The organism is Bacillus sp. MM2020_4 (assembly GCF_011250555.1).
Lineage (GTDB): Bacteria > Bacillota > Bacilli > Bacillales > Cytobacillaceae > Neobacillus.
Genome location: NZ_JAANMZ010000003.1, coordinates 173,015 through 217,176, shown reverse-complemented (window position 1 = coordinate 217,176; position 44,162 = coordinate 173,015). Strand labels below are relative to the sequence as shown.

Annotated in this window: 40 protein-coding genes, 1 tRNA gene and 1 riboswitch; of the genes, 3 read left to right on the top strand and 38 right to left on the bottom strand. The window is 40.6% G+C overall.

Translation table 11 applies throughout. The features are described from left to right. Window positions 1-149 precede the first annotated feature (149 nt). From hemL to hemA, 6 genes are read right to left on the bottom strand one after another with little or no spacing between them, the layout of a single operon-like run. Window positions 150-1,436 carry a glutamate-1-semialdehyde 2,1-aminomutase gene (gene hemL, locus G6554_RS04805; protein ID WP_166239291.1) on the bottom strand — a complete coding sequence of 429 codons (1,287 nt, stop codon included), beginning with the start codon at window positions 1,434-1,436 and terminating at the stop codon, window positions 150-152. A 25-nt stretch (window positions 1,437-1,461) separates the two neighbouring features. Continuing rightward, window positions 1,462-2,442 carry a porphobilinogen synthase gene (hemB, locus tag G6554_RS04800; RefSeq protein WP_166239289.1) on the bottom strand — a complete coding sequence of 327 codons (981 nt, stop codon included), beginning with the start codon at window positions 2,440-2,442 and terminating at the stop codon, window positions 1,462-1,464. A 56-nt stretch (window positions 2,443-2,498) separates the two neighbouring features. Further along, entirely contained in the window at window positions 2,499-3,281 is a 783-nt protein-coding gene (locus G6554_RS04795; protein ID WP_166239287.1) for a uroporphyrinogen-III synthase, read from the bottom strand. Continuing rightward, the gene (hemC, locus tag G6554_RS04790; protein ID WP_166239284.1) at window positions 3,275-4,216 is read right to left on the bottom strand and encodes a hydroxymethylbilane synthase; all 942 of its coding nucleotides are present in this window, start codon (window positions 4,214-4,216) and stop codon (window positions 3,275-3,277) included. Before hemC ends, G6554_RS04795 begins: the two co-directional genes overlap by 7 nt. Window positions 4,217-4,231: 15 nt before the next feature. Then, window positions 4,232-5,065, bottom strand: a complete 834-nt coding sequence (locus G6554_RS04785; RefSeq protein WP_166239282.1) for a cytochrome C assembly family protein — start codon at window positions 5,063-5,065, stop codon at window positions 4,232-4,234. 15 nt (window positions 5,066-5,080) lie between these two features. Next, on the bottom strand, window positions 5,081-6,424 hold the full coding sequence (hemA, locus tag G6554_RS04780) for a glutamyl-tRNA reductase (protein WP_166239280.1): 1,344 nt from the start codon (window positions 6,422-6,424) through the stop codon (window positions 5,081-5,083). Between the two features lie 254 nt (window positions 6,425-6,678). Here hemA and G6554_RS04775 point away from each other — a divergent pair, with 254 nt between their 5' ends. Further along, window positions 6,679-7,167 (top strand): LiaI-LiaF-like domain-containing protein, encoded by a 489-nt coding sequence (locus tag G6554_RS04775; RefSeq protein ID WP_166239278.1) that lies wholly within the window; start codon window positions 6,679-6,681, stop codon window positions 7,165-7,167. A 37-nt stretch (window positions 7,168-7,204) separates the two neighbouring features. Here the strand turns inward: G6554_RS04775 and yihA are convergent, their stop codons facing one another. The 13 genes from yihA to G6554_RS04710 all read right to left on the bottom strand — a co-directional run bounded on the left by yihA (window position 7,205) and on the right by G6554_RS04710 (window position 21,234). After that, entirely contained in the window at window positions 7,205-7,786 is a 582-nt protein-coding gene (gene yihA, locus G6554_RS04770; protein ID WP_166239276.1) for a ribosome biogenesis GTP-binding protein YihA/YsxC, read from the bottom strand. After that, complete coding sequence (gene lon, locus G6554_RS04765; protein WP_481747902.1) at window positions 7,783-10,092, bottom strand: endopeptidase La; 2,310 nt, start codon at window positions 10,090-10,092, stop codon at window positions 7,783-7,785. Before lon ends, yihA begins: the two co-directional genes overlap by 4 nt. Before the next feature lie 309 nt (window positions 10,093-10,401). Next, window positions 10,402-12,069: an ATP-dependent protease LonB gene (lonB, locus tag G6554_RS04760; RefSeq protein ID WP_166239272.1), complete on the bottom strand. Its 1,668-nt coding sequence runs from the start codon at window positions 12,067-12,069 to the stop codon at window positions 10,402-10,404. Between the two features lie 255 nt (window positions 12,070-12,324). Further along, on the bottom strand, window positions 12,325-13,584 hold the full coding sequence (gene clpX, locus G6554_RS04755) for an ATP-dependent protease ATP-binding subunit ClpX (protein ID WP_166239270.1): 1,260 nt from the start codon (window positions 13,582-13,584) through the stop codon (window positions 12,325-12,327). 392 nt (window positions 13,585-13,976) lie between these two features. Then, the gene (gene tig, locus G6554_RS04750; protein WP_166239268.1) at window positions 13,977-15,254 is read right to left on the bottom strand and encodes a trigger factor; all 1,278 of its coding nucleotides are present in this window, start codon (window positions 15,252-15,254) and stop codon (window positions 13,977-13,979) included. A gap of 167 nt (window positions 15,255-15,421) precedes the next feature. Beyond that, the gene (locus tag G6554_RS04745) at window positions 15,422-16,441 is read right to left on the bottom strand and encodes a tetratricopeptide repeat protein (RefSeq protein WP_166239266.1); all 1,020 of its coding nucleotides are present in this window, start codon (window positions 16,439-16,441) and stop codon (window positions 15,422-15,424) included. A gap of 103 nt (window positions 16,442-16,544) precedes the next feature. After that, window positions 16,545-16,621: transfer RNA gene (locus G6554_RS04740), tRNA-Arg, on the bottom strand. Between the two features lie 110 nt (window positions 16,622-16,731). Further along, window positions 16,732-17,244, bottom strand: a complete 513-nt coding sequence (locus G6554_RS04735; protein WP_166239264.1) for a metallophosphoesterase family protein — start codon at window positions 17,242-17,244, stop codon at window positions 16,732-16,734. Beyond that, complete coding sequence (locus G6554_RS04730; RefSeq protein ID WP_166239262.1) at window positions 17,241-17,852, bottom strand: XTP/dITP diphosphatase; 612 nt, start codon at window positions 17,850-17,852, stop codon at window positions 17,241-17,243. The genes G6554_RS04735 and G6554_RS04730 overlap by 4 nt, the downstream gene beginning before the upstream one ends. Window positions 17,853-17,930: 78 nt before the next feature. Further along, a complete protein-coding gene (gene rph / locus G6554_RS04725) occupies window positions 17,931-18,686 on the bottom strand; it encodes a ribonuclease PH (protein WP_166239260.1) in 756 nt (251 codons plus the stop codon). Window positions 18,687-18,784: 98 nt separating this feature from the next. Further along, on the bottom strand, window positions 18,785-19,840 hold the full coding sequence (locus tag G6554_RS04720) for a GerMN domain-containing protein (RefSeq protein ID WP_481747899.1): 1,056 nt from the start codon (window positions 19,838-19,840) through the stop codon (window positions 18,785-18,787). A gap of 135 nt (window positions 19,841-19,975) precedes the next feature. Next, complete coding sequence (gene racE, locus G6554_RS04715) at window positions 19,976-20,770, bottom strand: glutamate racemase (RefSeq protein WP_166239258.1); 795 nt, start codon at window positions 20,768-20,770, stop codon at window positions 19,976-19,978. Window positions 20,771-20,784: 14 nt separating this feature from the next. After that, a complete protein-coding gene (locus tag G6554_RS04710) occupies window positions 20,785-21,234 on the bottom strand; it encodes a MarR family winged helix-turn-helix transcriptional regulator (RefSeq protein ID WP_166239256.1) in 450 nt (149 codons plus the stop codon). A 267-nt stretch (window positions 21,235-21,501) separates the two neighbouring features. Between G6554_RS04710 and G6554_RS04705 the strand changes: the two genes are divergently transcribed. Then, entirely contained in the window at window positions 21,502-21,801 is a 300-nt protein-coding gene (locus G6554_RS04705; protein WP_166239254.1) for a HesB/YadR/YfhF family protein, read from the top strand. Between the two features lie 63 nt (window positions 21,802-21,864). Here the strand turns inward: G6554_RS04705 and G6554_RS04700 are convergent, their stop codons facing one another. The 6 genes from G6554_RS04700 to G6554_RS04675 all read right to left on the bottom strand — a co-directional run bounded on the left by G6554_RS04700 (window position 21,865) and on the right by G6554_RS04675 (window position 28,336). Continuing rightward, window positions 21,865-23,721, bottom strand: a complete 1,857-nt coding sequence (locus tag G6554_RS04700; RefSeq protein WP_166239252.1) for a PAS domain-containing sensor histidine kinase — start codon at window positions 23,719-23,721, stop codon at window positions 21,865-21,867. 301 nt (window positions 23,722-24,022) lie between these two features. Beyond that, on the bottom strand, window positions 24,023-24,247 hold the full coding sequence (gene gerE / locus G6554_RS04695; RefSeq protein ID WP_007087335.1) for a spore germination transcription factor GerE: 225 nt from the start codon (window positions 24,245-24,247) through the stop codon (window positions 24,023-24,025). A gap of 175 nt (window positions 24,248-24,422) precedes the next feature. After that, window positions 24,423-25,004 carry a class D sortase gene (locus tag G6554_RS04690; RefSeq protein WP_166239250.1) on the bottom strand — a complete coding sequence of 194 codons (582 nt, stop codon included), beginning with the start codon at window positions 25,002-25,004 and terminating at the stop codon, window positions 24,423-24,425. Between the two features lie 133 nt (window positions 25,005-25,137). Next, window positions 25,138-25,899, bottom strand: a complete 762-nt coding sequence (gene sdhB / locus G6554_RS04685) for a succinate dehydrogenase iron-sulfur subunit (RefSeq protein ID WP_166239248.1) — start codon at window positions 25,897-25,899, stop codon at window positions 25,138-25,140. Window positions 25,900-25,920: 21 nt separating this feature from the next. After that, the gene (gene sdhA / locus G6554_RS04680; RefSeq protein ID WP_166239246.1) at window positions 25,921-27,672 is read right to left on the bottom strand and encodes a succinate dehydrogenase flavoprotein subunit; all 1,752 of its coding nucleotides are present in this window, start codon (window positions 27,670-27,672) and stop codon (window positions 25,921-25,923) included. Between the two features lie 55 nt (window positions 27,673-27,727). Beyond that, window positions 27,728-28,336: a succinate dehydrogenase cytochrome b558 subunit gene (locus tag G6554_RS04675; RefSeq protein WP_166239244.1), complete on the bottom strand. Its 609-nt coding sequence runs from the start codon at window positions 28,334-28,336 to the stop codon at window positions 27,728-27,730. Window positions 28,337-28,763: 427 nt separating this feature from the next. Between G6554_RS04675 and G6554_RS04670 the strand changes: the two genes are divergently transcribed. Beyond that, a complete protein-coding gene (locus tag G6554_RS04670) occupies window positions 28,764-29,219 on the top strand; it encodes a DUF2507 domain-containing protein (RefSeq protein WP_207342992.1) in 456 nt (151 codons plus the stop codon). An 89-nt stretch (window positions 29,220-29,308) separates the two neighbouring features. Here the strand turns inward: G6554_RS04670 and G6554_RS04665 are convergent, their stop codons facing one another. The 13 genes from G6554_RS04665 to zapA form a co-directional block, all read right to left on the bottom strand. After that, on the bottom strand, window positions 29,309-30,523 hold the full coding sequence (locus G6554_RS04665) for an aspartate kinase (RefSeq protein WP_166239242.1): 1,215 nt from the start codon (window positions 30,521-30,523) through the stop codon (window positions 29,309-29,311). A gap of 117 nt (window positions 30,524-30,640) precedes the next feature. Next, window positions 30,641-30,818, bottom strand: a riboswitch (Lysine riboswitch). 70 nt (window positions 30,819-30,888) lie between these two features. Continuing rightward, a complete protein-coding gene (gene uvrC, locus G6554_RS04660) occupies window positions 30,889-32,667 on the bottom strand; it encodes an excinuclease ABC subunit UvrC (protein WP_166239239.1) in 1,779 nt (592 codons plus the stop codon). A 146-nt stretch (window positions 32,668-32,813) separates the two neighbouring features. After that, entirely contained in the window at window positions 32,814-33,128 is a 315-nt protein-coding gene (gene trxA / locus G6554_RS04655) for a thioredoxin (RefSeq protein ID WP_166239237.1), read from the bottom strand. 162 nt (window positions 33,129-33,290) lie between these two features. Beyond that, on the bottom strand, window positions 33,291-34,268 hold the full coding sequence (locus tag G6554_RS04650) for an electron transfer flavoprotein subunit alpha/FixB family protein (protein WP_166239235.1): 978 nt from the start codon (window positions 34,266-34,268) through the stop codon (window positions 33,291-33,293). 42 nt (window positions 34,269-34,310) lie between these two features. Continuing rightward, window positions 34,311-35,084 carry an electron transfer flavoprotein subunit beta/FixA family protein gene (locus G6554_RS04645; RefSeq protein WP_166239233.1) on the bottom strand — a complete coding sequence of 258 codons (774 nt, stop codon included), beginning with the start codon at window positions 35,082-35,084 and terminating at the stop codon, window positions 34,311-34,313. Between the two features lie 115 nt (window positions 35,085-35,199). Continuing rightward, window positions 35,200-35,973, bottom strand: a complete 774-nt coding sequence (locus tag G6554_RS04640; protein ID WP_166239231.1) for an enoyl-CoA hydratase — start codon at window positions 35,971-35,973, stop codon at window positions 35,200-35,202. 11 nt (window positions 35,974-35,984) lie between these two features. Beyond that, window positions 35,985-36,581 (bottom strand): TetR/AcrR family transcriptional regulator, encoded by a 597-nt coding sequence (locus G6554_RS04635; protein ID WP_166239229.1) that lies wholly within the window; start codon window positions 36,579-36,581, stop codon window positions 35,985-35,987. A 188-nt stretch (window positions 36,582-36,769) separates the two neighbouring features. Continuing rightward, window positions 36,770-38,476, bottom strand: coding sequence for an AMP-binding protein (locus tag G6554_RS04630; RefSeq protein WP_166239227.1), 1,707 nt, complete (start codon window positions 38,474-38,476; stop codon window positions 36,770-36,772). Window positions 38,477-38,742: 266 nt separating this feature from the next. Beyond that, the gene (locus G6554_RS04625; protein WP_166239224.1) at window positions 38,743-39,150 is read right to left on the bottom strand and encodes a DUF350 domain-containing protein; all 408 of its coding nucleotides are present in this window, start codon (window positions 39,148-39,150) and stop codon (window positions 38,743-38,745) included. Between the two features lie 19 nt (window positions 39,151-39,169). Then, window positions 39,170-41,527 carry an endonuclease MutS2 gene (locus G6554_RS04620; RefSeq protein ID WP_166239222.1) on the bottom strand — a complete coding sequence of 786 codons (2,358 nt, stop codon included), beginning with the start codon at window positions 41,525-41,527 and terminating at the stop codon, window positions 39,170-39,172. A 16-nt stretch (window positions 41,528-41,543) separates the two neighbouring features. Then, complete coding sequence (gene polX, locus G6554_RS04615) at window positions 41,544-43,259, bottom strand: DNA polymerase/3'-5' exonuclease PolX (protein WP_166239220.1); 1,716 nt, start codon at window positions 43,257-43,259, stop codon at window positions 41,544-41,546. Between the two features lie 73 nt (window positions 43,260-43,332). Beyond that, window positions 43,333-43,887, bottom strand: coding sequence for a CvpA family protein (locus tag G6554_RS04610; RefSeq protein WP_166239218.1), 555 nt, complete (start codon window positions 43,885-43,887; stop codon window positions 43,333-43,335). Window positions 43,888-43,889: 2 nt separating this feature from the next. Then, on the bottom strand, window positions 43,890-44,153 hold the full coding sequence (gene zapA, locus G6554_RS04605; RefSeq protein ID WP_166239216.1) for a cell division protein ZapA: 264 nt from the start codon (window positions 44,151-44,153) through the stop codon (window positions 43,890-43,892). Between the last annotated feature and the right edge of the window lie 9 nt (window positions 44,154-44,162).

Below are 44,162 nucleotides of genomic sequence, written 5' to 3'. Positions count from 1 at the left end.
CCTCCCAAGCTTTTAGAACCTCATATTTATACTCTGCAGAAAAAGCTCTTTTGGACATAAAAAATACTCCCCTTAAGTAGCCAGATTTTTATTTTTTAATCTGTCTACCTAAAGGGGAGCATATCAAATCAAGTGGGTGCTGCGCTAAATTATTTAAGCTTCGAAAAAGCAACCTCTGCTGCTTTAATTGTCTTTTCAATATCCACATCAGAATGCTCCGTGGATAGGAATAGGCCTTCAAACTGTGAAGGTGGTAAGAATACCCCTTGGTTGGCCATTTCGCGGTAATAGGCTGCAAAGAATTCCAAATTAGAGGTCTTGGCTTTTTCATAATTAATAACAGCTTCGTTCGTAAAGAAGAAACCAATCATAGACCCTGCACGGTTAAAGGAAATGGGAATATCATATTTTTCAGCAGCCGCCTCAAAGCCTTTTTGAAGCAAGTCACCTTTACGGATAAACTCCTTGTAGTGATCTGGTGTTAACTGGCTAAGCGTTTCTAGCCCAGCCGTCATCGCCAAAGGGTTGCCTGAAAGGGTACCCGCTTGGTAAATCGGACCGCTTGGAGCAATTTGCTGCATGATTTCTGCCTTACCGCCGTATGCACCAACAGGAAGACCGCCGCCGATTACTTTTCCAAGACAGGTAATGTCAGGAGTTATATTAAAATAGCCTTGTGCGCAATTGTAACCGACACGGAAACCGGTCATGACTTCATCAAAAATGAGCAATGAACCGTTTGTAGTTGTAATTTCACGTAAACCTTCTAGGAAGCCTGGAAGCGGCGGGACTAGACCCATGTTACCAGCGACAGGTTCAACGATGATACAAGCGATATCATCGCCAAATTGTTCAAATGCATATTTGACACTTTCAAGGTCATTATATGGCACCGTGATGGTATTTTTGGCAATGCCTTCTGGGACCCCGGGGCTGTCCGGCAAACCAAGTGTGGCCACACCTGAACCCGCTTTAATCAATAAGGAATCACCGTGGCCATGGTAGCAGCCTTCAAATTTTAAAATTTTGTTACGGCCAGTATAGCCTCTTGCCAAACGAAGGGCACTCATCGTTGCCTCTGTTCCTGAGTTAACCATCCGCACAACTTCGATGGATGGCACACGTTCAATCACAAGCTGGGCCAATTTGTTTTCTAACAATGTTGGAGCACCAAAGCTTGTACCGTTTTCAGCCGTTTTTTTCAAAGCTTCGACAACACGGTCGTTGGAGTGTCCAAGAATGAGTGGACCCCATGAAAGTACATAATCAATATACTCATTGCCATCAATATCGTAAACTTTTGATCCTTTGCCTCTTTCCATAAAAATCGGGCTCATACCAACGGATTTAAAAGCGCGTACGGGGCTGTTTACGCCGCCTGGCATTAGGTTTTGGGCTTCTTTAAATGCTTCAATCGATTTCGTATACGAACGCATTTTTTTCCCTCTTTTCAAAAAGTGATTATTGGTCTTCTTTTAACCAGCGGCAGGCATCTTTTGCATGATAGGTAATAATTAAATCTGCTCCGGCACGCTTCATACCAACCAGCATTTCAAGCACGGTCTTTTTCTCATCAACCCAGCCGTTCCCAGCGGCTGCTTTAATCATGGCATATTCACCGCTTACGTTGTAAATAACTACAGGCAGGTTAAAGTTATTTTTTATATCACGGACGATATCAAGATATGGCATACCTGGTTTTACAATTAAAAAGTCAGCGCCCTCTTGGACATCAGATTCTGCTTCTCTAAATGCTTCCATCCGGTTAGCCGGATCCATTTGATAAGTTTTACGGTCGCCAAATTGCGGAGCACCCTCCGCAGCCTCACGGAATGGACCGTAGAAGGCAGATGCATATTTAACAGCATAAGACATAACAGGGATTTCTGTGAAACCGGCTTCGTCCAGACCAGCACGAATGGCTGCCACAAAGCCGTCCATCATGTTGGATGGGGCAATAATGTCGGCACCCGCTTTCGCTTGGGCAATTGCCGTTTTAACAAGCAATTCAAGCGATTCGTCGTTAAGGACTTTCTCCCCTTCAATCACACCACAGTGGCCGTGGTCAGTGTATTCACACAAACATGTATCGGCAACAACAATTATTTCTGGATAGTTTTCTTTAATATAACGTGTGGCAACTTGCACAATACCATGGTCGTGATACGCTTGCTCACCACAGGCATCCTTCGTCTTCGGAATCCCGAATAATAAGACAGATTTTATCCCGTGAGCGACGATATCATCCATTTCTTCTTTAAGATTGTCCATCGATACTTGGAATACTCCAGGCATGGATGATACCTCATTGCGAATATTTTCACCTTCATAAATAAACAGCGGATAAATGAAATCCTCCGCTCTTAAGTGATTTTCTCGGACAAGCGCGCGCATATTGGCACTTGAGCGTAAACGGCGATGACGTGAAAATTGTAATTCCATTATGTGTTTACCCCCTAAAATAAGTAACATTTCCTTTTACTCGCGAAGCACTGTTTTCAAACAGCGGATCCCTTCTCCAAATAAGTAATCATGCTTTTAATCATTTCCGCCACAGTATACTCCTCCGGTGAAGCATGTACCGTTAGTCCATATTCCTGTAACTTTTTCTCAGTGACCGGCCCGATACAGCCTATCAGACACCTCTCCATCTGTTCCTCTAAACCATGTTCCCTGACGACATCCATTAGATGGTCGACAGTCGATGGACTAGTAAACGTAAGGATGTCCAGCTGGTGATCAGCTAACATCTTCGTAAGCTTTACACGGCTATCTTCCGGCATGTAGGTTTCATAAATAACTACCTCGTCCACTACAGCCCCGGCTTCCGTTAACGCACTGGCGATATATTCCCGGGCGAGATTCCCCTTTGGAAGCAATACCCTTGCACCACTATTTACATACGGTAAAAACTCTTCAACAAAACTTTCAGCTACAAAGGATGACGGGACAAATTCCACTTGATGGCCCCTATGCTGCAAGACATCTGCAGTCTTTTTGCCAATCACAGCTATCTTTGGAAAAGAGGAACAGGCCTTATCAAAAAAAGAAAAAAAAGTGTCAACGGTAACGTTACTCGTAAAAATAATCCAATCATATGTATCAAGGGCCATCAAACAATCGTGAAGGCGCTGATTTTGTGCAGTCGGCCGGAAGGCGATGAGAGGGATTTCCACAGGAGTCCCTCCGTACCTTTCAACCAACTCAACAAACGGTTTTGCTTGATTTTTTCCTCTTGGAACGAGAACTTTTTTATCAAGCAATGGTAAAGATTTTAGCATTGACCCTCAAGCTCCCGTTTGACCCTGTCAATCAAATCCTTAGCACCTTTTTCAATTAATAAATCGGCAGCTTGATTACCAAGTTCTTCTGGATTTTGGCCGCGAAGTTCTTCCTTGAAGACATCATGTCCTTCAGGTGAAGCAACTAATACATTTAATACTACTTCATCTGTTGCATCATCAATGCGAGCGAAGCCGGCAATTGGTACCTGACAGCCGCCCTCCATTTTTTGAAGGAATGCACGTTCAGCACGAACCGCTCTCATCGTTTTCTTGCAAGTGAATTTTTCAAAAAGCTCTAGTAATTCTTTATCATCTTCGCGGCATTCAATGGATAATGCCCCTTGACCTACAGCAGGAATACAAATATCGGCATCTAGAAACTCCGTTACGACATCGGAAGTCCAACCTAGGCGGGAAAGGCCAGCAGCTGCTAAAATAATCGCATCGTATTCATCTGTTTCTAATTTTGCTAATCTTGTATCAACATTACCGCGAATCCATTTAATCTCTAAATCCGGGCGCTGCACCAATAGCTGGGCACTGCGGCGCAGGCTGCTCGTACCAATAATCGCACCTGGCTTTAAATCGTTTAATTTTACATGGCCTTTTGAAATAAGGGCATCGCGGTGATCTTCACGGAATGGAATACAGCCAATCGTCAACCCTTCAGGCAGGACGGCAGGCATGTCTTTCATACTATGAACCGCCATATCAATCTCTTTATCAAGCATCGCCTGCTCGATTTCTTTTACAAATAACCCCTTACCACCAACTTTAGAAAGGGTAACGTCAAGGATTTTATCCCCTTTCGTAACAATTTCTTTGACTTCAAATTCGAAGGATGGATCAAGTTTTTTCAGCTGATCCATTACCCAATTTGTTTGTGTTAACGCTAATTTACTCCGTCTTGAACCAACAATAATTTTTCTCATGACTGCCTCCTAGGGTTATGCATACCATAAATGAAACGATGATAATTGACCAAATAAGAAAAAGTTTATTAATACGATTAAAAATGATCCTGTATTCCAAATGGCTAATTTCTTGCCGGATATGTTTTTCGCAATTCGTAAATATAAATAGATGCTATAGGCCGTAAGTAACAAGAACGATCCGATAATTTTCATATCGTACCACGGCATCCCCGGAACCTTAAGAAATGCCCACTGCAGACCTAAGATCACACTTAGAAGCAGCATCGGAACACCGATGACGGCCAATATGTAAGATGACTTTTCTAATTTCTCTAAATCTGCCAGCCGTAAAAGGCGTGTTCCCCATTTTTTTCGTTTCAATAAATCATATTGAAGCAGGTATAATGACGAAAAGACAAAGGATAATGAAAAGGCCCCGTAAGACAAAATCGCCATCGTAATATGGATCAACAACAATTCCGATACTAGCTGCTTTGCCATGATATGCGATGAGTATTGCATCGGAGCAAAGGTATGAATGGCCATCACGGTAAAACCAAGGATGTTTGTAAAAAAGACGATAAAATCAACCCGAAGTAAGTGATTTATCCCAATTGACAATGTTACTAATACCCAGGCATAAAAATAGAGTCCCTCAAAGATCGTGAGTACCGGGAACCTGCCTGTTTTCGTCATATAGATCACTAGGAACACCGTTTGTAAAACCCATACAAATGCAAGTAACCAGAAGGCAATACGGTTTGCCTTCCGGTTATGGTGAATAAAGTCAAAAAAGTATAACAACACGCTGAAGGCATATAGAACAACTGTTAGTTCATGCAGCCTTGTCATAAAAAGGTCAAACATAGCCGCGTGGCCCCCTTATGACTGAAAAGAAGCCTGGACTTCTCCAACCTGCATTTTATTCGTTTCGGCTATTTTCAAATGTTGATCTTGAACAAGCTCTTCAATATTAAATATCTTCATAAAGAATTCCATTGCCTGATCCGCATCCGGTCTTGCGGCCAATTCCTTCGCTTGTAATATAGGATCTTTTAATAGCTGATTGATGATGCTTTTTGTATGTTTATTTAACACTTTCATATCGCGATCAGATAAGTTTGGCAGCTTTCTTTCTAAACTAACCATCGTTTCAGCTTGAATCGCTAGGGCTTTTTCCCGTAAGGCTGAAATCACAGGGACTACACCAAGCATGCCAAGCCAATGATTAAATTCAACAATTTCCTTTTCGATCATAAGCCTAATTTTTGCCGCTGCTTTCTGACGTTCCTGTAAATTAGCCTGGACAATTCCCTCTAAGTCGTCAATATCGTATAAAAAGACATTCTCGAGCTCAGCAATTCTTGGATCCAAGTCACGTGGAACAGCAATATCAACCATGAATAACGGTTTTCCTCTACGCTTTTTCTCAACACGAGCCATCGTTTCTTTTGAAATGACAAAATCCTTTGAACCCGTGGAACTGATTAAAATATCTGCTTCTACAAGTGATTTCTCCAGTTCCGCTAATGATCGGGCTTCACCGTTAAAGCGGCTCGCAAGCACCATGGCTTTATCATACGTACGGTTGATGACTGTTACTTTTTCCACGCCGTTCCCATGCAGGTTTTGGGCTGCTAATTCGCCCATTTTCCCTGCCCCAAAAATTAACACATGCTTTTTCGCAAGCGAACCGAAGATTTTTTTTGCCAATTCAACAGCAGCGTAGCTGACTGATACAGCATTGGCACCAATATCGGTTTCTGAATGGCCTCGTTTTGCCACGGTAATCGCTTGTTTAAACAAATGGTTAAATACCGATCCAGTCGTTTCTTCTTGCTGTGCTACCATAAAGCTTGTTCGCACCTGTCCAAGAATTTGCGTTTCCCCTAATACCATAGAATTAAGTCCGCACGTTACATTAAATAAATGTTCAATCGCTCCGTCGTCTTCATAAACGAATAAAAACGGCGAAAATTCGGTTTGATCCATTCCAAACCATTCAGATAGAAATTCTTTAATATAATAGCGGCCGGTATGTAGCTGATCGACAACCGCATAAATTTCTGTACGATTACAAGTAGACAAAATGATATTTTCTAAGATGCTTTTTTTCGTGTTTAATTTTTTAATGGCATCCACAAGGTCGGTTTCATTGAATGTTAACCGCTCACGGATTTCTACTGGGGCAGTTTTATAGTTAAGACCTATGACGACTATATGCATTTAGTTAATTACACCCCCAATAAGATTACAGTAGTAACTAGTAAGATTATACCATGAGCAATTTCAACTTTTACCCGAAAAATGTGAACAGAAAATGAAACTATGTGATAAGATATAGTAAAACTGGCCGTTGGAATGGCCTAGTCGGCTATTCTTATAGTAAAAAAATATATGAGGATAAATTACTTCCCTATGTACAGTACCAAAAAAATAGACTAGATTCAAGTAAACCTTATTGGAAGTGGTGTTTTTCAATGAAAAATCAACGAATTTTCCCAGGGATTATTCTTATCGGATTTGGGGCTTACTTTTTATTGCAGCAGGCAGGTATAACACTTTTTCAAGCATTTTTCACCTGGCCGACATTGCTCATTATTGTCGGAATTGCTTTTTTGGGTCAAGGCTTTTCAGCAAGAGATTATGAAGCCATCCTCCCCGGGGTGATTATGAGTGGATTCGGACTACACTTTCATCTATCAGGGCATGTACCATTCTGGCCCACAAATACAATTGGCATGTTAATCCTTATCATTTCAATAGGCTTTTTCCTTCGCTTTCAAAAGACGAACAATGGGCTGTTTCAAGCATTCCTTTTTCTTATTTTAGCAGTACTGCTGCTTTTTTATGATAAAATTGCCAGTTATTTTGGTTTGCTGCAAAACGGAATGAATATCATTTGGAAGTTTTGGCCTGCTCTTTTAATTGTTGTTGGTATCTATTTTCTGCTAAAAAAGAAAAAATAACCGCCCGCGCATATTGATTGCGCTGACGGTTATTTTTTTACATATAGCTTTGTAATATTTTCCAGGCTTGATCTTTTCCTTCACCGGTTTCGGATGAAAACAGCAGGAGATGGTCATTTTTATCAAGATCTAGAGTTTCTCGGGTTACTTTTAGATGCTTTTGCCATTTCCCTTTAGGGATTTTATCCGCTTTAGTGGCTATGATGACACATGGAATTTCGTAATGCTTTAAAAAGTCATACATCATAATATCGTCTCTTGTCGGCGGATGGCGGAGGTCAACGATCAAAACGGCTGCACGCAACTGTTCGCGACTGGTAAAATAGGTTTCAATCATCTTCCCCCAAGCCGCACGCTCAGACTTTGATACCTTTGCATACCCGTAACCAGGGACATCGACAAAATGAAGGATTTCATTGATTAGGTAAAAGTTTAGGGTCTGTGTTTTACCAGGTTTCGATGAAATTCTGGCTAAACCTTTCCGGTTTAGCATTTTATTAATAAAAGATGATTTACCAACATTTGAGCGGCCAGCAAGGGCAAATTCCGGCAGTTCTGTTTCCGGATACTGATCCGGTTTCACGGCACTAATGACAATATCTGAACTCACTACCTTCATCGGGCACCACCTTCTAAAAGGGCGTGCTTCAGCACTTCGTCCACATGGGATACCGGGACAAATTCTAAATCATTTCGGATACTTTCAGGAATATCATCAATATCTTTTATATTATCCTTCGGAAGAATGATCTTTGTCAGCCCAGCGCGATGGGCGCTTAGTGTTTTTTCCTTTAAGCCGCCAATCGGCAATACTCTTCCCCGTAAAGTAATTTCACCTGTCATCCCCACTTCCTTACGAATCGGTCTGCCGGTTAAGGCCGATACAAGTGCTGTTGCCATTGTGATCCCTGCAGATGGGCCATCTTTCGGAACTGCGCCCTCAGGAACATGAATATGGATATCATATTTTTCATGAAAATCTTCGGCAATCCCAAGAACCCCGGCTTTAGAGCGAATATAACTAAAAGCAGCTTGTGCCGATTCCTTCATAACATCCCCAAGCTTACCTGTTAATACGAGTTTGCCTTTACCAGGCGAAAGTGAAACCTCGATTTGCAGGGTATCGCCGCCAACCGTAGTATAAGCTAATCCTGTAGCAACCCCGACTTGATCTTCTGCTTCTGCCATTCCATAATGGAAACGTGTTTTTCCTAAAAATTCTTCTACATTCTTTTCGGTAATAATGACGCGCTTTTTCTCACCAGAAACAATGATTTTCGCTGTTTTCCGGCATATAGTCGCCATTTGCCGCTCGAGGCTTCGCACCCCTGCCTCACGCGTATAATATCGAACCACCTTTAGAATTGCTTCATCACGAACTTGAAGAATCCCTTTTGTCAGGCCGTTTTCTTTAATTTGTTTTGGCAGTAAATGGTCTCTGCAGATATGAACCTTTTCAAGCTCGGTATAGCCGGCAATGGTTATGATCTCCATTCTGTCCAACAACGGCCCCGGAATCGTCGAGAGGTTATTGGCTGTTGCAATGAACATAACCTTCGATAAATCATACGTTTCTTCTATATAATGATCACTAAAATTATGGTTTTGCTCCGGATCTAAAACCTCAAGCATTGCACTTGATGGATCGCCACGGAAATCACTCGACATTTTATCGATTTCATCAAGTAAAAAGACCGGATTAATTGTGCCTGCCTTTTTCATCCCTTGAATGATTCGTCCCGGCATTGCCCCGACATATGTTCTTCTATGACCGCGGATTTCGGATTCATCACGGACACCGCCAAGCGAGACACGGACAAAATTGCGATTAAGTGATGTTGCCACTGAACGAGCAAGACTTGTTTTACCAACACCCGGAGGTCCTGCAAGACAAAGAATCGGTCCTTTTAAGGAATTTGTCAGCTTTTGTACCGCTAAATATTCCAACACCCGCTCTTTTACTTTTTCAAGTCCGTAATGGTCTTGATTTAAAATCTTTTCGGCCCTAAGAATATCGATATCATCCTCCGTCTTCTTAGACCATGGGATGGAAATCAGCCAGTCAATATAGTTGCGGATAACGGCACTTTCGGCTGAGCTTGTTGGTACTTTTTCATAACGGTCAAGCTCCTTCATTGCTGTCTTTAGCACATGATCCGGCATTCCCTTCTTTTCTATTTTCTTCGTCAGATCCGCAATTTCACCTGTCTTACCTTCTTTATCGCCTAATTCTTTTTGAATGGCTTTCATTTGCTCTCGAAGGTAGTATTCTTTTTGCGTCCGTTCCATCGAACGTTTTACACGTTGGCCAATCTTCTTTTCAAGGTTCAGGACTTCTTTTTCATTATGAATCGTATCAATGACACTATTTACACGCGCTTTGATATCAATCGTCTCAAGGATCTCTTGCTTCTCTTTTAACTTTATTGGTAAATGCGACGCGATGATATCTGCCATTCTGCCCGGTTCCTCAATATCAGCAACCGATGCATAGGTTTCGGCAGAAATCTTTTTCGATAATTTTATGTATTGCTCGAAATAATCAAGCATTGTTCTCATCAAGGCCTGGTCTTCTACATCTTTTGTATCTGGATCCTCATATGTAACAATATTAACGGAATAATAGTCCTCGTCATCATATATCGCGACAATTTCCGCTCTATTTAAGCCTTCTACCAAAACACGAATGGTTCCATTTGGCAGTTTAAGCATTTGCTTAACCTTCGTTAATGTTCCAAGCTTATATAAGTCCTCTTCAGTCGGCTCATCAATGGAAACATCCTTTTGAGTCGTTAAGAATATTAAATGGTCATCTACCATTGCTTTTTCAAGTGCCTGCACAGATCTTTCCCGGCCTACATCTAAATGAAGAACCATTGTTGGATAGACAAGCAATCCACGAAGCGGCAGGAGGGGGACGATCATTTCGTTCTTTTTCGCCAAAATACTGCACCTCCACATGCAAAAATCCTTTTTTCTACTTCAAAGCAGAATAGTCTTTGTTGTACAATTCTATCTTATTTGTTTTTACGTGTCTATTTTTAGAGTGTGGAGACTAATCTCTTTTTCACTATCATTATCATCCCCATTTTTCTATCAAAAAAACTTCGGTATGATTTTTCAACCAAACCGAAGTTTTCTTTTTAAAAGAAAGTATAAAATTTTTGACCTTGAGAATTGTCCAGCTACAGCGCTCCAGTCCAAACGCCGCTGACCAGGGTACTTGCGCTTATCTCAAATTGACTCTTTTTTCGTTAACTCAATCGATGCCGGTATGGCTTCAATTTTAGGATAGGAATTGACTAAGGCAATTTCAAAGACTTCGTGTAGATGGGTTACAGGGACAATGGTAATTCCATCGATTTCATTTAAGATGGTTTGCATATTCTCATCTGGGATAATCACCGTCTTGGCTCCAGCCTTCCGTGCCGCTTTCACCTTTGGATAGACACCGCCAATCGGTTTGACATTCCCATGAATACTGATTTCCCCAGTCATTGCCACGGTGTTATCAATAGGAATTTTATAAATAGCAGAATAAATCCCTGTTGCCATCGCGATACCCGCTGATGGACCATCAATCGGGACACCGCCGGGAAAATTCACGTGGATATCATAGTCATTGGCCGGTACACCCATTGAACGTAGTACAGTAATAACATTTTCAATCGATCCGCGCGCCATACTCTTTCGGCGAATTGATTTACCTTGGCCGCCAATACTTTCTTCTTCCACGATTCCAGTAATATTAATCGAGCCCTTATCCTTTGCTGGGATAACCGTCACTTCTATTTCCAGTAGTGCCCCGGAATTTGGCCCGTAGACAGCCAGTCCATTCACAAGACCCACGTGCGAAATATCATTAATCTTCCGCTCCATTCTTGGTGTCATTTGACTGGAATGGATAACCCACTCGATATCTTCATCCTTGATAAAATCACGGTCTTCGGTAATCGCAAGCCCCGCCGCAATTTGAATCATATTAACCGTCTCACGGCCATTTCTTGCATATGTAGATAAGGTTTCAACGCCTGTTTCGCTTATTTTTAGGTTTACTTTCTCGGCTGCTTTTCTAGCAACGACAACAATTTCTTCCTGATTTAAATCACGGAAGAATACCTCCATACAGCGCGAACGAATGGCAGGAGGAATTTCACTTGGCGTTCTCGTCGTCGCTCCGATTAAACGAAAATCGGCGGGAAGGCCATTTTTAAAAATATCATGGATATGCGTTGGGATCTGATTATTTTCTTCGTGGTAATAGGCGCTTTCAAGGAACACCTTCCGATCCTCCAACACTTTCAATAGTTTGTTCATTTGAATGGGATGCAGTTCACCGATCTCATCGATAAAAAGAACCCCGCCATGTGCGTTGGTTACTGCCCCTTGTTTTGGCTGTGGAATTCCAGCCTGTCCCATGGCACCGGCACCTTGATAGATTGGGTCATGGACGGAGCCGATTAACGGGTCGGCAATCCCGCGTTCATCAAATCGGGCCGTTGTTGCATCCAATTCAATAAAGACAGATGCTGGCTTAAATGGTGATTTTGCATTCTTTTTGGCTTCTTCTAAAACAAGTCGGGCCGCTGCTGTTTTACCAACTCCTGGTGGACCGTAAATGATCACATGCTGCGGATTAGGGCCGCATAATGCTGCTTTTAATGATTTTATTCCATCCTCTTGGCCTACAATATCATTGAAGCTTGAAGGACGAACTTTTTCAGATAATGGTTCCGTTAAGGATATTGATCGCATTTTGCGAAGCTGCTCCATTTCTTTCCGGGATTCCCGATCAATGGACACTTTTTGCGTACGCTGGTTCCTTAGCAAATTCCAAAAATACAGCCCAATAATAATTCCGAAAAACAGCTGTATAAATAAGGCAATCCCTGTCCAACTCATATATTTCCCTCCTACAACTAAATACTCAATATATAGTAATAAGTATTTCCTGTAGAAACGCGGAATAAACTATAAAATTTTAAAACTGTATGGTAAGGATGCTGATAGGATTCGCTCATTGAACCCGGAAATCCGCTCATTGAACTTCGAAATTCGCTCATTGAACTCAGGAAATCGCTCATTGAATGCGGAATATCACATATTGAACTCCTACAAACGTGAAAAGACCCGGCCAACAGCCGGGTCTTCCCTATTTTATGCAGATTTTTCTTCGACCACAACAGTTCCATCTTCCAAAACAAGCTTTGGAACACTATTGTCGATTACGGTTTCTTTCGTGATGATACATTTCGTGATGTCATCACGGGATGGAAGGTCAAACATGACATCAAGCATGATTCCTTCAATAATTGAACGTAACCCACGGGCACCCGTTTTACGTTCAATAGCTTTCTTTGCGATTTCAGTCAGTGCACCTTCCTCAAACTGCAGCTCGACTTCGTCGATTTCAAGCATTTTTTGATATTGCTTCACAAGTGCATTTTTTGGTTTTGTTAAGATTTCAATTAATGCAGCCTCATCCAATTGCTCAAGGCTTGCAATCACAGGAAGACGGCCAATAAATTCTGGAATTAATCCAAAACGAAGCAAGTCTTCAGGTAATACCTTGGAAAGAAGTTCCTTCGAGCCAATATCTACCTGCTTGACGTCTGAACCGAACCCAATAACCTTTTGACCTAAACGGCGTTTGATAATTGGTTCAATTCCGTCAAATGCTCCACCACAAATAAATAAAATATTCGTTGTGTCAATTTGAATGAATTCTTGATGTGGGTGTTTTCTGCCACCTTGTGGCGGAACACTTGCCACCGTACCTTCAAGAATTTTTAATAGAGCCTGCTGAACACCTTCACCGGAAACATCTCTAGTGATGGAAGGGTTCTCTGATTTACGGGCAATTTTATCAATTTCATCAATATAAATAATGCCCTTTTCAGCCTTTTCCACATCATAGTCAGCAGCTTGAATTAATTTTAATAAAATATTTTCGACGTCTTCCCCGACATATCCAGCCTCTGTTAAGGAAGTGGCATCGGCAATGGCAAATGGTACATTCAAAATACGCGCCAATGTTTGGGCCAATAATGTTTTACCGCTACCAGTTGGTCCGATCATACAAATATTACTTTTTGAAAGCTCAACGTCATCAATTTTACTATTAGAATTGATGCGCTTATAATGGTTGTAAACTGCGACAGACAGCGATTTCTTCGCCTTGTCTTGACCGATAACGTAGTCGCCCAGAATTTCACAGATTTCCTTCGGCTTTGGAACGTCTTTAAATTCTACTTCTTCTTCCGTTCCAAGTTCTTCCTCCACAATTTCTGTGCAAAGCTCGATACATTCATCACATATATAAACTCCCGGCCCGGCCACTAGTTTACGAACTTGATCCTGTGTTTTGCCACAGAAGGAACATTTTAATTGTCCTTTTTCATCATTAAATTTAAACAATCCTTTCACCCCTTAAAACGTGTTTGTTGCTCACAAATAACACAAATATCCGAGTTTTTTCTAATTTTTCTGGTGGTATGTATGTTGCATTGTAACATATTTAGCCAATGGACTGGAAATAAAACGCTTAACGACAGTATGTTTTCTTTACTCGTCTATTGTTTGTGTCATTCAATGAAAAACGTATGTACTCATTAATCTTAACCATTATTTTTAAAAATAAGACAAAAACCTTTATGGAAAATATTTATTCGCTATGTATTGCCTTTTTTCCTGCTTTCTTATCCATTGGCTAGATAATTAAAAGGTTTCCCTGCCCTTATTATAATATGTAATTAAAAAAATGTATAAAACAAGGCACGATTTTTTTATCGTGCCTTGTTTTTTAATGATTACTTCTTGTTTTCAACAAGAAAGTTTACAGCTTTTTGAAGTTTAAGATCTGCTTTGACGCCATCAACGCCACCAAGAGCTTGGATAATCGTGTCAACAGGCATGTTGTACATACCAGCCATTTTCTCTAGTTCAGCATTTACATCATCTTCAGAAACTTCTAGGTTTTCAACGCTCGCAATTGCCTCTAAAGTTAAGTTAACTTTTACGCGATTTTGTGCTTCTTCTTTCATTTGTTCACGTAATGCATTTTCATCTTGACCAGAGAATTGGAAGTAAAGCTCAAGATTCATCCCTTGCATTTGCAGGCGTTGTTCGAACTCTTGAAGCATGCGGTTAACTTCGTTTGTAACCATTACTTCTGGAACTTCAACTTCAGCATTTGCAGCTGCTTTTTCCACTACTGTATCACGTAGGTGGTGTTCAGCTTCATGCTTTTTGCTGTCTTCTAGGCGAGTTCTGATTTTCTCTTTTAATGCATCTAATGTTTCAACTTCCTCGTCAACATCTTTAGCAAACTCATCATCTAATGCAGGAAGTTCTTTTCCTTTGATTTCATGTACAGTTACTTTGAATGTTGCTGGTTTACCAGCTAACTCTGCCGCATGGTATTCTTCAGGGAAAGTTACCTCTACATCCTTAGATTCTCCGGTTGCGATACCGACTAATTGCTCTTCAAATCCAGGAATGAAAGAATTTGAACCTAATTCAAGTGAGTGATTTTCGGCTTTTCCGCCTTCGAATGCTTCACCATCAACGAATCCTTCAAAGTCAAGAACAACTGTATCACCGTTTTCAGCTTTGCCTTCTTCTTTAACAACAAGCTCAGCTTGGCGCTCTTGAAGTGTTTTTAATTCGTTAGCAACGTCTTCTTCCGTAACAGTTGTGTCTAAAGCTTCAACTTCTAGTCCTTTATATTCACCTAATGTAACCTCAGGCTTTACTTGAACAGTTGCTTTGAAAATAAGGTCTTTACCCTTTTCCATTTGTTCCACGTCGATATCAGGACGATCAATTGGTTCAATTCCCGTTTCGTCAATAGCACTTCCATATGCTTCTGGAAGAAGGATATCTAATGCATCTTGATAAAGTGCTTCAACACCGAAACGCTTTTCGAACATCCCGCGAGGCATTTTTCCTTTACGGAAGCCTGGAACGTTTACTTGTTTAACAACCTTTTGAAATGCCGCGTCTAAGCCTTTGCTTACTTGCTCAGCACTTACTTCAACAGTAAGGACACCGCGGTTTCCTTCTAACTTTTCCCATTTCGCTGACATACTTTTTCCCTCCAACAAATCTATTCTCATTTCATTCGATAACGAATTTGAGTCGGAATATGACCTGTCCAACAAGCCACTTCCAGTTTTTTCATGTAAAGACAAGTTTTTTACACAATGCAACCCCTACATTATATCATAGGTTTGCTTTCTTTCAACAGCGAGACCTAAATATAAGGGGTGGAAATTTTCTCAATTTCCTCGATTTGCGCCCTTGCTTGTTCTATTTCTAGTAACTCCGCTCCATATTCAAAGGCAATTTTGCTTATTTCCACGTATATTCCGAGATATTCCTGGGCGAGAAGATGAAAAGCGGCAGCCCATGCCGCGGAATCTTCCGGCTCCAGTTCAAATGGATAACTAATAAAAAACGTCCGCTCAACCATTTCGACCGTATTTTCATAGAGACCAGGGTTTTCACTTTCTAACCGATTCAGAAGCAAATTCTTTACCTCCAGCATCCGGGGCTGTAGTCTTACCTCTGGCAGCAGCATTGGATTGATTGCTTTTTCTTGTGAAAATTTTTTTACTTCCAATTCCTTATTTATTTCTTGTTCTTTTAATAGAGTTACTAGCATGGTTTTTAAAAATGGATGACCCGCTTCTGCCTTTAAATAATCCGTTATTTCTTCGAAATGGGGGCGAATATTTTTCTCTGCCAAACTTGCAACCACTAACATTTGCTCGTTTAGGTTCGTTTTTGAAAAAAGATCTAAATTTTGAACCTCAGATGTGATTTCTTCATCTCCAGCAGGCTGGCGATTCTCTGCCATCCTTCTGCTAAATTGCAGGATGGTTAAAAAATGATCATGTTTTTCCGAAGGAATTTCTTTTTCCTCAAATAAGACTTCGATGGTCGAGACAATTTCCTGGTATTCGTGAAGTTGAATTAGCACGGTTAAATAAAGGTCGACCATTTGAAAATAGTCACCGATTCCTTTTAAGAGCATTTCCTTCGCTAGTACTTTTGCTTTACTAAAAGAGCCTGCTTCGAAATATGCCAGGACAAGCCCGATTAGGATGTTTTCATTAGTTGGATCTAGTTCCCGGGCTTCCTCCAATAGGGGAATGGCTTCATTAAATTTTTTCTTTCCAAGTCTTTCCAAGCCTTTATCGGTTAGCCTTTTTTCAAGTCCCGGAAAATAGACCACATTGTCTTTTCGTTTCACTATTTCGCGCTTTTTCATTTTTTCCGTCCTTCTATTTGTCATTGGAAAATAGTGTAGCATAAATAAAACACAAAAAAAACTCACCATTGCTGGCGAGTTACGATTCTGGTATGTAGTTTAATGGCGTCCCAGGAGAGATTCGAACTCCCGACCGTACGCTTAGAAGGCGTATGCTCTATCCGGCTGAGCTACTGGGACATATTCATGTATCAAAGACAAGATTTATTATATTATCCAACTACCATAAAGTCAACAGGTTTTTAATTCTTTTTTCAATAATAAAAGTGGGAGGATTTCTCCCACTTTTATTATTGTGCAAATTCACGGGCAAGGTCTGTCAATTCCCGCCCATTTATCTCAAACACAGATAGCTTGATTTTTTTATCTTGTAAATCAAGAATAACATATGTTTTTTCTAAACGCTCACGCGGGAGTCGAATGCTGCCGGGATTTAGAAATAAGACTCCATCAATCAATTCTGCTCCTAATATATGCGAGTGGCCAAAGCAGACGATATTCGCATTTACTTCTGAGGCCTTATATTTTACATTCATTAAAGTAGATTTCACCGAGTAACGATGGCCATGGGTTATGAAGAACTTTTTCCCGGCCACCTCTGAAGTAGTGTCCAGTGGATACCCACCGCCAAAATCACAATTCCCCATCACGGTCAAGTAACCTGATAGTGCCTTGTCGTCCGGCATCAGCTCTGAATCACCGCAGTGAATCATTAAATCAACTTCGTTTAGATGTCTTTCTCTTAAGACCTCGAGTTCCTTCGTCAATCCGTGGCTATCGCTGACAACTAACACCTTGCTCATAATTGGCCTGCTCCTTCTAGAATAGAATCAAGGATCACATCAAGCTTCTTTAGGGCATTGGCACGGTGGCTGATGCTATTCTTTTCATCTGCAGATAGCTCTGCCATGGACCTGCCTTTTTCCGGCACATAAAAAACAGGATCATAGCCAAAGCCATTCGAGCCACAGCGCTCTTCCAAAATTCGACCTTCGCAGGTGCCTGCCACCGTCCTTGTTTCTTGACCTTGTATGCTGATGGCTAATGCACAATAGAATCTCGCAGATCTCTCGCTTTTAGGTACACCCTGTAATTCTGATAATACCTTATCAGTATTGTTTTGATCATTTTTTGGCTCGCCAGCATAACGCGCCGAATAGATTCCTGGTCTGCCGTCAAGGGCGTCTACGATTAGCCCAGAATCATCGCCAATGACCATTTTATTAAGCTTCTTAGATACCGATTCAGCTTTAAGGATAGCATTTTCTTCAAAGGATGTGCCTGTTTCCTCTACATCTGGGATCTCTGGGTAATCAAGCAATGTCCGTACTTGGATCCCTCTGCTTGAAAAAATTTGTTCAAATTCCCGAGCCTTACCGGGATTCTTCGTTGCAATAATAACTTCCTTCATAGTAATCTCCTCTTATTCTAGACTTCTTCTTTTATGGGTCTAACGACAGTAACCATATAACATAACTCATTCAGCAACCTATTTCTTCCGCCTGCCCTCAATCTTTCGGATAATGTCCTCACCCAATGCAGCTTTTTGCTGCTCAAAGAGCTCCATGAGACCCTCCTGTGCTACCTGCAGGAGGCCTTGAAGCTGATCATAGGAAAAGGTTGATTCTTCGCCAGTCCCCTGTAGTTCTACAAATTCGCCGTTTCCGGTCATTACGACATTCATATCGACGTGCGCCTTGGAATCCTCTGCATAATTTAAATCAAGAACAAGATTGCCATTCGCCAAAATTCCCACGCTTGTCGCTGCTAAATAATCGGTAATCGGGAACTTTGAAAATGACTTTTTCTCAGCTAGTGCATGTAAAGCAAGTGTCATGGCAACAAATGCACCCGTGATGGAGGCAGTACGTGTACCGCCATCTGCCTGAATAACATCACAATCAATCCAAACGGTTCGCTCGCCAATGGCACCAAGATCTACAATTGCGCGAAGGGCGCGGCCAATTAATCGCTGAATCTCCATCGTGCGACCGGACACCTTTCCTTTCGAGGATTCGCGAATGTTTCTTGATTCTGTTGCCCTTGGGAGCATCGAATATTCGGCCGTGATCCAGCCTTTGCCTTCGCCTCTCATAAAGTGAGGAACACGATCTTCAATGCTCGCAGTACATATAACCTTTGTATTTCCTACAGATATAAGGACAGAACCCTCTGGATGCATCAAATAATTAGTTTCAATATGTATCGGTCTTAGCTGTGAAGGTTCTCTACCATCAACGCGCATTCAAAATTCCTCCTTTAAAAATTTTCAAATAAAGAAGAGGCGGCACTAAAGGGCCAACCTCTTTCATTGTCACTATATAGTATAACAAAAATATTTTTTTAAAAACTACCTGTATTGACTTTTTCTGGACGAGTGACTGGCTCAGATACTTTTTTCCCTTTATCATTTTTTATCTCTGCTTTACCATCCACCTGAACAGCCACTTTTTCTACTCCCTGCTGCTCGGTTAAGGAAAGGACGATAGTATCTAGTAAAGATTGTGAAACTTCCTTTTTATCGAAACTGTCATAAATATTCTTATTGAAGTTCAAAGTAACGACTCCATCTTTATAGGTTGGTGCCTCAAGCAGTTTCGCGTCAGAGACAAACTCGGAAACAAGCGTTGATTTTGCACTAGGCCCTTTAATTAGTTCATTGACGACCGCAGCATATTGATCCTTCTCGTTATTGCTGATCCGGCGGGTGACCGGAACGTAGTAGTATGAGCCCTCTTCACCACCAATATAATAAACGGTGACTGGCTTCGTATTCGTGATATCGACGACATCATTCGTATCAATATTTATTCCTGTTGCTCTTGATAGATTTTGGCTGATAGGTGTGCCGTTGACAGGCATTTCCGTTAGTTCATGCCCGTTCATTTGCAGCTTGACCGTTTTAACATTATCAAATTGTGTCAAGGTCCACGTGACAGATTGGAGTATTTTCTCCTCATCTTCCGGTTTGTAGTCCTTAAATTCTTTTGAAAAATTAACGGTAGCGACGCCTGTGTCTTTTTCAATGTTGACAGATAGGGTGGTATCCTCAGGAAGGACAGCTCTAAAGCCATTAGGAATCATGTCGGTCCCTTGACCATTTGCGACTAAATATTCAAGTGCTTGTTTGGCAACTGAGGTTGTTTTCGGCAGGTTTAATGTTTGCGGCACGACATAGCCATCTTTATCAATTAAGTAAAGTTCTGTCTTTATGGCGTTTTCTACCTTACTTTTTTCTTTCGTCGTCGTTTCCTTACTGACTGGTTTATTGGTAACAGTTACACTTTTTGGCGGATCAATTTTCTTTTGTGTTTCACCGCCAAACAATCCACAGCCCGAAAGCAGCACGGCTGAACCAAGCATGGTTACACCTAGGATTTTCGCTTTATTTTTAGACACATTAATTCCCCCCTAAGACAGTTTGTACTATCATGTATACGAGCTTTATGAAAAATTAGACCGCATTAGGAAAGAAAATAGGACAAATTTTTTTGGGCGAAACTAAAAGCCCTATCTAATTGATAGAGCTCCATTTCATAGTTTAATTTTTTTTACATTGTCCACGGGGATGCCAAGCCACTGAGAGGCAATTTTTGAAAAAAGCGATTTAGAGCCTGTTGTGTAAAATTCATGCTTCGGCTCAACCTCTGAATCATCCAGCTGCCCGTTATATTGAAGAATTGCACTAATCTCACGAGCTGTTTCATCACCAGAACTAATAACCTGTACGCTTTCGCCCATTACGTTTTTTACAAGTGGTTCAAGCAATGGATAATGGGTACATCCCAAAATCAATGTATCTATATTTTGATCCAATATGGGTGCCAACGCTTCATCTACAATTCTTTCGGCAATCGGCCCGTTGTATTCACCGCTTTCCACTAGAGGGACAAACTTAGGACATGCATGACTCGTAACAAAAAGCCGGCTGTTTAGCGATTTCAAGGCCTTCTCATACGCACCACTTTTAACTGTACCTACAGTACCAATAATACCAACCCGATAATTCTTTGTCCGCTTAATGGCGGCACGTGCCCCTGGATTAATGACCCCAAGGACAGGGATAGACAATTCCTTGCGAATTTCATCAAGGGCAGCGGCAGTTGCAGTATTGCAGGCAATCACAAGCATTTTTATATTTTTTTTCAATAAAAAAGTGGTCATTTCCCATGTGAACTTCTTTACTTCATTCCTTGTTCTCGGACCATATGGACAGCGAGCTGTATCCCCTAAATAAATAATTTTCTCATTCGGAAGCTGTCTAATAATCTCTTTGGCAACGGTTAATCCACCGACACCGGAATCAATAACGCCTATTGGTTGTTTCAAACATCTCGCCTCATTTATCGCATTTCCTGATGCAGTTTCATCAAGTTGGATTGAAGAAGTTGAATTTCTTCTAGTGTGAAGTTTTTCAATACATCCCCTAAGTATACTTGACGTTTCTTAATTACTTCATCAATAATTCTCTTACCTTCTTCGAGCAAATGAATTCTCACCACTCGACGATCGCTCGGATCTTTCACCCGCTCCACGAGAAGATTTTTCTCCATCCGGTCGACAAGATCGGTGGTCGTGCTGCAGGCCAAATACATTTTATTCGATAGCTCGCCAATTGTCATATCGCCGTCTTCAAAAAGCCATTGCAACGCCACAAATTGGGGAGGCGTAATCTTATAATTACTTAACATTTCACGTCCCTTTTGCTTGATAATTCCAGAAATGTAGCGTAAATCTTTTTCTATATTGGCAAAAATATCCCCAGGTACCTTTTGCGGATTTTCGAGTTCCATTATTTAACACTCCTAATAGTAGCTTATCCTCAAGACCAACAATACAAAGAAAATTATATAAGCTTTTCCTTATTTTCACCTTTTTTCGTTAAAATTTCAAGTTGAAACTTTTTGAAGAATCCCTACTGGCAGGTGGAAGAAATACTGCTACGAAAAAGCCAATCTTCCATATACAAGAATCAAATTAGTTTCACATACTTTGGAGATAGTATAGAATGATGAACAGATAAAAAATAAGTCTCAATAAACAACAAAGGTGAGGAGAATATGGTCATAAACATTAGTAACGCGGCATTAAAATGGTTTCAAGAGGAAGTGGAGTTAACCAAAGGAGATAAAGTGAGGTTCTATACACAAATTTACGGGAGCAGCCCAATCCAAGAAAATTTTGCCCTTGGGTTTACAGTTGATAATGAACCGATTGATATGTCTGTTAAAACTGAAATAGAAGGAATTACCTTTTTTGTAGAAAGTACGGATTTATGGTTCTTTAATGGACATGATTTACATGTTGATTACAATCAACAAAAGGATGAAGTGGAGTATAGTTATACAAAGTCAGCATAAACCAAATCATTTGAAAAAGCATCGGATCCGATGCTTTTTCAATTTGGGTGAAATATGAACCCTCTATACCTCCACATGCCGCGCCATTGGCAAAATCACTTCAATTATGGTCCCTTTTTGATCACTCCAAAAATGAATCGAGCCATCATGATTTTCAACGATTTGTTTGGAGATCATGATCCCTAGTCCGGTACCATCCTCTTTGGTAGTGAAAAACGGCTCTCCCAGTCGTCTTAAGATATGCACTGGCATACCGCTGCCAGTATCTTTTATAAGCAGCTTTACCTTATTAAAGCTGTGTTTTTTCAATTCGATTGTGACGACGCCGCCTTTTGGCATTGCTTCAATAGCATTTTTCAAGATATTTATAAAAACTTGTTTTAATTGATTTTTATCACATTTAATCGTGATATTCTTCGCCTGATAGATCCTCTCAATATGAACCCCGTTCATATTCGCCTGGGTATCAATTAATGTTTTTACATTGTCAAGAAGCGAAATTAAATCAACCGTTTCAATCTTTAACTCTTGCGGTTTTGCAAGCACCAATAACTCACTTAAAATCAGCTCGATCCGATCCATCTCTGATTGGATTATTTCAAAGTACGGTTTATCACCCTCTGCCTGTGCCTCCATTAACTGAAGAAACCCTTTAATTGCCGTCAGGGGATTCCGAACCTCATGAGCAATCCCTGCTGCAAGCTGGCCAGCAACGCTTAATTTTTCTGAGTTTAGTAACAGTTCTTGTGTCTTTTTCCGTTCCGTACAATCCCTAATAATAATATGCCTTGCTGATTGATTTTGAAAAATTGTTGGAATCCCTTTTACTTCGGCGAAAAAAGTAGTTCCATCCAAACGGACTAGCTTGTATTCATAAAAGTCGGTAGCTTCACCATTCATAAGAAGTTTGGATCGCTGTTTGGCAATCTCTTGATAATCCGGATGAATAATATCAAAAAACTTTTTATTCAAAAGATCCTGTTTCTTTGTTGCGCCAAATAATTTTACACCTGTTTCATTAAAAAAAAGAATCTCATTTTCTTTTGCAATAATGACAGCATCCGGGGAATACTCGACGATATCCCGATAAGTCTCCTCCCGTTTTTTCCCCTCTTCCTCTACTCTCGTTCGCTCTGAAATATCCCTAAACACACTGACCACTTCTAATACATGAAGGGTATCGGGGGCAATAATTGGTTTGCAAAGAGACTCCATCCAAACAAAACTTCCATCCCTTTTTCGAATACGGTAGCAATCCCTTCTTTCTTCATGACTGCTAAGAGCCTCTTTTCGAATGATAAAAGTTTTTTCAGCATCATCTGGATGGACAAAGAATAAGAAATTTTGTTTGATCACTTCTTCAGCCGGGTAGCCAAGAATATGTTCACATGAAGGGGAGACATAAATAATTTCTCCCTGCAAATTCGTACTAATAATAAGATCCAATAGGTTGTCCGTTAATACACGCTGCATTTCTTCTATTTTTCTTACTTCTTCTTTCTTTCTTTTTAATTCCGTAATATCTCTTGCAACTGCACAGACCCCCACTATTTGGTCATTTACGCAAATGGGGATATTCGTAATATTCAGGTCAACATGCTCCCCCATTTTATTTACCATTTTACAATCAAAATTTTGGACTTGGCCTAAAACGGCTTGATGAAAATGATGAAAGACTTTATTTACCTGATCAATTGGAAAAAGAAATTGGAGCTTTAACTTATTCGCTTCTTCTTGTGCATATCCTGAAATCTTTTCGAATGCTGGATTCCCCCGCACCAGTTGCCCTTCGATGTCTATTGTAAAAATGCCATCTTTGTTATACGTGAACATTGTTTCATACCGGCTCTTATTTTCAGTTAAATAATTGATTAAAAGCAATCTCTTCTCACTTTTTATTGCTTCTACAGGACCGCTCATCTCTCTCTATCAGTTCCTTCCCCAACGAAATTAGTGAAAAAATAAAAGCCAAGATGTGTAAGTCTCCCATCTTGGCTTGTGTCTAGCTCACGTCTAACGCGCTACCGTCTATGTGTTGTTATCGCTAAAATAAGAGGGCTCTTTTATCTATGTGAATAAAGCATTAATTCTATTAACCTACAGTTTATTTTAAATTTTACTTATAAAACTTTCAAGGCATTTCTACTATTTTCCATAATCTTATGTAACTTTTGTGTATAAAAACGATGAACCGGCCTCCAAAAATGGATGCCGGTCATCATTAAAGTTCTAGCTCTCCCATACGAAGGAGCTCTACAACTGCTTGTGAACGCCCCTTTACACCAAGCTTTTGCATGGCATTTGAAATGTGATTCCTAACTGTTTTTTCGCTTATAAATAATTCACCAGCGATTTCTTTCGTTGTTTTGTCTTGTACTAGTAGTTCGAATACTTCTCTTTCACGTTTGGTGAGTAGTGGCTTGTGATTATAATCATTCTCCTTCAAGTATTGTAACCCTCCTTGCCTTCGCCAGTAATGAATCGTGGGTGGGTGTATATTTAGTCACCATATCTTATGTGAATAATATAAATGAAGTGACTATATTTTCTTGGAGGAGAACGATTTTATTAAAAAAATGCAAAGGATATTCTAACCTTTTGGTGCCAGTGAAGCAAAGGGTTTATGATGCTTTACGTTTTGCATAAATAATATACCGTTTTGGAGCATTACCGACATAGCGAAAGGGATAGCAAGTGGTAACAATTAATTCCTCCTGCTGATTCTGTAATGTAATAATGCTCGTATCGTCAGACTTCACAATCTTCGTTTTCGTAATTTCATAGGTAAAGTTTCCATAGGGCATTTCCATTTTTAATGAATCCCCAATATTAAGTTCACCTAATTTACGAAATACGGTGTCACGGTGGCCAGACAAAACAATTTGCCCTTGATCGCCTGGAAAATAAGAACCCTTATAGTGCCCAACACCCTTTTCGAGATCATCCGGATCGGTCCCTTCAACGATGGCCAGTTCAGACTTAATCTTCGGAATAGTTAAGAGACCTACAGTATCCCCCATACTTGGAGGCGGGCTGTTTTCAACTTTCTTTGTTAGCGGTTCTGACCGCTGTTCAGCAATCATTTCCTTTGCTTGTTTAACAGAGGCTTTTGTTTGAACTTTCGTATCTACAAATTGCCACACTCCAACACCTAATAAAATGAGTCCGATAGAAATAATCAACAGAGGAAGCTTCGACTTCACATGTAAAACCTACCTTTTCAAAAGGACATTATTTTCAAGTATACCAAAGGGGCACTTATAGAACTATTGGAAATCATCATAAAAAAAGGAAAAAACCTTCCTTTCAAAGTAGAAAAGAAGGTTTTGGTTTATTTTAGTCGTTGTCGCTGCCAAAGAAGTTTCTGAATGCCTGCATAGAGGCATCACGGTTAATAGCTGCAATGGAAGTCGTAATTGGTATCCCTTTCGGACAAGCCTGCACACAGTTTTGTGAGTTACCACAACCTTGCATACCGCCATCCTCCATGAAGGCATTTAACCGTTCTGCTTTATTCATCGCGCCTGTTGGATGGGCATTAAATAAACGAACTTGGTTAAAGACAGCAGGTCCCATAAAGTTGGTTTTGCTGTTTACGTTAGGACACGCTTCTAAACAGACACCACACGTCATACATTTAGACAGTTCATATGCCCATTGGCGTTTATTCTCCGGCATACGCGGTCCGGGTCCTAAATCGTAGGTTCCATCAATTGGAATCCAAGCCTTCACCTTTTTCAAAGAATCAAACATTCTGCTGCGATCTACTTGAAGGTCACGGACAACCGGGAACGTCCGCATCGGTTCTAAACGGATTGGCTGTTCTAATTGATCAACAAGTGCCGAACATGCTTGACGTGGTTTGCCGTTAATCACCATTGAACAAGCACCGCAAACCTCTTCAAGACAATTCATATCCCAAGCGATTGGGGTAGTGGATTGCCCTTTCCCATTAACAGGATTTTTCCGAATTTCCATTAACGCCGAAATAACATTCATATTCGGACGATAATCAACTTCAAATTCCTCCTCAAAAGGGGCAGAATCTGTGTTATTTTGACGCATGATTTTAAATTTCACTGTTTTCTTTTCAGACATTCTTTCCTACTCCCCTCTCCATTAATGTTTTTTTGTATAATCGCGCTCACGTGGTTTTAGTAACGATGTATCGACATCCGCATAATGGAATTCAGGGGCAGTCTTTGCATCAACAAATTTAGCCATTGTTGTCTTTAAGAATTCCTCATCATTCCGTTTAGGGAAATCAGGCTTATAATGTGCACCACGGCTCTCATTCCGATTGTAAGCACCAATAGTAATAACGCGGGCCAATTGCAGCATATTTTGTAATTGACGTGTGAATGCCGCCCCTTGGTTGCTCCATTTAGACGTATCATTAATATTAATGTGTTGGTAACGTTCCAAGAGTTCTTGAATCTTTTCGTCCGTTTTTAATAGTTGATCGTTGTAACGGACAACTGTTACGTTATCTGTCATCCATTCACCAAGCTCTTTGTGAAGGACATATGCATTTTCCGTACCATTTAGGGACATAATTCCGTTCCATTTTTCTTCCTGTTCTTTAACATGGCGATCAAACACAGAAGATGATACTGCTTCAGAAGTCTTCTCAAGTCCATCCACATATTTCACAGCGTTTGGTCCAGCGACCATTCCGCCATAAACTGCTGAAAGCAATGAGTTTGCCCCTAGTCGGTTGGCACCATGCTGAGAATAATCACACTCACCAGCGGCAAAGAGACCAGGAATAGTGGTCATTTGGTCATAATCAACCCATAGTCCGCCCATAGAATAATGAACAGCTGGGAATATTTTCATTGGAACCTTACGTGGATTATCGCCCATGAATTTTTCATAAATCTCGATAATACCACCTAATTTAACATCCAATTCATGCGGATCCTTGTGAGATAAATCAAGGAATACCATGTTCTCCCCGTTAATACCAAGTTTCTGACGTACGCACACATCAAAAATCTCACGTGTTGCAATATCACGTGGTACAAGGTTTCCGTATGCAGGATATTTTTCTTCCAGGAAGTACCATGGTTTTCCATCTTTATACGTCCAAATTCGGCCGCCTTCACCGCGTGCTGATTCACTCATTAAACGCAGTTTATCATCACCAGGGATGGCAGTAGGATGAATTTGGATCATCTCACCATTCGCGTACGTTGCACCCTGCTGGTAAACAATTGATGCGGCAGAGCCTGTATTAATAACAGAGTTTGTTGACTTACCAAATATAATCCCAGGACCGCCTGTTGCCATGATGACAGCATCAGCAGAGAACGACTTAATTTCCATTGTTTTGAGGTTTTGCACGACAACACCACGGCAAACACCGTCATCATCAATAACGGTACCAAGGAATTCCCAGCCCTCATACTTTGTAACCAAACCGTCTACCTCATGACGACGGACCTGCTCGTCCAATGCATAAAGCAATTGCTGACCCGTTGTAGCTCCAGCAAATGCTGTACGGTGATGCTGTGTACCGCCAAAGCGACGGAAGTCTAGTAATCCTTCAGGAGTACGGTTAAACATAACTCCCATCCGGTCAAATAAATTAATAATAAATGGTGCAGCATCACACATCGCCTTTACCGGAGGCTGATTTGCTAAAAAGTCTCCACCATAAATGGTATCATCAAAGTGAATCCACGGAGAATCCCCTTCACCTTTTGTATTTACAGCTCCATTAATACCACCTTGGGCACAAACAGAGTGAGAACGTTTTACCGGAACAAGAGAAAATAGCTCTACCGGTGTTCCTGTTTCTGCAACTTTGATGGTAGCCATTAAGCCAGCTAAGCCGCCGCCGACTACAATCACTTTACCTTTACTCATTCGTGACTCACTCCCTCAATCCAAAATACACATATTTTTCCGACCAAAAATTTTATTAAATAAAAGCAACCAGTGTTTGAACAGCAACAATTGCTAGAACCACAAAAACACCAATTGTCACGTATGTAGAAATGACTTGTGAACGAGGTGACACCGTGATCCCCCAGCTAACTAAGAATGACCATAAGCCATTAGCAAAGTGGAAAATGGCTGAAATAATACCAACTAAATAGAATACAAACATGAAAGGTGATGTAAGAATATCATGCATCATATCAAAGTTAACCTCTGATCCAAATGCCGCCGCGATCCGTGTTTGCCATACATGCCATGCAATAAAGATCAATGTAATAACGCCAGTAATACGTTGTAGGATGTACATCCAGTTTCTGTATGTACCAAACTTATTGACATTGCTAGTTGCGGTAAAAGCAATATAAAGTCCATAAATTGCATGATAAAGAATTGGTAAATAAATAACTACAGTTTCCAGCACAATCCGGAACGGAAGATTTCCCATAAAACCTGCAGCCTTATTGAAGGATTCAGGTCCTCCTGTTACAAAATGGTTGACTACAAGATGCTGCACTACGAATAATCCAATTGGGATTACCCCCAGCAGCGAATGCAATCTGCGATTAACAAATTCTCGATTACCCGCCATTATTTTACCCCCCTTTTAATTTTAAAAATGATGTTAAGTTTCTTCCCTTATAAAACCCCTTAAAAGAATTCATAACCTAGCATCACTGTGACAATAATGTGACATGTCCATTTTACTCCCAACATGCTAGAGCGTCAAGAAAACGGATACACAATCTTTACTAAAAAATAAAATTTTTAAAATATATTGATATTATAATAGACGGTGATGAAAAACACCGTTTATTTGAATTTTTTACAAATTTCACTCCCCAATTACCAACATCTAACTGTTGATTTTTCCGTATGAAAGGACATTATAATTATGATGATAAATATGATTAGTTATTACGAAATAATATTTTCCCTTCCATTCCTGTTTTCGAGAAATCAGTTCTAAAACCTAATCAAAATTGTATATAATAGAATGATAGAAAGAGGGGAAACATGTGAAAGATAGTACAGTTGTCGATATAGATGTTAATTCACCGGAACCGCGAACCATCTCCATATTCGGATATGAGTTAATCAGAGAAGTCCTTTTACCTGAGATTCTAGGAAAAGACACCCCTGAAATCCTTTATTGGGCAGGTAAACGACTGGCACGGAAATTTCCTTTAACCGATTTTGATCAAGTCGTTGAGTTTTTCGCTAATGCCTCATGGGGACAGCTTGAATTAGCAAAAGAAACGAAAAATGAAATCGAAATTGAACTAACAAGCCCACTCATTGTGTCACGAGTGAAATCAAAAGCAGAGTACTTCTTCCAGCTTGAAGCCGGTTTCCTTGCCCAGCAAATTGAGCTTCAAAAAGAAGTCATCGCCGAAGCCTTCGAGCACCCAATCAAAAAGGCAAACAAAGTCCAATTCACCATCAAATGGGACACAAAAGATCCAATCAAATAAAATTCGTTTTTGTTCATTTCTACTATTTTTGTGTTTTAAAGGGTGGCAGGCACCAGAATGGTGCCTGTCACCCTTTTTCGCCTTTCTACCTATTTGCTTAGTTCGAATGCTGCATGGAGTGCTTCTACTGCTTTAAGCATATTTTTTTCTTCGACGACGGCGGATACTTTTATTTCTGAAGTACTGACCATTTTAATTTGGATATTATTAGCCGCTAGAACTTCAAACATTTTGGCTGCCACCCCTGGATTGGAGATCATGCCGGAACCAACAATGGATACCTTCGCTAATTTATTTTCTGCATCGAGTTGCTCATAGCCTAGCACTTCTTTATTGTCTTCTAATACCTTTAATGTCTCTAACAAATCATTTGTATGTATCGAGAAAGACAAATTCGCCGTACCACCCTCTGTTGTACTTTGAATGATAATGTCCACGTTAAGATGATTCTGTGCCAAGGTTGTAAATATCGTTGACAGGCTAGTTAGTGAATTGGTAAGCCCCAATACCGTTACCCTAGTAATTTCGTCTTCAAACGCCACTCCGCGTACGACTAAATTTTGCTCCATTGTTGCTTCCCCCTCTATGACTGTTCCTTCTATTTTCTCCATACTTGAACGAACCTCAAGCTGAACTTGATAGTTCTTTGCAAACTCTACAGCTCTTGGATGCAAGACACCCGCACCCAAATTGGCAAGCTCCAGCATCTCATCATACGACACAGATAATAATTTACGTGCCGCTTTAACATACCTTGGGTCAGTGGTGAATACCCCGGTTACATCGGTATAAATATCACACTTATCTGCTTTAAGCGCAGCAGCTAATGCTACAGCGGTCGTATCAGAACCGCCGCGGCCAAGGGTGGTAATCTCACCGTCCTCTGTGATTCCCTGGAACCCGGCAACAATAACCACCTTACCATCCGATAACTGGGTCTGAATGGCCTCCGTGTTAATTTTCGAGATTCTCGCATTTCCATGAACAGGTTCGGTCACAATACCCGCCTGCCAGCCAGTGAAGGAAACCGCATCAAGTCCTTGTTGATTTAAGGCCATCGAAAGTAAGGAGATGGTCACCTGCTCCCCAGTGGATAACAACATATCCATTTCTCGCTTACTTGGCTGCGAGGATATTTCCTTAGCCATGCTGACTAGTTGATCTGTAGATTTCCCCATTGCTGAAACGACGACAACGACGTTATTGCCTCGTTCCGTCTCCTCTTTCACACAGGCTGCCACATTCAAAATTCTTTCTGCACTGCCAACGGAGGTTCCCCCAAATTTTTGTACAATAAGCCCCATGATCTTCTTCCCCTTTTTTTAAGTAATACTATTAATTTTCCCCAAACACGCAAAAAAGCAATGAGAAGGGCATCTCATTGCTTTAAGACCACGAAAATATAAATTTCCGTACACACAATGTAAGATAGCTCTCCAAGACCAAGGTCTTGACAATCCTGCATTTATTCAATGCAGAACCAGCAAAGAAAGAAATGAGACCTTCCTTACTTCGGCGAACATCCCCTTTCATGATTCATCTTCGAAGCTCATCCTTCTCAGAACCATTACTATTGAAGCTCGCACCTCTACCTTCACTTTAATACGTAAAAGTGATAGTAAATTAAATTTTCACTTATTATAGCATGTTCAATTTTTTCTGACAATCCTTACGATTGAAGTTTTTTGATTAATTCTTCCACTACATTGGCTGGGATTCCCAGGGCTCGAAATTCCTCAACCGTAGCTTCCTTCATTTTCTTTACCGAGCCGAATTCCTTTAGCAATTGTTTTTTCCGCTTTTCACCAATTCCCGGAATATCATCAAGTAATGAATGAAAGGCCGACTTCCCGCGAATTTGACGGTGAAAGGTAATCGCAAAGCGGTGAACCTCATCTTGGATCCTTTGCAATAAATAAAATTCTTGGCTGTTCCTTGCTAGAGGGACAATTTCTAGCGGATTTCCATATAGAAGTTGTGAAGTTCGGTGTTTTTCATCCTTCACCAGACCAGCAAGCGGAATATCAAGCCCCAATTCATTTTCAAGCACATCTCTTACAGTCTCAACATGTCCTTTTCCACCATCAATGATAATCAAATCTGGGAGTGGCAGTTCATCCTTTAAGGCCCTGGAGTATCTTCTTCTTGTGACTTCCCGCATGGATTCATAATCATCAGGACCTTTTACTGATTTAATTTTATACTTGCGGTATTCCCGCTTGGTGGCCTTGCCATCGATAAAAACGACCATTGCAGAAACGGGGTCTGTTCCTTGAATGTTGGAGTTATCAAATGACTCAATCCGATGCGGAGTGTAAATCCCTAGTAATTCCCCTAGGTTTTCTACTGCCTTTATCGTTCTTTCCTCATCTTTTTCAATCAAGGAGAATTTTTCATTTAGAGCAATTTTGGCATTTTTAATGGCCATTTTGACGAGATCCTTTTTTTGTCCGCGCTGTGGCTGCAGCACTTTCACATCTTCGAGCAGCTGCTCCGCCATTGTTAGTTCTACCTCATCCTGAATCAAAATCTCTTTGGGCTTGAAATGATTGGCTTTTGTGTAGAATTGACCAAGGAAGGTTAAGATTTCTTCCTCCGGTTCATTGTAGATTGGAAAAGTAGAGACATCCCGTTCAATCAGCTTTCCTTGGCGGACAAAGAAGACTTGGACACACATCCAGCCTTTGTCAACAGCATAGCCAAAGACATCACGGTCCGTAAAATCAGTCATCGTAATTTTTTGTTTTTCCATAATCGTTTCAATATGAACGATTTTATCGCGGTATTCCTTTGCTCGTTCAAAATCTAGTTCATCGGCTGCTGCGGTCATTTTCTCAGTAAGCTCTTTTTTTATTTCTTTATGGCCACCGTTTAAAAATCGAGAAATATCATCTGTTACTTTTTTATATTCTTCTTCACTAACCTCTTTAACGCAGGGGCCGATACATTGACCTAAATGATAATAAAAACATGGTCGTCCCGTGGTGAAGTTGTTGCATTTTCGTAAGGGAAACATGCGGTCAAGTAATTTCTTCGTTTCCTTTGCAGCACCAACATTCGGATAGGGGCCAAAATACTTCCCTTTATCTTTTCGTACTTTTCGCGTTATGACTAGCTGTGGGTGTCTTTCCGCAGTAATTTTTATAAACGGGTAGCTTTTATCATCCTTCAGCATGATATTGTATTTGGGATCGTATTTCTTGATAAGGTTTAGTTCGAGTAAAAGCGCTTCTATATTTGAAGAAGTAACAATGTATTCAAAGTCCTCAATCTCATTAACGAGCCTTAATGTCTTCCCATCATGTGATCCGGTAAAATAGGAACGAACACGATTCTTTAAAACTTTTGCTTTCCCTACATAAATAATCGTTCCCTGACGGTCTTTCATTAAGTAGCAGCCAGGCTGATCAGGCAGCAGTGTCAGTTTTTGATTAATTATCTCATTCATTTCCGGCCACTCCCATCCGTCTTTTTTTCTATCTTATAAAATAGTAATGCAAATGGCCATTAAAGGGAAGTGGGATGTTTTTCTTATCAAAAAAAACCTTAACTGGAACAAGCCCAGCTAAGGTTTCATTTTGTATCTTTGTATACTTAAACGTGCTTTTCTAATACACTTGCTAATGCTTCTTTAGGCTGGAAGCCGACTACTTTATCAACGACTTCGCCATTTTTCATGACCAACAATGTTGGAATGCTCATAACACCGAAGTTTGCAGCTGTTTGCGGGTTGTCATCCACATCAAGCTTCGTAATTTTCACTTTATCGCCCATGTCTGCATCAAGCTCTTCAAGAACTGGTGCAATCATTTTACAAGGTCCGCACCATGGTGCCCAGAAATCTACAAGGACAAGTCCTGAACCTGTTTCAGCCGTAAAATTTTGATCTGTTACGTGTGAAATAGCCATTTTTTATTTACCCCCTAATAAATACTGAAATACTACCCAGAGTATAACATCGATTGAAATAACACGCTAATAAATTGCTCTACTCGTTATTTTCCCTTATTTTAGCCATCATATTCCTAAAAATTTAGAAGCGAGCAGAACACCCTGCTCGCCCCATTATTATTATGAATGAACCTTAAGCTTTTTAAACTCTTCTGTTAATAATGGCACAACTTCGAAAAGGTCACCAACGATTCCGTAGTCTGCTACTTTAAAGATGTTTGCTTCAGGATCTTTGTTGATCGCAACAATCACCTTGGAGTTGGACATGCCCGCTAAATGCTGGATAGCACCGGAAATTCCACAGGCAATATATAAGTCAGGCGTTACAACTTTACCAGTTTGGCCAATTTGTAAGGAGTAATCACAATAGTCGGCATCACATGCACCACGGGAAGCGCCAACAGCTCCACCTAATACTTGAGCTAATTCTTTCAATGGTTCGAACCCTTGCGCACTCTTAACACCGCGGCCTCCGGAAATAACCACTTTTGCTTCACTTAAATCAACACCCTCGCTTGCTTTTCTTACCACTTCTTTAATAATGGCACGAAGGTCTTTAATATCAACAGATAGGGAAGAAACCTCTCCAGTTCTGCTTTCATCCTTTTCTAAAGGAGCAATGTTATTTGGGCGAACCGTTGCAAAAATCAATCCGCTGGTTACAATTTTCTTTTCAAATGCTTTTCCAGAATAAATTGGTCGTGTAAACACGATATTTCCGCCGGCTGCTTCAACAGCAGTTGCGTCAGAAATGAGACCCGATGAAAGTTTCCCAGCAATTCTTGGTGCCAAGTCCTTACCAAGTGCTGTATGACCGAAAACAAGTCCTTCCGGTTTTTCCTGCTCAATAACTGCAAGTAATGCTTGGGCATACCCATCAGATGTATATTGATTTAATTTCTCATCTTCTACAATGATAACGCGGTCTGCACCATTTTGGACTAGTTCCGTACCTAAAGCGCTTACAGCTTGGCCAACTAAGACACCAACAACATCTCCGCCCTCAGCAACCGTTTTTGCGGCAGCAATTGCTTCGAAAGAAACATTACGTAATGATCCGTCACGAACTTCTCCTAATACCAATACTTTTCTTGACATGTATGTTTACCTCCTGAAAAAACAATTTTTATGTGAATTCGATTAAATTACTTTTGCTTCAGTATGAAGTAGGTGAACAAGTTCTTTAACCTGATCATTTAATTCGCCGGCTAAAACCTTTCCTGCTTCTTTTTTGGCTGGCAGATTAATTTCAATTGTCTTAGTTTTCGCTTCAACATCATCTTCATCAAGGTCAAGGTCATCTAATTCTAATTCTTCAAGCGGCTTCTTCTTCGCTTTCATAATCCCCGGTAATGATGGATAACGAGGTTCATTAAGACCTTGTTGTGCCGTGATTAACAAAGGCAGGCTTGTTCCAATGACTTCAGCATCCCCTTCAACGTCACGGGTAACGGTTACATTTGTTCCGTCAATTTCCAACTTGGTAATCGTTGTTACATACGGAATGTTTAATAACTCGGCAACACGCGGGCCAACCTGTCCTGATCCGCCATCGATGGCAACATTTCCGCCGATGATTAAATCTGCCTCTTTATCTTTTAAGTATTCAGCAAGGATTTTGGCTGTCGTAAATTGGTCACCATTCTCCACATCGTCTTCCGTATTGATTAGAACCGCCTTATCTGCACCCATTGCTAGAGCAGTACGCAATTGTTTTTCAGTTTCTTCGTTGCCAACAGAAATAACGGTTACTTCGCCACCATTGGCATCACGGACTTGGATGGCTTCTTCAATCGCATATTCATCATATGGATTGATGATAAATTCAGCACCATCCTCATTGATTTTTCCACCGTTCAGCGTAATCTTTTCTTCCGTATCAAAGGTTCTTTTCATTAACACATAAATGTTCATGCTTTTGGTCCCCTCCTATGAAATATTCGAGCATTCGCTCAGTTTGAAAGATTGAGATAATTTTTTAGAAAAAAATTTATAAAACTTCTTAAAACAGGAGCCCTGCTTATGGAAGTTATTCACCTTTAAAGTTTGGTTCTCTTTTTTCGAGGAAGGCTTGTATCCCTTCTTTGGCATCGTTTGAAATAAAAACTTTACCAAACAATTCAGCCTCTTTTTTGGTACCTTCGTAAAACTCTTCTGTTTTTGCATAGTTTAATAATTGAATAGCAGCACCAATGGAGACAGGGCTTTTCTTAGCAATTTTCCCAGCTAATTGATAAGCCTGGTCCAATACATCAGTTTCTGGAAAAGCTCGGGTGGCCAACCCGTATTCTACTGCTTCTAAACCTGTGATGGGCTCAGATGTGAACAGCATTTCTGCCGCACGGGCAACTCCTACATATTTTGGCAGGCGCTGTGTACCGGCAAATCCAGGGATTAAACCAAGCTGCAGCTCAGGAAGGCCAAGTTTAGCCGTTTCGCTGACATAGCGGATGTGACAAGCCATAGCAAGTTCCAATCCGCCGCCAAGTGCTGCGCCATGGATTGCGGCAATAATCGGCTTTGGAAACTTTTCCATACGATCAAATAAATCCTGACCGAATTTACCAAGGTTAGCGAAATCTCCTGAAGAAGTGACCGTGGTAAATTCTTTAATATCAGCACCTGCTGAGAAAAAGCGGCCTTCACCATGAATAACAATCACACGAATCTCACGGTTTGGTTCGATTTCATCCAGTATCAACGACAATTCCCTTAAAAGACCTGATGAAAGGGCATTTGCCGGAGGACGCTGAATTGTAATCGTGGCAATACTTTCTTGATACGACCATTTTAAATATTCCAAAGTTTTTCCCCCTATTCTTTTCCTCTTCTGAACCCACAGCCATTAATTAATAGGTGATGAACCGGGGTTGCCAGTTTTATCAAATTATACTTTTCCTCGTTCATTACCCATGAGGTAGCGGTTTCATCAATCGTACCGAAAATCATTTGCCGGGCAAGACGTACATCTAGGTCCGGTGAAAACTCACCCGTCTCTATGCCTTCGAGTATAATTTTATCAATCACCTGTAGGTACCCTTTTAGAACATTATTAATGCGAAGCCGTAAATCCTTGTTAGATTGGCGCAATTCCAACTGGGTCACAATGGCAAGATGGTGATCCTCATAAAGCAAACTGAAATGCGCTTCAATCATCTTTAATAACTTCTCCGCCGCCGTCCCTTTTCCTGCTATCATTTGATCTATTTTTTCAATGAATGTTCCCATTTTTTCTTCAAAGAGTGAGATGAGGATGTCTTCTTTGTTTTTAAAATAAAGATAAATCGTGCCATCTGCCACTCCCGCCTGCTTCGCAATTTTCGAAACTTGGGCTTGGTGGTAGCCATTTTCAGCAATAGCGATGACTGCAGCATCAATTATTTGCATGTATTTCGGCTTACTTTTTTTCAATCTATCCCCCCCTTTGAAGAAAATTATGTACATTACTTGTTAAGTAAAAATAAAAATATGAATGAATCATCATTCATATTTTTATAATAGAATTTATCTTCACTTCTGTCAAGAACTTCTGCCAGAAACTTTGGCTACTTATTATCATATATCAGACAAGCCTATCCGTTCAAAAAAAATTTTCTAGATTAGGCGTGTTTTTGAGCTTCTTCCTCTATTTTTCGCTTTTCCTCTTCAACAAGCATTCTTCTTAAAATTTTTCCTACTGCTGTTTTGGGCAATTCATCTCTAAATTCATATAGCCGCGGTGCCTTATATGCAGCCAGAAACTTCCTGGCATATTGATTCATTTCATCTCCCGTAACCGTTGAACCTTCTTTTAGAACAATATACGCTTTAACCGTTTCACCGCGATATGGATCTGGAATGCCTGCTGCAACTGCCTCGAGCACATCGGGATGTTCATATAATACCTCTTCAATTTCGCGAGGATAAATATTGTAGCCCCCGGCAATAATCATATCCTTTTTACGGTCGACGACGTAAAAATATCCTTCCTCATTCATATATCCTAAGTCACCCGTATAAAGCCAACCATCATGCAGAACTTCTCTTGTTTCTTCCGGACGATTCCAATAGCCTTTCATAATTTGTGGACCTTTAATGACAATTTCGCCAATTTCTCCTACAGGCATGTCTTCACCTGTTTCAATAGAGACAATTTTTGCATTGGTATCAGGGTACGGAACGCCGATACTTCCCTTTACTCTTTCCACGTCCCACAAAAAATTGGAATGGGTGACTGGTGATGCTTCCGATAACCCATAGCCTTCCACCAGTTTTCCCCCGGTCACCTCCTCAAATTTCTCCTGTACTTCCAGCGGAAGCGGGGCTGAACCGCTGATGCATGCCTCAATCGAAGATAAATCGTATTTTTTTAAATCAGGATGGTTTAATAAGCCGATATAAATAGTTGGGGCACCGGGAAATAGGGTCGGGCGCTGTTTATGAATCGTTTTTAACGTTGTCAATGCATCGAATTTCGGCAGTAATATCATTTTGCAAGCCATCTTAATTGATAGGATCATGCAGACAGTCATCCCATAAACATGGAAAAACGGGACAATTCCCAGCATCGATTCTTCACCGGGCTTCGCTTTATATAACCATGCCTCACTCATCAATGTGTTCGATTGTAAATTTTTATGTGTTAACATGACACCTTTCGGAGAGCCGGTTGTTCCACCCGTATATTGCAATAGGGCAATGTCTTCATCAGGGTTGAAGTCGTATTTCGTTAATTCTTTCGGGTTTTCCTTCAAAATTTCAGTCAATGAATGGGAGGATCCCCCGTGTTTGACTTTCACGACAATTCCATATTGTTTTTTCTGGATGTAAGGATAGATTAGATTCTTTGGAAAGGGCAAGTAGTCTTTGATAGCGGTTACAATAATATGTTGTAAATCCGTTTTCGGCATAACCTTCGAGACTCTTGGGTAGAGGATGTCTAGGGTGATAATTACTTTGGCTCCGGAGTCCTTCATTTGATATTCAAGTTCACGTTCCGTATATAATGGGTTGGTTTGAACGACAATTCCACCAGCCATTAATATACCAAAATAACTAATAACTGCTTGTGGTGTATTGGGGAGCATAATTGCGACTCGATCGTCTTTTTTAATTCCCAAATGCCCCTGAAGGTAACTGGCAAAATGTACTACATCTTCATACAACTGTTTGTAGGTCATTTCTTTGCCCATAAAATGAATCGCTATTTTCTCTGGAAACTTTCTTGCTGCATCTGCCAAATATTCTTGCACAGGTTCTGAGGAGTATTCAAGTGTGGTAGGAATTTCTTTCGGATAATGATTCAACCATGGTTTTGATTCCAACATGCATAACCTCCCTCTTATTTATCTGTATAATTATAAAAATTCAAAACTCTCTTTAATTATAGTACAGTACTTCACAATAGACAATGAAGAAAAGCTTCAACAGGATAGTTGATGGCTTAAATTTCTTATTGAAAAAAACACCGCTGAATCAGTTTCAGCGATGTCATGTTTAAGCAAAAAACACAAAATAGATAATACCAAGTAGCACAAATATACCGCATAAACCAATAAGAACTTTTGCTAATGTTTCCACTTTCATTCTCCCCTTACGAAATCCCTGCCCCAATTACGTATGACAATCCAACTGAGATAATCAGCGAAATCAACCCTACTGCACGATTATCATTCTGAATTTCTTCATCAATTTTAAATTTTGGCGTTAAAAATTCGAAGATAAAATAGCCGGCAAGTAATAGCACAAAACCGTAGATCCCCCAACCAATCATTTCAAGCAGAGAATTATGCACGTCGACGGATGCTCGGAAAATATTCGCTACACCAAATATTTTCCCGCCGGTTGCCAATGCCACTGCTAAATTACCATTTTTAATTTCTTCCCAATTTTTATATTTTGTTACCATTTCAAAAATGGCTAAAAAGACAACCATACAAAGAATAACTACACTATAATAGGCAGCAATTTGAATATATTCGTTCTCCCAAAACTGGTCCATTTTTCGCTTCTCCCCGACCTTATTTAAACTCTACGATGGTTACGCCTGATCCACCCTCTCCGGCTTCTCCAAAGCGAATTTTCTTGACGGAACGATGGTTTCGTAAATATTCCTGAACACCTTGCCTTAGGGCTCCTGTCCCTTTCCCGTGGATAATCGATACACGTGGATAACTGGAAAGAAGAGCATCATCAATATATTTTTCCACTTTCAATAGGGCATCTTCATACCGTTCTCCGCGAAGATCTAATTCCAGTTTAACATGTGAATCACGCCCTTGGACAATAGCCATTGGTCTTGTTTCCACTTGTTTTGGCGTACTCACATATTCCATGTCCTTCTCTTTGACCTTCATTTTCAAAATTCCGATTTGAACCTGCCACTCATTTGCAGACACTTTTTCAACGAGTGTCCCTTTTTGGTCAAATGTTAAAACTTTTACCTCATCCCCCGGCATGTAACTGTGCTTTTTATTTTTCTTATTAGCAAGATTCACAGATTTCTTAATTTCCGGCGCTGCGTCTTCAAGACGACGTTTGGCATCAATTAATTCATGCTCCTTAATTTCCAGATGTTTTTCAGTTCTCATTTTGCGAAGATCACGAATGACTTGCTCTGCCTCTTGTTTAGCCTCATCGACGATGTCCGCGGCTTTTTCTGCCGCTTTTTCCAGCATGGCATCTTTCTTCTCATAAAATTCGATCATTTGCTTTTGCAAGTCCTGGTGCAGCTTCTCCGCTTGGTTCAAATAATCCCTTGCTTCCAACTGCTCCTCTTCCGCCTGCCGTTTACTGCTTTCTAAAGAAGCAATCATCTTATCAATTTGATTTGTGTCTTCACTAACATGTGAACGCGCTGCTTGAATCACCCGGTCACTTAAACCTAAACGTTTCGAGATTTCAAAGGCGTTACTTCTGCCCGGGACTCCTAGAAGTAATTTATATGTTGGGCTTAATGTTTCAACATCAAATTCTACACTGGCATTTAACACACCTTCACGATTATAGCCGTACGCCTTTAATTCCGGGTAATGGGTTGTTGCAATGACCCTTGCCCCCCGCTTGTGCACCTCGTCGAGTATCGAAATGGCCAAAGCGGCGCCTTCCTGTGGATCCGTCCCCGCTCCAAGTTCATCAAATAATACCAAACTGTTGAAATCTACACTATTTAAGATGTCAACGATATTGACCATATGCGAAGAAAAAGTACTTAAGCTCTGTTCAATCGACTGTTCATCGCCAATGTCAGCGTACACCGCATCAAAGACCGCAAGCTCAGAGCCGTCTAAGGCCGGAACCTGTAATCCTGCCTGCGCCATTAAAGAGCATAAGCCCAGGGTTTTTAACGTTACCGTTTTCCCCCCGGTGTTTGGCCCGGTAATAACAATAGTCGTAAACTCTTTCCCAAGCATGATGTCGTTGGCCACTACTTCATCAATGGGAATTAACGGATGTCTCGCCTTATATAAGGCAATTCTTCCCTCATTATTCATCAGCGGTTTCGATGCCTTTATTTTTTTCCCGTATCTCGCCTTTGCAAATATAAAATCTAAATTAGCTAAAACTTCCACAATGACTTTGAGCTCGCTCTCATGCTCAGCCGCTTTTGCGGAAAGCTCTGTCAGGATTCGGTCAATTTCAAGCTGTTCCTTTACTCGGATGTCCTGTAATTGATTATTTAATTGAACGATGACCTGCGGCTCAATAAATAGCGTTTGGCCGGATGCGCTTTGATCATGAATGATACCGCCATAATGGCCGCGGTATTCTTGTTTTACCGGAATAACAAACCGGTCATTACGAATCGTAACAATCGCATCTGACAGCATTTTTGCTGCATTTGACGAACGAATCATACTTTCTAGTTTCTCACGAACACGCGATTCATTTGACCTGAGTTGGTGTCTTAAGGTGCGCAATAAGTCACTCGCGCTATCTAACACCTCGCCGCCTTCATCAATGGCATGTTTAATATCTTGCTCCAGGTTTGTGAGCGGAATGATCCTCTCGACTTGTTCTACTAAAATGGGCAGTTCTGTTCTTTCGGCAGCAATGTCCTCAATGAATCGCTTCATTTGACGGCTGGCATGGATGGTGCTCGCGATTTGATTTAATTCATGCGGGCTGAGGACACCGCCAATCACAGAACGTTTGATATGGGCGCGAATATCATGGATCCCTGATAACGGAACATTTCCTTTTATCCGAAAAACCGTTGCTGCTTCATCGGTCTCGGTTTGCAGTCTGGCTACTTCTTCAAAATCAGTTGATGGCACAAGATTTTTTATTTTCTCTCTACCAAGTGAGGAGGATGCGTGTTCCAACAGCAGCTCTCTTACCTTTGTAAATTCTAGTACCTTTAAGGCTCTTTCTTGCATGGAGTATATCCTCCTTTTATCTATTATGCAAAAATTCTAGTAAGTCATTTTTATCAAGTGCATTGATCACAGTTGATTTTCGAATCCAACCCTTTTTCGCAGCAGAAACTCCGATTTTCATATGTTCTAAGGTGTCCATTTTGTGGGCATCCGTATTGATGAGAATCTTTACACCGGCATCCTGCGCTTTCCGTAAATATTCTGCTGCTAGGTCGAGCCGGTTTGGATTGGCATTTAATTCTAATGCTGTATTGGTTTCCTTCGCCAACTGGATTAATAGATCGATATCCACATCGTACCCCGCGCGTCGGCCGATTTTTCTGCCAGTGGGATGGGCTATTAAATCGACATGGGCATTTTCAAGTGCCGTTTTTAGCCGCTCCATAATTTTTTCCCTTGGCTGGGAAAAGGCTGAATGAATGGACGCAATGACAAAGTCCATTTCTTCTAGCAGTTCATCATCATAGTCTAATGTGCCGTCAGGAAGAATATCCATTTCTACCCCGGAAAGGATCAGCAAATCATCGTATTTCTCATTTAATTTCTTAATTTCTTCCTTTTGCTTTACTAATCTTTCTCTGGTTAGACCATTAGCAACCTTTAAATACTGTGAATGGTCGGTGATTGCCATGTATTGATAGCCTCTTTTGCGGCAGGCTTCTACCATTTCCTCTATCGAATGGGCACCATCGCTCCAGGTGGTATGCATGTGGAGGTCACCTTTAATATCTTCGAGCTCGATTACCCCTTCCTCCACTGAGAAAGTCTCTACTTCGTTTCCGTCTTCCCTGATTTCCGGCGGAATGAACGGGAGGTCAAAATGCTTGAAAAATTCTTCTTCAGATGAGAAGGTACGGATGTCTCCTGATTCTAAGTCTTCTACCCCATACTCACTGATTTTTTCACCGCGTTCCTTTGCCAGCTGGCGCATCCGGACATTATGATCCTTTGAACCAGTGAAATGGTGGAGGGTGGTAATAAATTCCTTCGGTTTTACAAGCCGAAAATCGACGGAAACATCATAATCTAACGCAAAAATAACAGATACCTTTGTATCGCCTGCGCCAATGATTTCTTTTATTTTCGGCAAGTGTAAAAGATGCTCACGGACAATTTCCGGCTGAAGTGTTGCAATGATAAAGTCGAGATCCTTTATTGTCTCTCTCATTCTTCGTAAACTTCCAGCTCTTGAAAAACGGTCAATCTCCGGCAGTTCCGCAAGTCTTGCTTCAATTTGCTCAGCAATTGGAAGCATATAGGCTAGCGGCAGCCGATCTGGCCTTGTCCCGACATTCGCAATGGCACTTAAGATCTTTTCCTCCGTTTTTTTCCCAAATCCCGCAAGTGCTTGTACCTTCCCTGCTTCACAGGCTTCCTTTAAACTGGAAACATCTATTATGCCTAACTCTTTATATAACTTGGCAATTTTCTTCCCGCCAAGGCCTGGGAGCTGCAGCAATGGAATTAAACCGGCCGGCACTTCTTCTTTCAGTTCTTTTAATACAGAAGAAGAACCCTCATTTATGTATTCATCAATCACAGCCGCAGTGCCTTTACCAATGCCTGAAATTGCTGTATAGTCTTCAATCTCTGAAAGGGGTCGCTCATCCGTTTCCAGTGCAGTTGCCGCCTTGCGAAAGGCCGAAACTTTGAACGGATTCTCCCCTTTTAATTCCATATAAATTGCAATCATTTCTAATAAGTGAATAACTTCTTTTTTCGTTATTTTCATTGACTCTCACCTGCCCTCTAATTTAGCATCTTCATTTTATCTTATTTTAAGGGTGAAAAGAAAAACTTCTCTGCTACAGAGAAGTTAATGCAGCTGTATATTCAATCCACAAGCTTTTGATTTGCTGCGAAAGGATAGGTGTATGATTTACAATAGCATTTGCCAAAATGGAGTGATCCAATTGATTTTGAATGAGTTCAATTGGTATTAACGCACTAATGTATAATAAAATAAAGATAATTAAATAGACTTCACATAAACCAAGAATGCCGCCTGCAAATATATTGAGTTGCTTCAGAACAGGCAAATGGGCGATAAAGTCAAGCATCGACCCAACGATTTGGAATAATACCTTTACAGCAAAAAAGATAATGACAAAGGCAATTGCCCGATAAAAAGCCGTTTCCATATCACTTGAGTCCGTTAAAAGTTTTAATGTCGTACCTTCACCAAAGTTTGGATATGGAATCCATAGTGTTAATTTGGGAGCTAACTCGTCATAGTATGAATAGGCCGCAATATATGCAATAATAAAACCTAATAAATGAACAAGCTGGAGGATAAAACCGCGCTTTAAACCGACGAAAAATCCGATTATTAAAAATATGATTATGGCTAAATCTAACATAATTAGTTGTCCTTTTCCTTTTGTAGTTCTGTTTGCAGCCGTTCTAATTGATCTTTGATTTTAATATAATCATTGACTGCATTGACTGCTGTTAAAACAGCAAGTTTGTTCACGTCTAAATTAGGATTCTTCGAATGTATTTCGCGCATTTTATCGTCAACTAACGATCCCACAAGTCGAATATGACTTGGGCTTTCCGTCCCCATAATGACGTATTGCTGCCCGTAAATATCTACGGTTGTTCGGTGTTTTTGTGTATTTGACAACGTTACTGC

What these genes read in the sequence shown, in the direction of transcription:
- yihA (WP_166239276.1), bottom strand. Translation starts at nt 7,786, where the DNA reads ATGAAGGTAGTGAGTTCAGATATTGTCATTAGTGCCGTGAAACCGGAT.
- hemL (WP_166239291.1), bottom strand. Translation starts at nt 1,436, where the DNA reads ATGCGTTCGTATACGAAATCGATTGAAGCATTTAAAGAAGCCCAAAAC.
- hemC (WP_166239284.1), bottom strand. Translation starts at nt 4,216, where the DNA reads ATGAGAAAAATTATTGTTGGTTCAAGACGGAGTAAATTAGCGTTAACA.
- uvrC (WP_166239239.1), bottom strand. Translation starts at nt 32,667, where the DNA reads ATGAATGAGATAATTAATCAAAAACTGACACTGCTGCCTGATCAGCCT.
- lonB (WP_166239272.1), bottom strand. Translation starts at nt 12,069, where the DNA reads ATGAGTTGGACAGGGATTGCCTTATTTATACAGCTGTTTTTCGGAATT.
- G6554_RS04775 (WP_166239278.1), top strand. Translation starts at nt 6,679, where the DNA reads ATGAAAAATCAACGAATTTTCCCAGGGATTATTCTTATCGGATTTGGG.
- G6554_RS04645 (WP_166239233.1), bottom strand. Translation starts at nt 35,084, where the DNA reads ATGAACATTTATGTGTTAATGAAAAGAACCTTTGATACGGAAGAAAAG.
- rph (WP_166239260.1), bottom strand. Translation starts at nt 18,686, where the DNA reads ATGCGCGTTGATGGTAGAGAACCTTCACAGCTAAGACCGATACATATT.
- G6554_RS04625 (WP_166239224.1), bottom strand. Translation starts at nt 39,150, where the DNA reads ATGGACCAGTTTTGGGAGAACGAATATATTCAAATTGCTGCCTATTAT.
- G6554_RS04745 (WP_166239266.1), bottom strand. Translation starts at nt 16,441, where the DNA reads ATGAAAAAGCGCGAAATAGTGAAACGAAAAGACAATGTGGTCTATTTT.
- G6554_RS04735 (WP_166239264.1), bottom strand. Translation starts at nt 17,244, where the DNA reads ATGAGCAAGGTGTTAGTTGTCAGCGATAGCCACGGATTGACGAAGGAA.
- G6554_RS04785 (WP_166239282.1), bottom strand. Translation starts at nt 5,065, where the DNA reads ATGTTTGACCTTTTTATGACAAGGCTGCATGAACTAACAGTTGTTCTA.
- sdhB (WP_166239248.1), bottom strand. Translation starts at nt 25,899, where the DNA reads ATGTCTGAAAAGAAAACAGTGAAATTTAAAATCATGCGTCAAAATAAC.
- G6554_RS04700 (WP_166239252.1), bottom strand. Translation starts at nt 23,721, where the DNA reads ATGAGCGGTCCTGTAGAAGCAATAAAAAGTGAGAAGAGATTGCTTTTA.
- G6554_RS04610 (WP_166239218.1), bottom strand. Translation starts at nt 43,887, where the DNA reads ATGTTAGATTTAGCCATAATCATATTTTTAATAATCGGATTTTTCGTC.
- sdhA (WP_166239246.1), bottom strand. Translation starts at nt 27,672, where the DNA reads ATGAGTAAAGGTAAAGTGATTGTAGTCGGCGGCGGCTTAGCTGGCTTA.
- hemB (WP_166239289.1), bottom strand. Translation starts at nt 2,442, where the DNA reads ATGGAATTACAATTTTCACGTCATCGCCGTTTACGCTCAAGTGCCAAT.
- tig (WP_166239268.1), bottom strand. Translation starts at nt 15,254, where the DNA reads ATGTCAGCGAAATGGGAAAAGTTAGAAGGAAACCGCGGTGTCCTTACT.
- hemA (WP_166239280.1), bottom strand. Translation starts at nt 6,424, where the DNA reads ATGCATATAGTCGTCATAGGTCTTAACTATAAAACTGCCCCAGTAGAA.
- G6554_RS04630 (WP_166239227.1), bottom strand. Translation starts at nt 38,476, where the DNA reads ATGTTGGAATCAAAACCATGGTTGAATCATTATCCGAAAGAAATTCCT.
- G6554_RS04705 (WP_166239254.1), top strand. Translation starts at nt 21,502, where the DNA reads ATGGTCATAAACATTAGTAACGCGGCATTAAAATGGTTTCAAGAGGAA.
- G6554_RS04650 (WP_166239235.1), bottom strand. Translation starts at nt 34,268, where the DNA reads ATGTCAAGAAAAGTATTGGTATTAGGAGAAGTTCGTGACGGATCATTA.
- G6554_RS04665 (WP_166239242.1), bottom strand. Translation starts at nt 30,523, where the DNA reads ATGGGGCTTATTGTACAAAAATTTGGGGGAACCTCCGTTGGCAGTGCA.
- G6554_RS04710 (WP_166239256.1), bottom strand. Translation starts at nt 21,234, where the DNA reads ATGGAACTCGAAAATCCGCAAAAGGTACCTGGGGATATTTTTGCCAAT.
- G6554_RS04620 (WP_166239222.1), bottom strand. Translation starts at nt 41,527, where the DNA reads ATGCAAGAAAGAGCCTTAAAGGTACTAGAATTTACAAAGGTAAGAGAG.
- G6554_RS04730 (WP_166239262.1), bottom strand. Translation starts at nt 17,852, where the DNA reads ATGAAGGAAGTTATTATTGCAACGAAGAATCCCGGTAAGGCTCGGGAA.
- G6554_RS04675 (WP_166239244.1), bottom strand. Translation starts at nt 28,336, where the DNA reads ATGGCGGGTAATCGAGAATTTGTTAATCGCAGATTGCATTCGCTGCTG.
- polX (WP_166239220.1), bottom strand. Translation starts at nt 43,259, where the DNA reads ATGAAAATAACGAAAAAAGAAGTTATTCACTTATTAGAAATGATTGCA.
- trxA (WP_166239237.1), bottom strand. Translation starts at nt 33,128, where the DNA reads ATGGCTATTTCACACGTAACAGATCAAAATTTTACGGCTGAAACAGGT.
- lon (WP_481747902.1), bottom strand. Translation starts at nt 10,092, where the DNA reads ATGATCGTCCCCCTCCTGCCGCTTCGTGGATTGCTTGTCTATCCAACA.
- G6554_RS04795 (WP_166239287.1), bottom strand. Translation starts at nt 3,281, where the DNA reads ATGCTAAAATCTTTACCATTGCTTGATAAAAAAGTTCTCGTTCCAAGA.